The organism is Dyella soli (assembly GCF_054482295.1).
In genome coordinates this window covers 112,224-166,887 of sequence record NZ_JBTFFU010000003.1, presented here as the reverse complement: position 1 = coordinate 166,887, position 54,664 = coordinate 112,224, and the positions used below count along the sequence as shown (strand labels likewise).

Annotated in this window: 55 protein-coding genes (2 of these 55 only partly in view); 26 read left to right on the top strand and 29 right to left on the bottom strand. The window is 67.0% G+C overall.

Annotated elements, in window-relative coordinates; genetic code table 11:
- Together ACXU4B_RS15085 and ACXU4B_RS15080 are read right to left on the bottom strand one after the other, a co-directional pair.
- Positions 1-604 carry the 5' portion of a DUF481 domain-containing protein gene (locus tag ACXU4B_RS15085; RefSeq protein ID WP_131411040.1) on the bottom strand. 224 nt of this gene lie to the left of the window's left edge, so the window shows 604 of its 828 coding nt (coding positions 1-604); its start codon is at positions 602-604; its stop codon lies off the left edge, out of view.
- A gap of 113 nt (positions 605-717) precedes the next feature.
- Positions 718-1,623, bottom strand: a complete 906-nt coding sequence (locus tag ACXU4B_RS15080) for a hypothetical protein (protein ID WP_131411042.1) — start codon at positions 1,621-1,623, stop codon at positions 718-720.
- Between the two features lie 143 nt (positions 1,624-1,766).
- Here ACXU4B_RS15080 and ACXU4B_RS15075 point away from each other — a divergent pair, with 143 nt between their 5' ends.
- Together ACXU4B_RS15075 and ACXU4B_RS15070 are read left to right on the top strand one after the other, a co-directional pair.
- Positions 1,767-2,750, top strand: coding sequence for a helix-turn-helix transcriptional regulator (locus ACXU4B_RS15075; protein ID WP_131411044.1), 984 nt, complete (start codon positions 1,767-1,769; stop codon positions 2,748-2,750).
- A gap of 133 nt (positions 2,751-2,883) precedes the next feature.
- Positions 2,884-3,849: a patatin-like phospholipase family protein gene (locus ACXU4B_RS15070; protein WP_131411046.1), complete on the top strand. Its 966-nt coding sequence runs from the start codon at positions 2,884-2,886 to the stop codon at positions 3,847-3,849.
- On the opposite strand, the gene ACXU4B_RS15065 is transcribed toward ACXU4B_RS15070, so the two are convergent.
- From ACXU4B_RS15065 to ACXU4B_RS15020, 10 genes are all read right to left on the bottom strand, one after another.
- The gene (locus ACXU4B_RS15065; RefSeq protein ID WP_131411048.1) at positions 3,827-4,195 is read right to left on the bottom strand and encodes a DUF488 domain-containing protein; all 369 of its coding nucleotides are present in this window, start codon (positions 4,193-4,195) and stop codon (positions 3,827-3,829) included. The genes ACXU4B_RS15070 and ACXU4B_RS15065 overlap by 23 nt on opposite strands.
- 138 nt (positions 4,196-4,333) lie before the next feature.
- Positions 4,334-5,050, bottom strand: coding sequence for a glycosyltransferase (locus ACXU4B_RS15060; RefSeq protein WP_131411050.1), 717 nt, complete (start codon positions 5,048-5,050; stop codon positions 4,334-4,336).
- A gap of 141 nt (positions 5,051-5,191) precedes the next feature.
- Positions 5,192-6,061, bottom strand: coding sequence for a ParB/RepB/Spo0J family partition protein (locus ACXU4B_RS15055; protein ID WP_131411052.1), 870 nt, complete (start codon positions 6,059-6,061; stop codon positions 5,192-5,194).
- A gap of 2 nt (positions 6,062-6,063) precedes the next feature.
- A complete protein-coding gene (locus ACXU4B_RS15050) occupies positions 6,064-6,936 on the bottom strand; it encodes a ParA family protein (RefSeq protein WP_131411054.1) in 873 nt (290 codons plus the stop codon).
- 40 nt (positions 6,937-6,976) lie between these two features.
- Complete coding sequence (gene rsmG / locus ACXU4B_RS15045; protein ID WP_131411056.1) at positions 6,977-7,612, bottom strand: 16S rRNA (guanine(527)-N(7))-methyltransferase RsmG; 636 nt, start codon at positions 7,610-7,612, stop codon at positions 6,977-6,979.
- 204 nt (positions 7,613-7,816) lie between these two features.
- Positions 7,817-8,275 carry an SPFH domain-containing protein gene (locus tag ACXU4B_RS15040; protein ID WP_131411058.1) on the bottom strand — a complete coding sequence of 153 codons (459 nt, stop codon included), beginning with the start codon at positions 8,273-8,275 and terminating at the stop codon, positions 7,817-7,819.
- 361 nt (positions 8,276-8,636) lie between these two features.
- The gene (locus ACXU4B_RS15035) at positions 8,637-9,470 is read right to left on the bottom strand and encodes a pirin family protein (protein ID WP_131411060.1); all 834 of its coding nucleotides are present in this window, start codon (positions 9,468-9,470) and stop codon (positions 8,637-8,639) included.
- Between the two features lie 118 nt (positions 9,471-9,588).
- Positions 9,589-10,266, bottom strand: coding sequence for a YecA/YgfB family protein (locus ACXU4B_RS15030; protein WP_131411062.1), 678 nt, complete (start codon positions 10,264-10,266; stop codon positions 9,589-9,591).
- A gap of 44 nt (positions 10,267-10,310) precedes the next feature.
- A complete protein-coding gene (gene xth, locus ACXU4B_RS15025; protein WP_131411064.1) occupies positions 10,311-11,090 on the bottom strand; it encodes an exodeoxyribonuclease III in 780 nt (259 codons plus the stop codon).
- 38 nt (positions 11,091-11,128) lie between these two features.
- A complete protein-coding gene (locus ACXU4B_RS15020) occupies positions 11,129-13,171 on the bottom strand; it encodes a M3 family metallopeptidase (RefSeq protein WP_131411066.1) in 2,043 nt (680 codons plus the stop codon).
- Between the two features lie 158 nt (positions 13,172-13,329).
- Here ACXU4B_RS15020 and ACXU4B_RS15015 point away from each other — a divergent pair, with 158 nt between their 5' ends.
- Both ACXU4B_RS15015 and ACXU4B_RS15010 read left to right on the top strand, forming a co-directional pair.
- A complete protein-coding gene (locus ACXU4B_RS15015) occupies positions 13,330-15,045 on the top strand; it encodes a patatin-like phospholipase family protein (RefSeq protein ID WP_240734110.1) in 1,716 nt (571 codons plus the stop codon).
- A gap of 27 nt (positions 15,046-15,072) precedes the next feature.
- Entirely contained in the window at positions 15,073-15,609 is a 537-nt protein-coding gene (locus ACXU4B_RS15010; RefSeq protein WP_131411070.1) for a gamma carbonic anhydrase family protein, read from the top strand.
- A 5-nt stretch (positions 15,610-15,614) separates the two neighbouring features.
- On the opposite strand, the gene ACXU4B_RS15005 is transcribed toward ACXU4B_RS15010, so the two are convergent.
- The 5 genes from ACXU4B_RS15005 to aroE form a co-directional block, all read right to left on the bottom strand.
- Positions 15,615-16,163, bottom strand: a complete 549-nt coding sequence (locus tag ACXU4B_RS15005; RefSeq protein WP_131411071.1) for a hypothetical protein — start codon at positions 16,161-16,163, stop codon at positions 15,615-15,617.
- A gap of 174 nt (positions 16,164-16,337) precedes the next feature.
- Positions 16,338-16,634: a hypothetical protein gene (locus ACXU4B_RS15000; protein ID WP_131411073.1), complete on the bottom strand. Its 297-nt coding sequence runs from the start codon at positions 16,632-16,634 to the stop codon at positions 16,338-16,340.
- 51 nt (positions 16,635-16,685) lie between these two features.
- Positions 16,686-17,723, bottom strand: a complete 1,038-nt coding sequence (locus ACXU4B_RS14995; RefSeq protein WP_131411075.1) for an energy transducer TonB — start codon at positions 17,721-17,723, stop codon at positions 16,686-16,688.
- 173 nt (positions 17,724-17,896) lie between these two features.
- The gene (locus tag ACXU4B_RS14990; protein ID WP_205746584.1) at positions 17,897-18,163 is read right to left on the bottom strand and encodes a YkgJ family cysteine cluster protein; all 267 of its coding nucleotides are present in this window, start codon (positions 18,161-18,163) and stop codon (positions 17,897-17,899) included.
- 37 nt (positions 18,164-18,200) lie between these two features.
- Complete coding sequence (gene aroE, locus ACXU4B_RS14985) at positions 18,201-19,031, bottom strand: shikimate dehydrogenase (protein ID WP_131411079.1); 831 nt, start codon at positions 19,029-19,031, stop codon at positions 18,201-18,203.
- A gap of 178 nt (positions 19,032-19,209) precedes the next feature.
- Here aroE and ACXU4B_RS14980 point away from each other — a divergent pair, with 178 nt between their 5' ends.
- Entirely contained in the window at positions 19,210-19,464 is a 255-nt protein-coding gene (locus tag ACXU4B_RS14980; RefSeq protein ID WP_131411081.1) for a hypothetical protein, read from the top strand.
- A 185-nt stretch (positions 19,465-19,649) separates the two neighbouring features.
- Here ACXU4B_RS14980 and ACXU4B_RS14975 read toward each other — a convergent pair whose 3' ends face one another.
- Positions 19,650-21,134, bottom strand: a complete 1,485-nt coding sequence (locus ACXU4B_RS14975) for a RimK family protein (RefSeq protein WP_131411083.1) — start codon at positions 21,132-21,134, stop codon at positions 19,650-19,652.
- A 210-nt stretch (positions 21,135-21,344) separates the two neighbouring features.
- Here ACXU4B_RS14975 and ACXU4B_RS14970 point away from each other — a divergent pair, with 210 nt between their 5' ends.
- Positions 21,345-21,809, top strand: coding sequence for a GNAT family N-acetyltransferase (locus tag ACXU4B_RS14970; protein ID WP_131411359.1), 465 nt, complete (start codon positions 21,345-21,347; stop codon positions 21,807-21,809).
- Positions 21,810-21,855: 46 nt separating this feature from the next.
- On the opposite strand, the gene ACXU4B_RS14965 is transcribed toward ACXU4B_RS14970, so the two are convergent.
- On the bottom strand, positions 21,856-22,539 hold the full coding sequence (locus tag ACXU4B_RS14965; protein WP_131411085.1) for a hypothetical protein: 684 nt from the start codon (positions 22,537-22,539) through the stop codon (positions 21,856-21,858).
- A 158-nt stretch (positions 22,540-22,697) separates the two neighbouring features.
- Here ACXU4B_RS14965 and lptM point away from each other — a divergent pair, with 158 nt between their 5' ends.
- From lptM to ACXU4B_RS14930, 7 genes are all read left to right on the top strand, one after another.
- Complete coding sequence (lptM, locus tag ACXU4B_RS14960; RefSeq protein WP_240734111.1) at positions 22,698-23,072, top strand: LPS translocon maturation chaperone LptM; 375 nt, start codon at positions 22,698-22,700, stop codon at positions 23,070-23,072.
- Complete coding sequence (gene dapF / locus ACXU4B_RS14955; RefSeq protein ID WP_131411087.1) at positions 23,072-23,920, top strand: diaminopimelate epimerase; 849 nt, start codon at positions 23,072-23,074, stop codon at positions 23,918-23,920. The genes lptM and dapF overlap by 1 nt, the downstream gene beginning before the upstream one ends.
- A gap of 75 nt (positions 23,921-23,995) precedes the next feature.
- Positions 23,996-24,682 (top strand): DUF484 family protein, encoded by a 687-nt coding sequence (locus ACXU4B_RS14950; protein ID WP_131411089.1) that lies wholly within the window; start codon positions 23,996-23,998, stop codon positions 24,680-24,682.
- An 8-nt stretch (positions 24,683-24,690) separates the two neighbouring features.
- On the top strand, positions 24,691-25,578 hold the full coding sequence (gene xerC / locus ACXU4B_RS14945; RefSeq protein ID WP_131411091.1) for a tyrosine recombinase XerC: 888 nt from the start codon (positions 24,691-24,693) through the stop codon (positions 25,576-25,578).
- Between the two features lie 117 nt (positions 25,579-25,695).
- Positions 25,696-26,229 (top strand): ATP-dependent protease subunit HslV, encoded by a 534-nt coding sequence (hslV, locus tag ACXU4B_RS14940; protein ID WP_131411093.1) that lies wholly within the window; start codon positions 25,696-25,698, stop codon positions 26,227-26,229.
- Between the two features lie 129 nt (positions 26,230-26,358).
- Complete coding sequence (gene hslU / locus ACXU4B_RS14935; RefSeq protein ID WP_131411095.1) at positions 26,359-27,696, top strand: ATP-dependent protease ATPase subunit HslU; 1,338 nt, start codon at positions 26,359-26,361, stop codon at positions 27,694-27,696.
- 36 nt (positions 27,697-27,732) lie between these two features.
- Positions 27,733-28,347 (top strand): hypothetical protein, encoded by a 615-nt coding sequence (locus ACXU4B_RS14930; RefSeq protein ID WP_131411097.1) that lies wholly within the window; start codon positions 27,733-27,735, stop codon positions 28,345-28,347.
- A gap of 125 nt (positions 28,348-28,472) precedes the next feature.
- Here ACXU4B_RS14930 and ACXU4B_RS14925 read toward each other — a convergent pair whose 3' ends face one another.
- A complete protein-coding gene (locus tag ACXU4B_RS14925; protein ID WP_165583207.1) occupies positions 28,473-28,613 on the bottom strand; it encodes a hypothetical protein in 141 nt (46 codons plus the stop codon).
- Positions 28,614-28,781: 168 nt separating this feature from the next.
- Here ACXU4B_RS14925 and ACXU4B_RS14920 point away from each other — a divergent pair, with 168 nt between their 5' ends.
- A complete protein-coding gene (locus tag ACXU4B_RS14920) occupies positions 28,782-29,702 on the top strand; it encodes a LysR substrate-binding domain-containing protein (protein ID WP_131411099.1) in 921 nt (306 codons plus the stop codon).
- Here the strand turns inward: ACXU4B_RS14920 and ACXU4B_RS14915 are convergent, their stop codons facing one another.
- Complete coding sequence (locus tag ACXU4B_RS14915) at positions 29,703-31,979, bottom strand: S9 family peptidase (RefSeq protein WP_131411101.1); 2,277 nt, start codon at positions 31,977-31,979, stop codon at positions 29,703-29,705.
- Positions 31,980-32,104: 125 nt separating this feature from the next.
- Positions 32,105-32,803 (bottom strand): glutathione binding-like protein, encoded by a 699-nt coding sequence (locus ACXU4B_RS14910; protein WP_131411103.1) that lies wholly within the window; start codon positions 32,801-32,803, stop codon positions 32,105-32,107.
- A 134-nt stretch (positions 32,804-32,937) separates the two neighbouring features.
- Between ACXU4B_RS14910 and ACXU4B_RS14905 the strand changes: the two genes are divergently transcribed.
- Positions 32,938-33,369 carry a hypothetical protein gene (locus ACXU4B_RS14905; RefSeq protein ID WP_131411105.1) on the top strand — a complete coding sequence of 144 codons (432 nt, stop codon included), beginning with the start codon at positions 32,938-32,940 and terminating at the stop codon, positions 33,367-33,369.
- 131 nt (positions 33,370-33,500) lie between these two features.
- Complete coding sequence (gene rbsK / locus ACXU4B_RS14900; protein ID WP_131411107.1) at positions 33,501-34,391, top strand: ribokinase; 891 nt, start codon at positions 33,501-33,503, stop codon at positions 34,389-34,391.
- 33 nt (positions 34,392-34,424) lie between these two features.
- Here the strand turns inward: rbsK and ACXU4B_RS14895 are convergent, their stop codons facing one another.
- The 5 genes from ACXU4B_RS14895 to rpmH form a co-directional block, all read right to left on the bottom strand.
- On the bottom strand, positions 34,425-36,974 hold the full coding sequence (locus ACXU4B_RS14895; protein WP_131411109.1) for a DNA translocase FtsK: 2,550 nt from the start codon (positions 36,972-36,974) through the stop codon (positions 34,425-34,427).
- A 127-nt stretch (positions 36,975-37,101) separates the two neighbouring features.
- Positions 37,102-38,442 (bottom strand): tRNA uridine-5-carboxymethylaminomethyl(34) synthesis GTPase MnmE, encoded by a 1,341-nt coding sequence (mnmE, locus tag ACXU4B_RS14890; RefSeq protein ID WP_131411111.1) that lies wholly within the window; start codon positions 38,440-38,442, stop codon positions 37,102-37,104.
- A 155-nt stretch (positions 38,443-38,597) separates the two neighbouring features.
- Positions 38,598-40,298, bottom strand: a complete 1,701-nt coding sequence (gene yidC / locus ACXU4B_RS14885) for a membrane protein insertase YidC (RefSeq protein WP_131411113.1) — start codon at positions 40,296-40,298, stop codon at positions 38,598-38,600.
- 61 nt (positions 40,299-40,359) lie between these two features.
- Positions 40,360-40,758 carry a ribonuclease P protein component gene (gene rnpA / locus ACXU4B_RS14880; protein ID WP_131411115.1) on the bottom strand — a complete coding sequence of 133 codons (399 nt, stop codon included), beginning with the start codon at positions 40,756-40,758 and terminating at the stop codon, positions 40,360-40,362.
- 14 nt (positions 40,759-40,772) lie between these two features.
- Positions 40,773-40,910: a 50S ribosomal protein L34 gene (rpmH, locus tag ACXU4B_RS14875; RefSeq protein WP_019464789.1), complete on the bottom strand. Its 138-nt coding sequence runs from the start codon at positions 40,908-40,910 to the stop codon at positions 40,773-40,775.
- A gap of 214 nt (positions 40,911-41,124) precedes the next feature.
- Here rpmH and dnaA point away from each other — a divergent pair, with 214 nt between their 5' ends.
- The 9 genes from dnaA to ACXU4B_RS14830 all read left to right on the top strand — a co-directional run bounded on the left by dnaA (position 41,125) and on the right by ACXU4B_RS14830 (position 51,595).
- Positions 41,125-42,477, top strand: a complete 1,353-nt coding sequence (gene dnaA / locus ACXU4B_RS14870) for a chromosomal replication initiator protein DnaA (protein WP_131411117.1) — start codon at positions 41,125-41,127, stop codon at positions 42,475-42,477.
- Positions 42,478-42,723: 246 nt separating this feature from the next.
- On the top strand, positions 42,724-43,824 hold the full coding sequence (gene dnaN, locus ACXU4B_RS14865; protein WP_131411119.1) for a DNA polymerase III subunit beta: 1,101 nt from the start codon (positions 42,724-42,726) through the stop codon (positions 43,822-43,824).
- Positions 43,825-43,920: 96 nt separating this feature from the next.
- Complete coding sequence (gene recF / locus ACXU4B_RS14860; RefSeq protein WP_131411121.1) at positions 43,921-45,000, top strand: DNA replication/repair protein RecF; 1,080 nt, start codon at positions 43,921-43,923, stop codon at positions 44,998-45,000.
- 76 nt (positions 45,001-45,076) lie between these two features.
- Positions 45,077-47,491, top strand: a complete 2,415-nt coding sequence (gene gyrB / locus ACXU4B_RS14855) for a DNA topoisomerase (ATP-hydrolyzing) subunit B (RefSeq protein WP_131411123.1) — start codon at positions 45,077-45,079, stop codon at positions 47,489-47,491.
- 317 nt (positions 47,492-47,808) lie between these two features.
- On the top strand, positions 47,809-49,098 hold the full coding sequence (locus ACXU4B_RS14850) for a tetratricopeptide repeat protein (RefSeq protein ID WP_240734112.1): 1,290 nt from the start codon (positions 47,809-47,811) through the stop codon (positions 49,096-49,098).
- A 202-nt stretch (positions 49,099-49,300) separates the two neighbouring features.
- Positions 49,301-49,960, top strand: coding sequence for an energy transducer TonB (locus ACXU4B_RS14845; RefSeq protein WP_131411125.1), 660 nt, complete (start codon positions 49,301-49,303; stop codon positions 49,958-49,960).
- Positions 49,961-50,010: 50 nt separating this feature from the next.
- The gene (locus ACXU4B_RS14840; protein ID WP_131411126.1) at positions 50,011-50,757 is read left to right on the top strand and encodes a MotA/TolQ/ExbB proton channel family protein; all 747 of its coding nucleotides are present in this window, start codon (positions 50,011-50,013) and stop codon (positions 50,755-50,757) included.
- Between the two features lie 11 nt (positions 50,758-50,768).
- The gene (locus ACXU4B_RS14835) at positions 50,769-51,182 is read left to right on the top strand and encodes an ExbD/TolR family protein (RefSeq protein ID WP_131411128.1); all 414 of its coding nucleotides are present in this window, start codon (positions 50,769-50,771) and stop codon (positions 51,180-51,182) included.
- A gap of 5 nt (positions 51,183-51,187) precedes the next feature.
- Complete coding sequence (locus ACXU4B_RS14830; protein WP_131411130.1) at positions 51,188-51,595, top strand: ExbD/TolR family protein; 408 nt, start codon at positions 51,188-51,190, stop codon at positions 51,593-51,595.
- A 191-nt stretch (positions 51,596-51,786) separates the two neighbouring features.
- Here ACXU4B_RS14830 and ACXU4B_RS14825 read toward each other — a convergent pair whose 3' ends face one another.
- On the bottom strand, positions 51,787-52,530 hold the full coding sequence (locus tag ACXU4B_RS14825) for a pyridoxine 5'-phosphate synthase (RefSeq protein WP_131411132.1): 744 nt from the start codon (positions 52,528-52,530) through the stop codon (positions 51,787-51,789).
- Between the two features lie 71 nt (positions 52,531-52,601).
- Positions 52,602-53,243, bottom strand: a complete 642-nt coding sequence (locus ACXU4B_RS14820; RefSeq protein WP_458910896.1) for a 4'-phosphopantetheinyl transferase family protein — start codon at positions 53,241-53,243, stop codon at positions 52,602-52,604.
- A 115-nt stretch (positions 53,244-53,358) separates the two neighbouring features.
- Here ACXU4B_RS14820 and ACXU4B_RS14815 point away from each other — a divergent pair, with 115 nt between their 5' ends.
- Positions 53,359-54,664: the start of a PAS domain-containing hybrid sensor histidine kinase/response regulator gene (locus tag ACXU4B_RS14815; protein ID WP_131411136.1), read on the top strand. The gene runs 2,162 nt beyond the window's last position; 1,306 of the gene's 3,468 nt are visible here — the first part of the coding sequence; the start codon lies at positions 53,359-53,361; the stop codon falls past the right edge of the window.

Sequence of the window (54,664 nt, the reverse complement as noted above, 5' to 3'; positions counted from 1 at the left end):
TGACCAGCCCGCGGCCCACCAGTTCGCTCTGGGTGTCCTGCTGCACGTTGACGTTCACGCCATTCACCTGCTCGGCCACATCAGCCGGGCGGTAGCGCTTGTAACCGGGGCCGGCTTCGAACGACAGCTCGGTGCGATCCGTCTTCAGCGCGATATAGCCGTAGCCGACCGAGACGATGCCCTGCCACAGGTTGGCGCCGAAGTCGTCGTGCTCGTAACGCGCCGCCGTCACGATGTAGCTGCGCGGGTCGAGCTTGAAGCCCACCGAGGCGCCGGCGTCGTAGCGGTTGGCGGTCGTGGTGAGGCGGTCAACCTGGTTGCCCTGCTGGTCCACCACTTCGACCTCGCCCTTCGAACGCAGGCCGTTGAGGAAGAAGTTGTTCTTCCACATTTCGTTTTCCTGGCTCAAGCCGAGCTTGGCGTTGATGTTTTCCGAGCGGGAATTGCCATAGGAGGAGGCAAAGCCAAATTCGCCCGAACCGGTCCAGCCGCCGTTGTCGGCCGGATTGGAGGCGGGGGCATTGGCGGCCGGGGCGTCGTCGGCCTGTGCGCCAAAACTTGCCAGCGCTGCGAGCAAGGCGCCCGCCATCAGGGACTTCTTCATGGGATTCGTTCCATTTTTGTTAAAAGAAAGCAGGCCGCCACCTTAGCGGGGCGGATTGAACTGCCTGTGAACAGGGCGGCTTTTTCGGGCCAGGAATGGCGCCAGATGGCCGTTTAGCGGCTGTCGGGGAGTGCCGCCAGGGCACCATGATACAAAGTCAGCTCCAGGCCCATGCCAAGCATGCAGCCCAGGGTGGCCAAAGCGGCCAGCAGCTGCTGGCTGTCGTCAAACCCCGCCAGCAGCAGGCCCAGACAGGGTACGGCATAGGTGAGCGCGGCCGCCACATAACGCCGGGGCTGCAACTCGAGCACGGGGCGGTGGCCGGGCGACAGTGACAGCAAGGCCTGCCAGCGCATGCCGTCGACCAGGCCGCGCAACAGCGCCAGCAGCAACAGCCCGATGATCCACGGCATGGCACCGGCCGCCGGCGCATCGCCGCCTTGCTGCCCCGCCATGCACAACCACAGCCACAAGCCACCCGCATAGGTCGCCGAAACCACCCGGCTGAGCGGCAGCTGCGACGCCAGCCGGCCATCCAGCCCGGGGGCGTGTCGCGACGCTTCGCCATGCGCGGTCATGATGAGGCTGACCAGGCTGCACAGCGCGAGCGTGGCGCCGGCGAGGCGCGTGACCGGGAACGAGTTGTCGCCGCGTGCGAGGCCGGCCACGGCCAGCATCGGCAGGAAGGTGGCCAGCGCGATCAGTGCTTCGCGCGTCGGGCGCGAGCCCTTGCCCGGTTGCCAGCCATGCCAGCTCGGCATCCACGACGAGTGCATCCACGCCGCGACCAGCCCACTTGCCACCAGCACCACGCCAAACGCAAGCGGAACCAGCGCATCACCGCGGCCGGCGGGATAGATACCGATCGCCAGGGCCAGGCCGAGCAGCATCCACAGCCCGCAACCGCTGTAGCCGGCTACCTGCAGCAGCACGCCGCCCAGTCGCGGCAGCAGCACGGGCGAAGGCGAAACATCGTCGTGAATGGCGTCGTGCGGATGATCGTGGCGGCGCTTCTTCATGGTCCAGGTGTCGTTGCTGCGTGAAGATCGAATCAATATGGGGACACGATGGCGTCTTTTCGCCCACTTCCACCGTATGGCGGACTTGCGGCAATCGCCGGTGGTGCGCATGCTACGCAGAGCCTGCCGTCGAAAATCATTTCATGGATCGTTACGAGCGCATTCTGACCCTGCACCGACTGCTCAAGTCGGCGCACTATCCCGTGGCGCTGCCGCGCCTGATGGACGAGCTGGAATGCTCGCGTGCCACGCTGTACCGCGACGTGGCCTTCCTTCGCGATGCGCTCGGCGCGCCGATCGAAAGCGCGGGCGGCGAACACGCCGCGTTCCGCTACGCGGTGGGCGAGGGCGAACGTTTCGAGTTGCCTGGCCTGTGGCTCACCTCGGACGAACTGGCCGCACTGCTGGCCCTCAACGAACTGATCGGCCGCAGCGGTCCGGGCGTGCTCGCCGGTGCACTGGCGCCGTTCAAGGCGCGCATCGAACACCTGCTGTCCGACCAGGGCAGCGGCAAGGCCTTGCCGATCGAGCGCATCCGTGTGATTGCCTGGGGCGAGCGCAAGCTCGACCAGCAGGTGTTCCGCGTCGTCGCCGGCGCCGTGCTTGAGCGCAAGCGCCTGCGCTTCCGCTATCGCGCGCGCACCACCAACGCCGACAGTCATCGCACGGTCTCGCCGCAGCGCCTGACCCATTATCGCGACAACTGGTACCTGGACGTGTGGGACCACGACCGCGAGGCCCTGCGCAGTTTTGCCGTGGACCGCATCGCCGAGCCGCTGGCACTGGATGAATCCGCGCGCGACGTGGAGGAGCAGGATCTCAACGACACGCTCGCTTCCAGCTACGGCATCTTCGCCGGCAAGCCCAAGGCCTGGGCTACACTGCGCTTCTCGCAGCACGCCGCGCGCTGGGTAGCGGACGAGCACTGGCATTCGCAGCAGAAGGGCGAGTGGCTGCCCGACGGGCGCTACGAACTGCAGGTGCCCTACTCCAACTCCAAGGAACTGCTGATGGACGTGCTCAAGTATGGTCCGGATGCGGAAGTGGTCGCGCCGCTGTCGTTGCGCGAGGAGTTGAAGATCCAGCTGCAGCTGGCCCTGGGCGGCTACCAGCAGCAGCCGCGCTGAGCGGTCGTCGTCGCGGCCTGCAGCTGCCTGGCGATCGAAGGCGGCCGCCCGCGCCGCGCAGGCACCAGCGCTTGCCATCGCTGCGCGACGGGGCGAGGCTAGCGTCCCCGACCGTCGCCGAGCCGCGCGTTCCATGAGCCCTACCGAGATCGCCGAGTCCACTGCCATACCTGCGTCTTCCGTTGCCACCCGAAGACCGACCGTGGCATTGGCACTTGGTTCCGGAGGCGCCAAGGGCCTGGCCCATATCGGGGCCATCGAGGAGATCGAAGCGCAGGGCTACGAGATCGTGGCCATCGCCGGCACCTCGATGGGCGCGTTGATCGGCGGCATCTATGCGATGGGCAAGCTGGGCGTCTATCGCGACTGGGTGTCTGCGCTGGACAAGATGGACGTGCTCAAGCTGGTCGACTGGACGCTGTCCGGCGGCGGCCTGATCAAGGGTGAGCGCATCATGGACACGCTGCGCGAGCTGATCGGCGATGCCGTCATCGAGGATCTGCCGCTCACCTTCACCGCCGTGGCCACCGACCTCGATCGCGAGCGCGAAGTCTGGCTGACGCGCGGCTCGCTGTTCGATGCCATTCGGGCCTCCATCGCGATACCGACGCTGTTCCGACCGCACACGCTGCTGGACCGCAGGCTGGTGGATGGCGGCCTGCTCAACCCCGTGCCGGTGACGCCACTGATCCGCGAAAGCGCCGACTACCTGTTCGCCGTGAGCGTGGACGGCCCGGCGAACACCGCCACGCCGGAGGAATTGCCGGCGCCGGTGGAAGCGTCGGAGAGCTATCGCACGCGCATCGCCGACTTCATCGGCAAGCTGATGCCGCAAGGCACGGTCAAACCGCGCGAGCCGGGCATGCTCGAACTGCTCACGCAAGCGATGGACCTCATGCAGGCCAACCTCTCGCGCCTGCGCCTGGCCGCGTACGAGCCGGACCTGCTGATCCGGCTGCCGCGCAACGTGGCCACCGTCTATGAGTTCTACCGGGCCCGCGAACTGATCGAAATGGGTCGCCAGCAGGCGCGCCGCACGCTGGCCAACTGGCAGCCCACGTATCGCACCAACGGCTTCAATGGGGCCCGTGAACCTTGAGCCAGGCGTCGAGGTAGCACTTCAGCGCGACGGCATGGTTGTGTTCTTCATCGCGCGCGCCGTAGAGCAGGGTGATCTGATGGCGTGACGACTGGGTCGCCAGCGGCCGCCAGTATTCGGCGACGGCATCGAGTTCGCTGGCATAGCGATGGCGGAAGCCCTCCCAGCGCGCGGGATCGTGGCCGAACCACTTGCGTAGCGCCGTCGATGGCGCCAGCTCCTTGGTCCACTCATCGAGCGCGGCGTCTTCCTTCTTGAGGCCACGCGGCCACAGCCGGTCGACCAGGACGCGATAGCCGTCGGTCGGCGCCGCCGGCTCATAGACCCGCTTGATGGCAATGCTCATGGCTCGGGCGGCCTCCGAAAAGGCAGGATCATCAGCATACGCCAATGAAAAACACGTCACGAGGCGCGCTGAAGCCTCACCGCGACGCTGTCGTCAGCGCGCGGAAGTTCGCCGGGATGCCCTGCCGCTGAGCGCGGCTCAGATCTCCTCGACCTGCGTGACCTTGCCCCGGCGCATCAGCCACGCCACGCCGCGCAGGTCGGCGAGGCCGACCCACAGGCGATCGAGCATGCCGTACTTCGACGTGCCCGCCGTGCGCGGACGATGGCCGACGGGCACGCTGGTGCTCTGGAAACCCGCGCGCTTCACCAGCGCCGGCAGGTAACGATGCATGTGGTCGAAGTAGGGCAGGCGCAGGAATACGTCGCGGTCGAACAGCTTCAGGCCGCAGCCGGTATCGGGCGTGCTGTCCTTGAGCATGCGCGAGCGCACCGCGTTGGCAACCTTGGAGGAAATGCGCTTGTTGAAGCTGTCACGGCGCGTGGTGCGCCAGCCGGCGAACAGGCGCACGTTCTCGGCGGCGCTTTCGCGCGAGGCGAGCAGCTTGGGAATATCGGCCGGGTCGTTCTGGCCATCGCCGTCCAGCGTGGCGATCCACGGCGAACGCGCGGCACGCACGCCGTTCCACACCGCCGTGCTCTGCCCGCTGCGGGTCAGGTGGCGCACGATGCGCAACTCGGGATAGTTCGGCTTTTCGCCGGCGAGCACGGCCACGCTGTCGTCGCTGGAGTCGTCATCCACGTAGACGATTTCAAACTCGACCTTGCCACGCAGGGCGGCGGCGATCTCGGCCAGCAGCGGCGGAATATTGTCGCGCTCGTTGAATACCGGGACGACGACGGACAGTTGTGGCATGGGGAGGGCCTTCTCTAAACAAGGGACGCGCGGCGCCAGGACGCCATTCTAGTGGCTGGAAAGGGGCGAGGGACGGGTAACAGGGACGAATGCCCCGGTCGCGCGGGCGCGCCCACGCGACCAGTCCTTCGTCCGGGACCCTCAGCGGATCTTGCCGAGGATGCCTTCCAGCTCGTCATTGCTGTGGTAGTGGATCACCAGCTTGCCGCGGCCGCCGCGGCCCTGGGCCAGCTCGACCCGGGTGGCGAAGCGCTCGGCCAGCTGGCGCTCCAGGTCGGCGATGTTGGGGTCGCGCGACGGTGCACTCTTGGCCTTGCCCTTGGGCGCGGTCTGCGCGCGGCGGGCGGCTTCTTCCAGCTCGCGCACGCTCCAGTTCTTGCGCGCCGCTTCCAGCGCGAGGCCCTCGGCCAGGTGCTCGGGCAGGGTCAGCAGGCAACGCGCATGACCCATCTCCAGCTTGCTCTCGTCCAGCAGGCGCTTGATCGACTCCGGCAGCTCGGTCAGGCGCAGCAGGTTGGACACGGCCGCGCGCGAGCGGCCCACCGCGTCGGCGGCCTGCTGGTGCGTAAGGTCGAAATCGTCGATCAGGCGCTTGAGCGCGTCGGCTTCTTCCAGCGGCGTGAGGTCCTGGCGCTGGATGTTCTCGATCAGCGCCATGGCCGGCACGGCCACTTCGGGCACGTCCTTCACCAGCACCGGCAGCTCGCTGAGCTGCGCGCGCTGCGCGGCGCGCCAGCGGCGTTCACCGGCAATCAGCTCGTAGCTGTTCTTGCCGATGGCGCGAACGACGATCGGCTGGATCAGGCCCTGCGCCCGGATCGACGCGGCCAGTTCGTCCAGCGCCTCGTCGTTCCAGTGCCGGCGCGGCTGGTACTTGCCGGGCTGGATCTGCTGGATGGGCAAGGTACGCAGCTCGCCTTCCTGCTCGATCACGGACGGCGAACCGGCGCCGTCACCGCCCAGCAGGGCGTCGAGCCCGCGGCCGAGGCCCCGTTTTTTCGCAGCAGACATGCTTACTCCTGGTGGATGTCGACGATGTCGTCGAGCGTCACGTCGATGTCGTCGTGCAAGGTCACGGCAACGACATCGTCGGCGTGATCGTGCGCGGCGGCGGCCGCGATCTGCCCGCGCTCGCGGCGGATCATTTCGCCGGCAAGGCCAATATAGGCGATGGCACCGCGCGAGCTGCGGTCATAGAGATGGATCGGCTGGCCATGGCTGGGTGCCTCGGCCAGGCGCACGTTGCGCGGAATGATCGAGCGCAGCACCTTGTCACCGAAGTGGTGGGTGAGCTGCGCCGACACTTCGTTGCCGAGGTTGTTGCGCACGTCGTACATGGTGCGCAGCAGGCCTTCGATTTCCAGCGTGGGATTGAGGCGCTGGCGCACGGCCTTCACCGTGTCGAGCAGGCTGGAAAGGCCTTCCAGCGCGAAGTATTCGCACTGCACGGGAATCAGCAGCCCGTGGGCCGCCGTCAGCGCGTTGAGCGTCAGCAGGTGCAGCGACGGCGGGCAGTCGATCAGGATCGTGTCGTAGCGATCGGCGATCTTGGCCAGCTGTTCCTTGAGCCGGCTCTCGCGGGCGATCGCATCCATCAGCTTCAGCTCGGCGGCGGTAAGGTCGCCGTTGCCGGGCAGCAGGTCGTAATGCGCCTCGGTCCGCACGATGGCCTGCTCGATCGGCGCCTCGTCCAGCAGCACCTCGCAACCGTTCGGCTTGGCCACGCGCTTGTCCACGCCGGACGCCATGGTCGCGTTGCCCTGCGGGTCGAAATCGACCAGCAGCACCTTGCGCTTGGCGGCAGCCAGCGCGGCAGCGAGGTTGACGGCGGTCGTGGTCTTGCCGACGCCGCCCTTCTGGTTGGCGACAGCGATGATGCGGGCCATGGTGTCGTCGATACCGTGAGCGAGTGAAAAGGGGGCTAGATTAGCAGCCTGTCCGGCCAAGCACGACGAGATGACGCTCGCCTGCGAGCCCGGGCACGTTCAGCGCACGAATCGAGCGCACCTCGAAACCCGCCGGCACGCCGGGAAGTTCGTCGTCGGGTTGCTTGCCCTTCATGGCCAGCCAGATGCCGTCCTTGGTCAAAAGATGACCACCCCAGTCCAGCATGTCGGCCAGGCTGGCGAAGGCGCGGGCGGTCACGCAGTCGAACTGGCCTTCCACCTCTTCTACGCGGGACTGCTCGGCGCGCACGCCTTCGAGCTTGAGCGAACGGATCGCCTCGCGCAGGAAGCGGACCTTCTTGCCGTTGGAATCCACCAGCAGGATCTGCCGGCCCGGCGCGGCGATGGCCAGCGGAATGCCCGGCAGGCCCGGTCCGGTGCCGAGGTCGGCCAGCGTCTCGCCCTGCACGTGCGGCAGGATCGCCAGCGAATCGAGCAGGTGGCGCGTCACCATCTCGGCCGGATCGCGCACCGCAGTGAGATTGTAAGTGGCGTTCCAGCGCGCCAGCAGCGCCTGGTAATCGAGCAGCCGCTCCACGGCGCCCACCGGCAGCTGCAGGCCGAGCGCGTCGATACCGCGTTCCAGCTGGTTTTGCAGATCGTGGCGGGGGGTCATGGTGGGGATGCCTTGGCGAACGGGGGTCGCAAGTATCCGGGGCCGGCGCCTGCGATGCCAGCCGCGGGCCGGAAGTGCGGAGCGGGGCATCGGAAATCAGCCCACGGCGCCAAAAGAAAACCCGCCGAAGCGGGTTTCAAGGGTCTCCCCTGTGGCGGGCGCTCTGGGGCGACCTCGCCTGGACCTGATCGGCGCCAGTGCCGGTCAGGCGAATTCCAGTTCCACGCGGGTGACCATCATGCCGCGCTCGCGCAGCGCACCGTTCATGCTCTGCTTGAGGCGCGAACCAAGGTCGCGGCGGTCGGCGCTGAACGCGGCCGGCTCCTGCCGCAGCGCGGCCAGGGCGCCGCCACGGATCAGCTGGTCGGCCTGTTCGATCACCGCGTCCGCGCGCTCCGGCTCCAGCACCTGCCAGTACACGGTGCCGCGCACGTCATGCGCGTCGGGCAGCGGTTCCTGGAAACGAAGCACCTGGCCGCTGAGCTTGATGCGGTGTTCGACGTGGTCGATCAGCGGCAGCGCCATGTGCACGCCGGGCTGAAGCAGCCGGTAGGGTTTGCCGCGCCGGTAAAGGCTATGCACCTGGTCGGCCGGCACACGCTTGACCGCCGACGCGAAGGTCGCGATCAAGGCCAGGACAATGAGCGTAATCAGGGCGTTCATGGCAATAGATACAGCTAGTTATGTATGAATACTTCGCAAGGAACTGTAGGTTGATACTACAGCTGGTTGCGTCCCCTTTAATTAATCTTAATTTAACGACGGAATAAGGTCTTCTTACAATCCGACCTTTGGGCTAGATGCTTGATTTTGTGAACCAAGTGGCAGGCATGGAGGGCATGCATCGACCGCGCCAGCCGTGCCGCCAGGCGCGGATTTCCCCTCGCGACACCCTGGTTAACGGCGAGGGCTGGCCTCGCTTGAAGCACGCCGTGACGCACACGCACGCACGCCACCCCGGCTGACGCCGGGATGGCGTGCGTGGATGACGCCTTGACGCCCCCGGGCGGGGGCGGCGAGCTGGCTAGAATTTGCCGGCGCGGAAGTCCGCGATGGCTTCGTGGATCTGCTCGGGCGTGTTCATCACGAACGGCCCATAGCGCGTGACGCTTTCCTTCAACGGCCGGCCAGCGACCAGCAGCACGCGGGCGGCGCTGTCGCGTCCCGCAATGCCCAGGCTGCCCGCGGGAGAAAGCACGGCCAGCTCGCTGCGCGCGAGTACGTCACCGGCGACTTCCGCGTCGGTACCGTCGAACACATAGGCGAAGCCGGCATGGCCCTCCGGCAACGGGATCTCGATGCGGGCACCCGGCTGCACGGCAATGTCCAGGTAGATCGGCTGCGTGACGATCTCCGCCACCGGACCGGTCACGCCGCCAAACTCGCCGGCAATCACCTTGACCTCGACGCCTTGCGACGGGCGCACGAGGGGAATGCGCTCCGGCCCGATGTCCTGGTAGCGCGGCGCAATCATCTTGTCCCTGGCCGGCAGGTTCACCCACAGCTGGAAACCCCACATCAGGCCGTCTTCCTGCTCGGGCATCTCCGAATGCAGGATGCCGCGGCCGGCGGTCATCCACTGCACGCTGCCCGGCACCAGGTCACCGCTGTTGCCGTGGTTGTCGTGATGCTTCATGTGGCCGGCCAGCATGTAGGTCACGGTCTCGAAGCCGCGATGCGGATGCTCGGGGAAACCGGCGATGTAATCGCCCGCCTGGTCGGAACGGAATTCGTCCAGCAGCAGGAACGGGTCGAGCATGTCCAGGCCGGGCTGGCCGATGATGCGCTTGAGCTTGACGCCGGCACCATCGGACGTGTTCACGCCGCGGATGCGACGAAGGATGCTGCGTTGGGTCATGGCTTGCTCCCGTGGGAAGAGTTCAGCGCATGATGATGATGGCGTGGCGGGCGCCGCCCAAGAGGCGACGCCCGAACGCACTGTTTCGCTGGCGCGAAGATCGCCCGCGTGACCGGGTTCAGTGCACCCAGTGGCCGCTGCGGTGGCGCGGCGGCGGCTCGTGCTGCTGCTCATCGTCCGCCGGACGGACGGCCGCTTCCAGCTCGACCTCGGTGGCCGGGTGTTCGTGCCAGTACTGGTTCACCGCGCCGAGCACGGTTGGCACCTGGGCGAGGCATTCGTCGTATTCGTCGTCGCTGAGTTTTTCGAACTCGGCGTCGGCGTTGAGGATGCCCTCGTCCACGGCCAGTGCCATGACCGGACCGAGCAGTTCCATCAGCTGCGGATCGTCGGCCAGGCGTTTTTCCCACAGGCCCGCGCGCAGGTCGATGCCGCGGCTGAAGCCTTCGCACCAGCCAGCGGCCGAGAGTGCCGGGCCCGCTTCGGTATCCACCTCGCCCAGGATCGGCTCATAGGCTTCGACGTCGAGCTCGGCGGTGATGGAGTCGTTGAGCTTGGCCAGCAGCGCGAGCACGCGGTTGCCTTCGGTTTCGTCCGCGAAGGGCTCGTGCAGCACTTCGGGCAGCCATTCCTCGGGCAACACCTGCATCGGACCGACTGCCAGCGCAGAAAGCAGGCCATGCACGCCGTCCAGCAGCAGGTCGCCTTCGCCCACGTGGGCGCGCAGGTATTGGTCCAGTTCGTCGAGCTCTTTGTCGTCCAGCGAGCTGGGCCAGTCGGTCTTCGGTGTATTCATCAGCAACCTGTTTGCAAGCCGGCCGCACCGGGGCGGCCCCAATTCTAGATATCCAGATCCACCGTTACCGGCGTGTGATCGGACGGTCGTTCCCACGTCCGTGGCGTACGGTCGATGCCCGCCGCGGTCGCCGCCGGCTTGAGGGCGTCGCCGATCAGGACCAGGTCGATGCGCAGGCCCATGTTGCGCCGGAACGCTGCCTGACGGTAGTCCCACCAGCTGAAGTGTTCGCCGCCCGGTTCGAACAGGCGGAAGCTGTCGTGCAGGCCGAGTTCGGTGATGCGCCTGAGCGCTTCGCGTTCGGGCGGCGAGCACAGGATGTCGTCGCCCCAGGCCACCGGGTCGTACACGTCACGGTCGTCCGGGGCGATGTTGAAATCGCCCAGCACGACCAGCCGGGGATGGCGCTCGATTTCGCGCGCCAGGAACTCGCGCACCTTCGCCAGCCAGTCGAGCTTGTAGTCGTATTTCTCATCGCCGATGGCCTTGCCGTTGACGACGTAGAGATCGACCACGCGCACGCCACCCACGGTCGCCGCGAGGATGCGCCGCTGCGGGTCGTCCAGGTTCGGGATATCGGTGACGACATCCTCGAAACCGCCTGGAGCATCGGCGCGCGCCAGCAGGGCCACGCCGTTGTAGGTCTTCTGGCCGGAGAACACCGCGCGATAACCCGCCGCGGCCAGTTCGTCGACGGGAAACCTGGCGTCTTCCAGCTTGGTTTCCTGCAGGGCCACCACATCCGGCCTGGCCTCGGCCAGCCACTCGGTGAGGTGCGGCAGGCGCACCTTCAGCGAGTTCACGTTCCACGACGCAATTTTCATGGGCGCATTGTAAGGGATGACATTCGCATCGCCGTCCCTCAGGCCAGGCCATGACTCTTGAGCAACGCCTCCGGTTCCGGTGCGCGGCCACGGAAGGCGATGAAGCTGTCGATGGCCGGGCGGCTGGCGCCGACGGCGAGCACTTCGCGACGGAAACGGTCGCCGGTGGCGCGGTCGATCACGCCATGTTCCTCGAACTCGCCGAAGGCGTCGGCACTGAGCAGCTCGGCCCACAGGTAGCTGTAGTAACCGGCTGCGTAGCCACCCGCGAAGATGTGCGAGAAGGCATGTGGAAAGCGCTGCCAGGCCGGCGGGTGCAGCACGGCCACTTCGTGGCGCACCTGCTCCAGCATTTCCATCGTGCGCGCGCCCCGGCCCGGGTCGTATTCCAGGTGCAGCAGGAAGTCGAACATCGCGAACTCGAGCTGGCGCACCAGGAACAGGCCGGCATGGAAGTAACGCGCGGCGAGCATGCGCTCGAACAGCGCGTCGGGCAGCCGCTCGCCGGTTTCATAGTGGCGCGCGAACAGGTCGAGCGCCTCGCGGTTCCAGCCGAAGTTCTCCATGAACTGGCTCGGCAGTTCCACCGCGTCCCATTCCACGCCGTCGATGCCGCCGATGGATGGCAGCGCGATCTCGGTGAGCAGGTGGTGCAGGCCGTGGCCGAACTCGTGGAACAGGGTCAGCACGTCGTCGTGCGTGAGCAGCGCGGGGCGGCCTTCGGTCGGCGGCGCGAAGTTGCAGGTGAGGAAGGCCACCGGCAGTTGTTCGTTGTCGCCGTCGCGGAAGCGCGCCCGGCACACATCCATCCATGCGCCGCCGCGCTTGCCCGTACGCGCGTACAGGTCGACGTAGGCACCGGCGAAGACCCGGCCGTCGGCGTCGCGCACGTCGTAATAGCGCACGTCCGGATGCCACGTGTCGACGTCTTCGCGCGCGCTCAGTGAAATGCCATACAGCCGGTCGGTCAGCTCGAACAGGCCATCCATCACCGCCGGCAGCGGGAAGTACGGCTTCAACTGTTCCTCGTCGAGCGCGTACTGCTGCTGGCGCAGCTTTTCCGCGGCATAGCCGACATCCCAGGACTCGAGGTTGTCCAGCTTGAGCTCATCGGTGGCGAACTCGCGCAGTTTCTTGAGTTCCTCGCGCGCCACCGGGCGGGCGCGCTGCGCCAGGTCGTGCAGGAACTCCATTACCTGCGAGGGCGAACCGGCCATCTTGGTCGCCAGCGATTCCTCGGCGGCATTGGCGAAGCCGAGCAGCTGCGCCGCCTCGTAGCGTAGCGCCATGATGCGTTCGATGCGCTCGCCGTTGTCGAACTTGCCCGCGTGCGGGCCCTGGTCCGAGGCGCGCGTCTGGTACGCCCAGTACACGCGTTCGCGCAGGCCGCGGTTGTCGGCGTAGGTGAGCACGGCTTGCACGCTGGGCTGCTTGAGCGTCACCAGGTAACCGTCCAGGCCCTGTTCCTTGGCGTACTGGCGCAGCACGGCGCGGCTGGATTCGGGTACGCCGGCCAGATCACGCTCATCGGTGATGTGCTCATGCCAGGCGTCGGTGGCATCGAGCACGGCGTTGGAGAATTCGGTGGAAAGGCGGCTCAGCTCCACGCCGATTTCGCGGAAGCGCGTGCGCGCCGGCTCTTCCAGCGCCACGCCCGACAGGCGGAAGTCGCGCAGGGAGTGCTCCACCAGCGCGCGCTCGGGCAGCGGCAGGGTGTTGAAATCCGCTGCATCCGCCAGCGCCTGCACGGCCTGGTAAAGCTCGCGGTTCTGGCCCAGCTCGATCGCATGGTCGGTGAGCATTTCTTCCGTCGGGCCGTAGACCTTGCGCAGCGCCTCGGTGTCGGCCACCGAATGCAGGTGGCTCACCGGCGACCAGGCCCGGGCGAGGCGCTGCTCCAGGCGTTCCTGCGTGAGCATCACGCTGGCGAAATCGCGCGGCGCGCCGGGCGCGGTGAGCGCGTCGATGCCGCTTCGATAGTCGGCCAGGATGGCGTCGATCGCGGGCGTGACGTGCTCGGGAAGGATCTGCGAAAAGGCCGGCAGTGCGTCGTCGGCCAGCAGCGGATTGTCTTGTGCCATGGAATCTCCTCGGGTCACCCGCCCGGCGGCCAGGGGCCACCGTCGGGTTGCCCGCCAGCGTGGCGACGCACCCTGGCGAAATCAAGCTGCGGCGCGCAGCGGCGACCGTGCGTGGTCACGAATTGTCACATCACGCACCGTACCATCCGGCCATGCCCATGCCCGATTTTTCCGCCCTGCTGCGTCGTTGCGACGTGTTCGGGCATCTGGACGACGACGCGCTTGCCGCGCTGCTCCCCGAACTCCAGTGGTTTTCGCTGCCCGGCGGCCGCACCCTGTTCCACCGGGGTGAACCGGCCGATGCCTTGTATCTGGTGGCCAGCGGCAGCGTGGGTGTATTCGAGGCACCCACGCGCCGGGTGCGCCTGGTGGCGGCCGGCGACAGCCTGGGCGAAATCGGGCTGGTCACCGGCGAGGGCCGCCAGTACACCGCCCGCGCCCTGCGCGACTCGCAGCTGTTGCGGCTGGACCGCACCGCCTTCGAAGCGCTGGTGCGGCGCCATCCGCAGGCCATGCTGGACGTGGCGAAGGTGGCCATGGGCCGGCTGCTCGAACGCATGCGTGGCGAGGCGACGGCCGGGGTGGCGCGCACGTTTGCGCTGTTGCCGGCCAGCCCGGAGGTACCGGCGCGTGCCCTCGCCATGCAGCTGGCGATGGAGCTGGAACGGCTGGGCAGCTGCACAGTGATCGATGCCGCGCTCGGGGAAGGCCGCGGCAGCGACTGGTTTGCTGCCCGCGAGGCGCAGGCCCGCTTCGTGATCTATCTGGATACGGCGGGCGACGGACACTGGCGCGAGCGTTGCCTGCGCCAGGCCGACGTGCTGTTGCTGCCGGCGATGGCTGCGCAACCTGCCCGGGCCTGGCCCGAAGCCTTGCCCATGCACCCGTCGCGCGCAGGCCATCGGCCGCGTCACCTGATCCTGCTGCATGCGGGGCGCCAGCCTGGCCTGGGCGCGGCGCAGCGCTGGCGCGCCGTGTTCAGCGGCGACCTGCAGCACCACCACGTGGGCGGCCAGGCGGACATCGGGCGCCTCGCGCGGCTGATCAGCGGCCACGGACGCGGCCTCGTGCTCGCCGGCGGCGGCACGCGAGGAGTGGCCCACCTGGGCGCGCTGCGAGCGCTGCGCGAAGCGGGCCATGAGTTCGATGCGGTCGGCGGCACCAGCATCGGGGCCATCATCGGCGCCGGCGTGGCGAGCGGATGGGAACTGGACGCGATGGTGGAGACCTTCCGGCGCGGCTTCGTCGAGGGACGCCCGCTGTCGGACTGGACCGTGCCGCTGGTGGCGCTCACGCGCGGCCGGCGCGCGGCGGCGATGCTGCGGCGCGCCTTCGGTGCGCTGGATATCGGCGATCTCTCGCTACCGTTCTTCTGCGTCTCCACCTGCCTCTCGGGCGAGGGCATGGTGGTGCACCGGCACGGCCCGCTGTGGCTGTGGCTGCGCGCGTCCAGCGCCATCCCCGGCGTGCTGCCGCCCGTACTGCACCAGGGCCGCGTCTACGTGGACGGCGCGCTGGTGGACAACCTGCCCACCGACGTGATGGCGGCGGACGGCATCGCGCACATCACCGCGGTCGACATCCGCGCCGACATCTCCCTGCTCACCACGGCGGAGGAGTTCGCGACGCCGCCCTGGTGGCAACTGGTGCTGCAGCGGCAAGGCATCCGGCGCCCCGGGATCGTGTCCACCCTCGTGCGGGCGGCGATGGTCAACAGCGAAGGTCCCGGCGAACACCGCCGCGAGCGCGCCGACCTGCTGCTCACGCCGCCGCTGGAACATATCGGCATGCTGGACTGGAAGGACTGGCAGCACGCGATGGACGCCGGTTACCGCCACACCATCAGCGTGCTGGAGCAGCAGGCGAAACGGTGAGGCAAGGCAGGGAGGTACCATAGGGCGATGGAATCCCTACGCAAATACAAGGGCATCTGGCCCACCCTGCACCAGCGCGTCTACATCGACCAGGCCGCCACCGTCATCGGCGCCGTGGAACTGGGCGACGACGTGTCGATCTGGCCCGGCGCCGTGTTGCGCGGCGACGTGCACTTCATCCGCATCGGGGCGCGCAGCAATGTGCAGGACGGCGCCGTCGTCCACGTCACCCATGATGGTCCGTACACGCCCGGCGGCCAGCCCACCATCGTGGGCGAAGGGGTCACCGTCGGCCACGCCGCGGTGCTGCATGCCTGCACCATCGAGGACTACTGCCTGATCGGCATGCATGCCGTGGTGCTCGACGGCGCGGTGGTGAAGCGCTACGGCTTCGTGGCCGCCGGCAGTGTGATTCCGCCCGGCAAGGTGGTCGGAGAGCGCGAACTGTGGGTAGGCAATCCGGCGAAGTTCGTGCGCCTGCTCAGCGACAAGCAGGTCGAGCAACTGCATTACTCCGCCGACCACTACGTGCGCCTGAAGGACGAGTATCTCGCCCTGGGCTGAAGCGCCTAGAAGTTGCCGCCACCGGCGGCGGACTGCTGCTGCGCCTGGATGATCGCCGCGCGCGCCTCGTCCTGGCGGATCACGATCTGGCGCTGGGCATCGAGCTTGCCGCCCAGCAGCGACAGGATGTAGTTGGTGCTGTCGAACTCGCGCAGCAAGGACAGCTCGCGCTGCGCTTCATCCAGTTCATTGTTGTTGATCGCGCGCTCCACGTCGGCCGATGCCGCCGGAAACGTTTCGTGCAGCTCGTCGATGGCGACCTTGTTGCTGGGGTCGAGCTGCAGCACGCTCATGTAGAACTCGTACGCGTTGCTGCCGGCCGGCGCCACCAGGCGCTTCTCCTGCACGGCGGTCTTGGCCAGGTCAAGCATGATGCTCACCCCGCTGTCGTCCTTGCCACTGGACGTCTGGCCGTCCGTTGCCTGCGCGGTGGAGCCTCCCCCGGTGCCGTGCTGTCGCCACCAGAACGCTCCGCCGCCGAGGGCGACCGCCACGACCAGGAGAGCAACAACGAGCGCGCGATGGCGCGGCGGGAGCGAAACGGAACGGGACATGGCACCAGCTGCATGGGTCGACGCCGCGCGAAGGATGGCCTGCCCCTCAGGTACCCCGGCGGAACTGTCACATTAGCGAGCCCACATGTCAGCGATGTGACTCGGGGTTGCCCCGGCCTTGCGATGATGGACGTCCATTTGGCACTGCATGGCCGCGCAGGCGTGGTCGGAAGCTCAGCTGAAGTGCCCGCCGGTGATGCGGCCGTCGTGGTCGAGCTCCGGGTAGTAGCGGCTGTTGTTGGTGCGGAACTCCAGCGTCGTGATGCTGCCCGGCATCACCAGCAGCACGTCCGGATAGGTGGCGCGGAACTGGTCAGGCGTCGGGTGCGTGGCGATGAAGGCGTCGAACGCCTTCATGTCGGTGACGTAACCATGCACCGGCGCCGGCGTGGACGCGGCGTGCGTCATGTCATGGCAGCCGCCCAGCAGCAAGCTGGCGGCGAGGACGGACAGCGCGAGCGAACGGTGCATGGCATGCCTCCACGAAGTGACCGGCGCCCACTGTGCGCCGGAGCCTGCCGCCTAGAGGTGAAACTCGATGCGCTGGCGCAACTGGGCCGCCACCGGCTTGCCGTCCTGCATGCCCGGGGTGAACTGCCAGTGCGTCACCGCATTGAGGGCGGAGCGGTCGAAGACGTACTTGGGATCGGCGTCGGTGACGCTGGCGCCGCTCACGCTGCCATCGGCCTGCACGGTGAAGGTCACGTCCACCCAACCCTGGCGACGGCTGCGGCGCGCATCGGAAGGGTAGGAAGGATCCACGCGACGCGTCAGCACGGGTGCCGCATTGCCATTGGCATCCACCACCGCCGCGACGGCCGGAGCGTGCGGCCGCATCGACGATTTGGGCGCCGCTTCGACCTTGGTGGATTCCACGTGCAACTGGGCCAGCGCCAGCTCGGCAGCGGTGGGGACTGCCGCCGGCCTGGCGGCGGGCGGGCCTGCGGGCGCGGTGCCGGGCGCCGGCGTCGACGGCGCGACCTGCGGCGCTGCAGCCACGGCCGGACGGATGGCCGCGCCCGGCGGTGGCGGCTGCTCCGGCTTTTTCGCCTGCGCAAGCTGCGGCTGTGGCTGGGCCTGCTGTGCCGCCGCGTCACGCTGCGCCTGCAGCTTGGTCTGCAACAGGGTCAGCGTGTAGTTCTGCGGATCGGCGCGTCGCAACAGGTCGATCTGCCGCTGGGCCTCGCCGGCATCGCCCTGGTCGATGGTCTGTTCGGCCGCGTGGGCGGCGAACGGAAAGATCTCGCGCAGCGCATCCTGCGCCACCCGGTTGCCGGGTTCACGCTTGAGCACGGCCAGGTAGAGCTCGAAGGCGTTGTTGCCGGCTGGCGCGAGCAGGCGCTGTTCGGCCATGGCCTGGCGCGCGTGCTGCAGCAGCTCGTCGGTGCCGGCGCCTGCGCGCACCACCGGCCCGGCGGCCGCGATGACGGTCGGGGACGGATCGTCCGCGGCAGCCCGGGACTTGAGCAACGCAAAGATCACCACGCCGCCGATGGCGACCAGGCCAACAACGATGAGGAGCATGAAGCGGGCAACGCCCTGGATACGACGACGCGACATAGCGGGTGACATGGCAGGCGCAAGTGGGTCGATGGGAACCGGCGCACAGGCGCACCGGCGAGGCGCGCCAGCTTAGTGAGATCGTATTGCGGGCATGTTGCCTGCCGTCACCATCTGTGACGCAGTTCACGCGCGAGCGCCGCCGCTCGCCCGTGGCCGGGTGCCGACCTCGCTCAGGCGGCCCGCGTGGCGTGGTCGAGCGCAGCCAGATAGGCCAGCGCGTGCTCCCGGTCGCTGCCGCACATCGCCGCTTCCGGACGCAGGCTGCCGCACACCGCGGGACGTTCGGGCCGGCCGAAGATGGCGCAACGATGGTCGTCGGTGAGCTGCACGCAGCGCACGCCGGCCGGCTTGCCCAGGGGCATGCCGGGAATCGGCGACGAAATGGACGGCGCGATGCAGCATGCGCCGCAACTCATGCGGCAGGTGGGCGCCGTCATCATGCGCAGCCCGTGCGACGACGATGCGCGATGGCGTTCACCCGTATTGCCGGCGAAGCTCGGCGTACACCGGATCGGTGTCCGGCCGCCTGCCATGCCACAGCTCGAACGCATCGGCGGCGGTCTCGATCAGCATGCCCAGCCCGTCGAGCGCGTAGCGTGCGCCGGCCGTGCGGGCCCAGGCGAGGAAGCCGGTGGCGGCCTTGCCGTAGGACAGGTCGTAGCAGAGCGCGCGATTGCCGGCGATGGCGAACGGCAGCTCCAGCGATTTGCCGAGCACGCCGGCCGAGGTGGCGTTGATGATCAGGTCGAAGGCGCCGAGGTCGGCCAGGTCTTCCCAGTAGCGCGTATGCGCGCGTGCCGGATCGCCGATGGCGTCGGCGAGCGCATCGGCCGCTTCCGGCGTGCGGTTGACGATGGTGAGGGTGTCCACGCCGGCATCGAGCAAGGCCCACGCCACCCCGTGCGCCGCACCGCCGGCGCCAAGCAGCAGGGCGGTGTGGCCACGCAGGTCGACGCTGTGGCGCTCGGTGATGTCGCGCACCATGCCATCGCCATCGGTGTTGTGCGCGGCCAGGCGACCGCCGGCCAGCGCGGTGAGCACATTGGCGCTGCCGGCGCGGCGCGCGGCTTCGCTGGTTTCGTCGGCCAGTGCAAAGGCAGCCGCCTTGTGCGGCAGCGTCACATTGGCGCCGCGGCCGCCGTCGGCAAAGAAGCGGCGCACTGCGTCGGCAAACGCCTCCGGCGTCGCGTCGACGGTGCGGTAGGCCAGCTCCAGCCCGAACTGGCGGGCAAAGGCCTGGTGGATCTGTGGCGACAGCGAATGGCTGATGGGGTGGCCAAACACCGCGAACTGTCCTGCACTCATGCGCGCTCCTGATGGCTTCGAGCCCGGCGGGGGGTCCATACCGCCGGAGGCCTGGCGACCATTTTAGCCGCCGCGGCGCCTCGCCGTATGACGGCGCGGCGCGGTCCGCGCGCGCCATCGCAGGTTTTGAGATCGGGTCGCGGCAGGCTTGGCCAACCTCATCGAACGGATCAGCCCGATGCGCCCCACGTCCCCGACCACCCGTCACGAACGCCTGCTCGGCGCCGCCCTGCTGTGGTTGCTGGCGGGTGCCGCGCTGCTGGTCACCACGCTGGTTCCGGCCCGTACCAAGGGCCTGGGCTGGACGCCCGCGTTCTGGCTGCTCGGCGCGCCGCTGGTGTTGCTGCTGGTGCTGGAACCGGCGCTGCCGCGCCAGCTGCTTGCCGTGCTGCGCCCGCGCCGCCGCACGGCGTCGCCCCTCATCTGGAACTGAGTGGGCCAACGAATTCACTTGGCAGTGGATGCCGCGGCAGGACGCCGTGGCGTGGGGCTCCGTGCGATGGCCTGGGACGGCTGGGCACGCGCCGGAGCGGCGCCAGGGAAGGCGCCGGCGTGACGGTGGTCCACGGATGGGCCACCGGAATCACCCCGCCCGCCGCCGCCCGCGCGAGCGCGCTGTCAGTCGGCGCCGCCCGCGCGCTTGCGTTCCATGCGGCGCAGGAATTCCCGCATCACGCTCAGATAGAGCTCCTCGCCGAGCACGGCGTCTTCCACGCCGGCATCGATCGAGGGGTTGTCGTTCACTTCGATCACCACCGGCTTGTCGCCGACGCGCTTGAGGTCGACGCCGTAGAAGCCATCGCCGATCGCCTGCGTGGCCTTGAGCGCCAGCTTCACCACGTCGGCCGGCGCGTCCTTGACCGGTATCGTCTCGAAGCCGCCCGATTTGGCCGTGCCCTTGGCACCGTGGTTGTAGATCTGCCAGTGGCCGCGCGACATGTAGTATTTGCACGCGTACAGCGCCTGGTGGTTGAACACGCCGATGCGCCAGTCGAACTCGGTATAGACGAATTCCTGCGCCAGCAGCAGGGAGCTGTGCTGGAACAGTTCGGCGGTGGCCTTGCCCAGCGCATCCTCGCTCTCGACCTTGACCACGCCGCGGGAGAACGAGCCGTCGGGAATCTTCAGCACCAGCGGATAACCCAGCCGCGCGGCGACTTCCTTCAGCCCCTTGGTGTCGTCGCGATAGAGGATCTCGGTGCGCGGCACCGCCAGCTTGCGCGACACCATCAGGTCGTTGAGGAAGATCTTGTTGGTGCAGCGCAGGATCGAAGTGGGGTCGTCGATCACCACCATGCCTTCCTTCTCCGCGCGATGCGCGAAGCGGTAGGTGTGGTTGTCGCTGGCGGTGGTCTCGCGGATGAACAGGCCGTCGTACTCGGCCAGGCGCTGGTAGTCGTTCTTGCCGATCGGATCGACTTCGACGCCCAGTTCCTTGCCGGCGGCGATGAAGGACTTGAGCGCCTTCTTGTTCGACGGCGGCATCGCCTCGGACGGATCCACCAGCATCGCGATGTCATAGCGAAACTGCTTGCGCGCCTTGGGCTTGCGCCACAGCTTCTTGGAGAAGTGGTCCAGCTCCTCGGCGAATGCGTCTTCCTGCGCGTCGTCCAGCGTGTGCAGGCCCACCGGCTTGATCGCGCTGATCTGCCATACGCGGTCGCGCTCGAACTCGATGCGCAGCAGCGGGCAGGGGAACATTTCGAACACCTGCCGGGCCAGGTCCTGCAACGCCGGCTGGGCGGTCTGCCCGAAGTAGACCAGCACGCCGAAGTCGGTGGTGTCGCGGCCGCCGGCCGGCAGGAAATGGGTGAGGCGGGTGCTGAGGTCCTCGATGTCCAGGCCGTACAGCGAACGGCGGCGCAGGTCATTGACCGTGCGCACCGATGGCATCACGCGGTGGCCGCGCGCCTCGGCCAGCAGCGACACGTAGTAGCCCGTGCCCAGGTATTTGTAGCTGCGGCAGAGGTTGATGACGTGCGTGCGCTCGTCGTCGGCGCCCACCGGCTCGCGCAGGTAGTCCATCGCGGTGACCACGTCGACGGACGGATAGTAGGAACTCCAGTCGGAGGCCTTCTCGACGACAATGACGAGACGGGTCATGACACCTCGGTCAGGTGGAACGGAGGAGTGTCGTCACGCGGGGAAACGGGGCGGCACGGCACAAGGCGCGCAGTGTGGCACAGGAAACGCCGGTGCACTGAAGCTGGCCTAAATGCACCATAAGTCATCGTTGCGGTGGGGGGACCCGGGGACTAGAGTGCGCCGCTTGGCTTATTGCGCGCCCGACGAGATCCGCCCCTGATGACCCCCATGCCCGCGACCGCCGCCGTGCGCGTGCGCCGTGCCGAACTCTCCGATCTCGATGACCTCGTCGCGCTGGAGGAAACCACCTTTGCCACGGATCGCCTGAGCCGGGCGCAGTATCGCCGCCACCTGGACAGCGAGACTGCCCAGGTGCTGGTCGCCAGCGCCAACCATCGGCGTTTCCTGGGCACGGCGGTGGTGTTCTTCCGCAAGGGCACCCAGGTGGCGCGGCTGTATTCGATTGCCACGCGTGCCGAGGCCCGCGGCAAGGGCGTGGGCTCGGCCCTGCTGGACGCCGCCGAGCATGCTGCCAGGCGCCGCCGCTGCAAGTCCTTGCGACTGGAAGTGCGCACCGACAACGACGACGCCACCCGCCTGTATGAGCGGCTGGGCTACGAACGCATCGGCCATTACGCGCGCTACTACGGCGATGGCGCCGACGCGTGGCGGTATGAGAAGCGGCTGAAGTGACGGTCCGCGCTGCCCCTCGCCAGGGGAGCGCAGGCCGGCGCCGGCACTAGAACGGCTGCGCGATCTTCTGTTCGGTCGCCTCGTCCGGCCGCGCCACCAGCGCCCCTGTGCGCATCAGGCTCACCGTGTAGTGGCCCTGGTCGACCAGCGGCAGGAACACGCCACTGCCGAACAGCACGTCCACCTGCGGCACCCAGCGCGGAAACTGCCGGTGCAGGTCGAGCATGTCGAAGCTGCCGGCCTCGCGGAAGCCGACCACGGTGCGCACGGCGTGGGCTTCGTCGGCCGGGTCGTCATAGCGGCCCGACAGGCGATCGAGCCGGTACAGCGGGGGCATGCCGGCCAGCAGGGCGGGCAGCTTCCACTTCAGCACCACCGCCTCCACTCGCCAGGCGTCGCCGGCCAGCGGCACCTGGCGCGACACGCCGTCGGGCCAGTGCAGGACCAGCGACCAGCGCTGTGGCGAAAGAATGTGCGCGTCGATTTCGATCACCGGTGCTTCGTCGGTCAGCAGGCGATAGCCCCGCAAGGCGAAGCCCGCGCCCGCCAGCACGAGGGTCAGGGCAAAGGCCAGCAGCACCAGCAGCGTCCTGCCCGCCGCGGCCATGCGCTGGCCGCTGTGCAGGCGCTGGCGCAGGACGATCAGCTGCGCCAGGGTGAACATCAGGACGATCGCCGCCAGGATCAGCAGGATCGTCGTCGGGAGGCGCAGCAGCGCGGTCCAGTCCATCTTTCTACTTCTACTTCCGTACCGCGCGTAGCGGCGACGGCCGCATGATAACGGCTGCCCGGCGGGACGCGCTGCGCCGGCGCACACCGGGGACCCGGGTCGCGACGTGTTGGAGGGTTCCCTATACTGCCGGCCGTCCCTGCCGGAAATCCCTCGCCATGCGTCGATCCCTGCTGCTGTTTCCGTTGTGCACCGTTCTTGCCCTGCTGGCCGGCTGCGGCAACAAGGGTCCGCTGTACATGCCCAAGCCGACGCCCGCGCCGACGGCTGCACCGGTGCAGCCCGCCGCGGCGCCGGCCCCGGTGCCCGTCCAGGGCACGCCCGTTCCCGTGCATGGTGCCGTGACCGACATGCAGGCATTCGACGGCTTCATCGCCACGCATCCGACGCCCGCGCAGTTCCGCGCTGCCTATCCGGACGTGCTGCTGGTCTTGCCCGGCAGCATCAGCACGCGCGAGATGCGTACCGACCACAGCCGCTATTTCGCCGAGCTGGACAAGGACGGCCGCATCACCGGCGGCAAGTTCATGTGATGAAGCTGCGCTTTTCCAAGATGCACGGCATCGGCAACGACTTCGTCATGCTCGATTGCCGCCAGCAACCGTTTGCCCTGCGCGAGTCGCAGATCCGCGACATCGCCGATCGCCACGCCGGCGTCGGCTTCGACCAGCTGATCAGCATCGAGCCGCCGCGCGATCCGTCCTGCGCGTTCTATTACGGCATCTGGAATGCCGACGGCACGCCGTCGGGCCAGTGCGGCAACGGCGTGCGCTGCGTGGCGGCATGGCTGCATCGCGCCGGTGCGCTGGCCATCGGCGACACCGTGCGGCTGGAAAGTCCGTCGGGACCGGTGACGGTGCGCCTGCTCGGCCCCGCCGAGGTCACCGTCGACATGGGCGTGCCGGTATTCGAGCCGGCGCGTGTTCCGTTCCTCGCCGAGGCCGAGGCCGCCAGCTACGCGATCGAGGTGGGCGGTGAAACCCTGCAGATCGGCGCGGTATCGATGGGCAACCCCCACGCCGTGGTGGTGGTGCCGGAGCTGGGCGCGCCCAGCCTGTTCCGCCAGGGTCCGCTGCTGACCACCCACGCGCGCTTCCCGGCCGGGGCCAACGCCGGCTTCGTGCAGGTGCTGGGGCGCGACCACCTGCGCCTGCGCGTGCACGAACGCGGCAGCGGCTGGACGCTGGCCTGTGGCACCGGCGCCTGCGCCGCCATGGCCGTGATGCGTCGTCGCGGCGAAGTCGACGACCGCGTGCGGGTGGAACTGCCCGGCGGCGTGCTGGTCATCGACTGGGCGGGCCCGGGCCACACCTTGTGGATGACCGGTCCGGCCGCCTTTGCCTTCGAAGGCGAATGGCTGGGCAAGACAGCGGCACGTTGAAACACGCACCCCGGGCATCGCACACTCCGGTCAGCGACACACCGTTCCCGTCCCCTGGCCCGAGGTAACCCGCGCATGTCCGACACCGCAGCTCTTGCCGAGACCCTAAGCGCCAGCGACGTGGCGGCGTACCTGCGCCGCCATCCGGAATTCCTCAGCGACTATCCCGACCTGGCCGCGCAGCTCACCTTGCCGCGCGACCAGGGCCCGGTGGCCTCGCTCGCGGTCTACCAGCTGCAGAGCCTGCGCGACAAGAACACCGAGCTCGAACGCCAGCTGGCCGGCCTGATGGCCATCGCAGCGGAAAACGAACGCCTGATGCAGCGGGTGCACGACCTCAATGTCGCCGTGCTGCGCGCCACCACGCCCGCCGTGGCCGCCCGCAGCGTGGTGGCACGGCTGGCCGAAGATTTCCAGACCGACCAGGTACGCCTGCTGCTGTTCGGCACCATCGGGCTGCCGCCGGCCGACTGGCTGATCCATGTGCCGGGCGGACGCCATGCGGTGCCGGAGTTCACCGAATTCCTGGCCCACCATGAACCGGTGGCCGGCCGTCTCTCCGCCGAACGCTTGTATCGCCTGTTCGGCGAGCACGCGCCCGAAGTCCGTTCCACCGCCATCATGCCGTTGGGCGACTTCGGCATCCTGGCCATCGGCAGCAGCGACCCGGACCACTTCCAGCCGGGCATGGGCACGCTGTTCCTCAAGATGATCGCGGCCACGGTCACGGCCGCGCTGCGCCGCTCGCACGAAGGCGTCTGACCACGAGCATGTCCGCGCAGGCACAGGTCGACGCATGGCTCACCCGCCTGGCGGGCGAGCGCAAGGCGTCGGCGCACACGGTGGACAGTTATCGCCGCGACCTGGCCAAACTGTTGCGCTGGATGGACGCGCAGGGGATCGGCGGTTTCGAGGCGCTGGAACCCAACCGCATGCGCAGCTTCGTGGCCGCCGAGCATCGCGGCGGCCTCTCGCCCAAGAGCCTGCAACGGCTGCTGTCATCGTGCCGCAGCCTGTTCCGCCAGCTCAGTCGCGAAGGCCTGATGGCGCACGACCCGCTGGCCGGCGTGCGCGGACCGAAGGTGCATCGCAAGCTGCCGCAGGTGCTCGACGTCGACGAGGCCACCACCCTGGTCGAAGCCCAGGGCGAGGGCGCCCTGAACGTGCGCGATCGCGCCATGCTGGAGCTGTTCTATTCCTCCGGGCTGCGCCTTTCCGAACTGACCGGCCTTCACTGGGTGGACCTGGACCTGCAGGCGGGCGAAGTGCGCGTGCTGGGCAAGGGCAGCAAGACGCGCATCGTCCCGGTGGGGCGCCATGCCGTCGCCGCGCTGCGCGCGCTGGGCGAGGCCGAGGGCATGGGCCCCGAAACGCCGGTGTTCCGCGGGCGCGGCGGGGCGCCGATCAACCCGCGCACCGTGCAGCTGCGCCTGCGCACCCTGGCCATGCAGCAGGGCATGGCCAAGCACGTGCATCCGCATCTGCTGCGGCATACCTTCGCCAGCCACATGCTGGAATCCTCCGGCGACCTGCGCGCGGTGCAGGAGCTGCTCGGCCACGCCGACATCGCCACCACGCAGATCTACACCCACCTGGACTTCCAGTACCTGGCCAAGGTGTACGATGCCGCGCACCCGCGCGCCAGGCGCAAGACCTGACGGTTCCTGCCGCCGCATGGCTCCGGGCCGGGTCATGCCCGCGGCCAGCCCCCGGCATATTGAAGGGTCGTCCGCCCGGCCCCACCTCATGCGGATTCACACTCTGCGGAGTTCCCCATGGAATCCTTTCATGCCACCACCATCGTCTCGGTGCGCCGCGACGGCCGCGTCGTGATCGGTGGTGACGGCCAGGTCACCCTCGGCAACACGGTGATGAAGGCCAATGCGCGCAAGATCCGCCGCCTCGGCAAGGGCGACGTGCTGGCCGGCTTTGCCGGCGCCACCGCCGACGCCTTCACCCTGTTCGAGCTGTTCGAACAGAAGCTGGACAAGCACGGCGGCAACCTCACCCGCGCCGCCGTGGAGCTGGCCAAGGAATGGCGTACCGATCGCCGCCTGGGCCGCCTCGAGGCGATGCTGGCGGTGGCCGACAAGGAGGCATCGCTGCTGATCTCGGGCAACGGCGACGTGCTGGAGCCCGAGCACGGCCTGATCGCCATCGGCTCCGGCGGCCCGTACGCGCAGTCCGCCGCGCTGGCGCTGATGGAGAACACCGATCTGGATGCACGCGCCATCGTCGAGCGCGCGCTGAAGATCGCCGGCGACATCTGCATCTATACCAACCACAACACCACCATCGAAGAGCTGTAAGCGCCAGGCGCGACGGCCTTCGTCTCCGTCGTCCCAGCGCAAGCTGGGGTCCAGCGCCTTGAAGGCAGAGGCACTGGGCTCCGGCTTTCGCCGGAACGACGGGCAAAAACCACACTTTCCGGTGACCCCATGTCCGAACTCACTCCCCGCGAAATCGTCAACGAACTCGACCGCTACATCATCGGCCAGCACGACGCCAAGCGCGCCGTGGCGATTGCCCTGCGCAACCGCTGGCGCCGCATGCAGCTGGAGCCGGGCATGCGTGACGAAGTGACGCCCAAGAACATCCTGATGATCGGCCCCACCGGCGTGGGCAAGACCGAGATCGCCCGTCGCCTGGCCTCGCTGGCCAATGCTCCCTTCGTGAAGGTGGAAGCCACCAAGTTCACCGAAGTGGGTTATGTCGGCAAGGACGTGGAATCCATCGTGCGCGACCTCGCCGACGTGGCCTACAAGCTCACCCGCGAGCAGGCGATGAAGCGGGTGCGCACCCAGGCCGAGGACCGCGCCGAGGACCGCATCCTCGATGCGCTGCTGCCGCGACGCCAGCAACCGACCGACTGGAGCCACGACGCCGCGCCCAGCCCCGAGCACAACGAGACGCGGCAGAAGCTGCGCAAGCAGCTGCGCGAGGGCGCGCTGGACGATCGTGAGATCGAACTCGACTTCGCCATGAACATGGGCGTGGAGATCATGTCGCCGCCGGGCATGGAGGAAATGGGCCAGCAGCTGCGCCAGATGTTCCAGAACATGGGCGGCGGCAAGACCCAGCAGCGCAAGCTCGCGATCAAGCTGGCCCGCCCGCTGCTGATCGACGAGGAAGCCGCCAAGCTGCTCAACGACGAGGAAGTGCGCACGCAGGCGATGGAAGCGGCCGAACAGAATGGCATCGTGTTCATCGACGAGATCGACAAGGTGGCGCAGCGCTCCGAGTGGGGCGGCGCCGGCGTCAGCCGCGAGGGCGTGCAACGCGATCTGTTGCCGCTGGTGGAAGGATCCACGGTGTCGACCAAGTACGGCCCGATCAAGACCGACCACATGTTGTTCATCGCTTCGGGTGCGTTCTCGCTGGCCAAGCCCTCGGACCTGATTCCCGAGCTGCAGGGTCGCCTGCCGATCCGCGTGGAACTGTCGGCGCTCTCGGTCGATGACTTCAAGCGCATCCTGCGCGAGCCGAACAACGCCCTGACCAAGCAGTACATCGCGCTGCTGGGCACCGAGGGGGTCGGGGTGGAGTTCACCGAGTCGGGCGTGGACCGCCTGGCCGAGGTGGCCTTCCAGGTCAACGAGCGCACCGAGAACATCGGCGCCCGCCGCCTGCACACGGTGATGGAGCGGCTACTGGAGAAGATCTCCTACGAAGCTGCGGACAAATCCGGCGAAAAGTACCTGATTGACGCCGAATATGTCGATAAAAACCTCGGAAACCTGGTCAAGGACGAGGATTTGAGCCGTTACATCCTGTAAACAAGGGGAAAGTCCCCAGCTGTTAAAATTGTGACCATGGGAAAAGTGATTGAACTGAAAACCACCGGCCAGCGTGCCCAGTTGCGCGAAGCGCAGCAGAAGCATCAGCTGGTCCGTCTGTGGCGCGAAGAACTCGAACACGGCAGCTTCTGCGGCTACGTGGGCGGTGTCGGTCGCGAATTCTTCCTGCTGTGGGTGGTCGGTGACGGCATCACCTACGACGGCATGTATGTGATGCGCCATCGCGACGTTTCCGAACTGGAGGCGCCGGACAAGCACGCGCCTTTCATGGAGAAGGCACTCAGCCTGAAACACCTGATGCCGCGTCCGCCGCGCGGTTTCCCGCTGGACGACATCCGCAGCGTCATCCAGGCCGCCGCCGCGCAGGCGCCGGTCATCGGCGTGCACGTGGACAGCGAGGACGAGTCGGAGGTCTGCTACATCGGCCGCCTGGTCAGCGTCGACGAAGACGGCTTCAACATGCAGGAAATCTCCCCCGACGCCGAATGGCTGCGCGAAGCGTCGTTCTTCTCGTGGGATGAGGTATCCACCGTCAGCATCGAGGACGGCTATGCGCTGTCCCTGCTGGCCGTGGCAGGCACGCCGCCGCCGCTGGAACAGGGCGACTCGGGCATCGGCCACGCCAACTGAGCCTGGTCCCGTCCGCGCCGGCTGGCTCATCGTCATGAGCCACGCCGGGCCGGTTCGTTTGCTTCTGGTCTGACTGCCGCTGGCCGCACTGGCCGGGCGTGCATGCGTGCGCCCGGACGGATCATTCAGCTGATGCGGAAGCGTTCGCCGCATACGCGGCTGTCGATGTAGTGATCGAGGCTGCCCACTTCCCATTCGTCGTGATGGCGAGGGGCCGCCGTATCGATCGTGGTCTGCTTGCGCGCATCGGCGGCCGTGCTGGCCACGGGGGAAGCCGGTGCTTTCCGTGAAGGTTTGATCACGACTGGAAGGCTGAAGAACAACATGGCCACATCTCTCGGTGAACACCCACTGGCTGGGCAAGGACTACACTAGACCGCGCGCGGGCACGCAAAAAGCGACATTTTTGCAGCCCAGTGTTGAGGTGGATTCATATGGGTCGCATGCCACTCACTGCCCTGCAGGGCTTTGTGCTCGCCGCGCGTACCGGCAATCTTTCGCTGGCCGCGCGCCAGCTCAACCTCACCGCCAGCGCGCTCAGCCATCAGATCCGCAACCTCGAGGATCGCCTCGGCCGGCAGGTTTTCGTGCGCGGTCCGCGGGGTGTCGACCTCACGCCTGAAGGCGCGCGCCTGCTCGAATCGGTGGGCCCGCAGTTCGAGGCCATCGATCGCGCGCTACAGCATTTCTGCGTGCCGCAGGCCGACGTGCTGACGATCAGCGTGATGCCATCGGTTGCGTCCAGCTGGCTGGTGCCGCGCCTGCCGCGGTTCGTCGCGCTGCACCCGCAATTGCAGCTCAACCTGCAATCGTGCGTGGCCCTGGTGGATTTCGACCGCGAGGCGGTCGACGCCGCCTTGCGCTTTGGTCCGGGTGGATGGCCGGGCGTGCACGCCGAACACCTGTTCGACGACTGGCTCACGCCGATCGCAAGCCCCGAGCTGATCGCGCGCCTCGGGCGACCAACGCTGGCACGGCTGTCCGAATGGCCGTTGCTGCGCGACCCGGAGAACGTCTGGGCGAAATGGTTCCAGACCTTTGGCGGTTCGCCGCCGGAGCGCTACGTGGCGCATTTCGACGACACCGAAACGCTGCATCACGCCGCGATCGAAGGCCTGGGCATTGCGCTGGGTCGGCTGACGATGGCGCGGCCACTGGTCGAGACGGGCCAGCTGGTGCTGCTGAGCACGCGCCTGTTGCGCGCGGAATTTGCGCATTACCTGGTGTATCCACCGCGCAGCGAGAAGCATCCGGCGCTGCTGAAATTCCGCACCTGGCTGCTCGACGAGGCCCGCCAGTACTCGCTCGCCCAGCAGCAACCCGCACCGCGCGAACGCAGGCGCAGCAGCCTCTGATCACCAGGCGCGGTCGGCGGCGCTGCTGCTCGCAGGCGCGACGGCGGTACGGGGCGAAGGCGCCGCGCCCTTCACTTCGCGCTCGAAGAAATTGTCGATCAGGTGATAGACGTGGCTGCGCTGGCCGGGCAGGTTGAGTCCGTGCTTGGCGCCGGGGTAGGCCATGAACTGGAACTGCGTGCCACGCTTCTGCAATTCGGCCATCAGTTTGGTGGAGTTGGCGAACAGCACGTTGTCGTCGGCCATGCCATGCACCAGGTAGAGCTTTGCCGTCAGGCCATCGAGCCAGGCAAACGGCGCGCTGCGCGTATAGCCGGCATCGTTGTCCTGCGGACGGCCAAGGTAGCGCTCGGTGTAGAACGTGTCATACAGCCGCCAGTCGGTGACCGGCGCCACCGCCACGCCACCGACCAGTTCGTCCGACGCCTTGGCCAGCATCATGGTGGTCATGTAGCCGCCGTAGCTCCAGCCGAACACGCCGATGCGCCGGCCATCCACCCACGGCTGCGACTTCAGCCAGTGGATGCCGGCCACCTGGTCGTCCACTTCGACCGCGCCCAGTTGCTGGTAGATGGGCTCCTCGAATTTGCGCCCGCGCCGCGCCATGCCGCGGTTGTCCAGCGTGAACACGACGAAGCCCTGGTTGGCCATGTACTGGTTGAAGTAGTCGCCCCATGCGTTGGTGACCAGCTGCGCGTGCGGGCCACCGTAGTACATGTCGAACACCGGGTATTTCTTCGAAGGATCGAAACCGGCCGGCTTGTAAAGCCGGTAGTAGAGCAGTTGCCCGTCGGCGGCCTTGATGGTGCCGAACTCCGGCTTCACCAGGCTGGCCCGGAACGGCCAGAACGGATGTTTCTCATCGAGCCGGTTCGGCTCGATCCAGCTCACCAGGCTGCCGTCGGGCTTGTGCACGCTCACCTGCGGCGGCGTGTCGGCGCTGGAAAAGTTGTCCAGGTAGAACGCCGCGTTCGGCGCGAACTCGGCCATGTGCGTGCCGGCACCCTGGCTGATGCGCAAGGGTGCATTGGCGCTGCTGCCATCTAGCCGCAGCGCATAGACCTGGCGCTCGGGCACGGCGTCGCGATTGGAGCTGACATAGACGCTGCCGGCATGCTCGTTGACCGACAGCACCCCGTCGATCTGCCAGTCGCCTTCGCTCACGGCATGCCTGAGCTTGCCGTCGAGGCCATACAGATACAGATGGTGGAAGCCGCTGCGCTCGCTACCCCACAGGAATGACTTGCCGTCCTTCAGGAAGGTCAGGTCGTCGTTGAGGTTGATCCACGTATCGCTGGTTTCGCTGAGCAGGCTGCGCTGCGTGAGTGTCCTGGCATCGACCAGGCGCAGGTCGAGCCGCTGCTGGTTGCGGGGCATGCGCTGGTAGCTGAGGTGCCTGCCGTCCGGCAGCCAGTTCACGCGCGCCAGATAGATGTCGGCATCCTTGCCCAGGTCGACCCAGCGTGGCTGGCCACCGGCAGGCGAGACCAGGCCCAGCTTCACGGCCACGTTGGGCGTGCCCGCAGCGGGGTAACGCTGGTCGATCACTTCGGTGTGGTCGGCATACAACTCGGTGCGCTTGGTCACCGCGACCTTCGCTTCGTCGTAGCGTTCGAAGGCGATGGCCGAATCGTCCGGCGCCCACCAGTAGCCCGCGCTGCGGTCCATTTCTTCCTGCGCGACGAACTCGGCCTCGCCGTTGTGCACGGTGCCGCCGCCATCGCGGGTGAGCTGCTTCGCCTCGCCATTGGCGAGGTCGATCACCCACAGGTTCTGCTCGCGCACGTAGGAGACGTAGCGACCCCGCGGCGAGATTTTCGGATCGAGCACGTGGTCGCCGGTATCGAGCAGGCGCGGCGCGGCATCGGGCGTGGCCAGCGTGATGAGGTACAGCTTGCCGCCGATGGGGAACAGCAACTGTTTGCCGTCGGGCGACCACTGGTAGCTGACGATGCCGTGCAGGCCAGCGGTGCGCTCGCGTTCGCGCCGTGCCTTTTCCGCATCGGACAACTGTTCGCCACTGGGTTCGAGCTTCTTCGAATCCACCAGCAGGCGCGTCTTGTTGTCCTTGAGCTGGTATTCCCACAGGTCCAGCTGGAACTGGTCGTCAGGCCGTGCGCGCAGGAAGGTGACGCGACCGCCGTCCGGCGAGATCTGCAGGCCACGGGGGGCGGCGCCCGCCAGGCTGCCGCCGTCGAAAATGCGTTCGATCGTAAGTTTTTCGGCCATGGTCGGCAGGGCCACCATCGTCAGGGCGGCAAAGAGGAGGGCGCGCATGGGTACTTCCTTGGGCGACGCAACGTACGCAAGAACAAGCGGCGATTAGAACGCGTCACGCCGGCCGATGCCAGCGATTTCCCGTGAAATGCCGCGTATTCAGCCCCGTTCGCCGCTGCCGGCGATCAGCGCCTGGCGCCCTGGCCGAACAGCACCTTGCGCGCCTCCTCATCGGTGGTGAGGTCGAAGCGGCCCTTGATGTGCTCGCCCAATGCATAGGCGCGCTGCGTGGCGGGCCGCGCACCGATGGCGTCGAACCAGGCCCGCAGGTGCGGAAAATCTTCCAGCGCCATGCCCTGGTTTTCATGCGGCACGATCCACGGGTAGGCCGCCATGTCGGCAATGGTGTAGTCCTTGCCGGCGATGAAGGCGCGACCTTGCAGTTGCTTGTCGAGCACACCGTACAGGCGCCGCGTCTCGTTCACGTAACGCTCGATCGCATACGGGATCTTTTCCGGGGCGTAGCGGTTGAAGTGGTGGTTCTGCCCAAGCATCGGGCCAAGACCGCCCACCTGCCAGTACAGCCATTCCAGCACCTTGTAGCGACCACGCGCATCCGCCGGCAGGAAGCGGCCGGTCTTCTCCGCCAGGTACTGCAGGATCGCGCCCGACTCGAACACGCTCACAGGCTCGCCGCCGTCGGCCGGGTCCGTGTCGACGATGGCCGGCATGCGGTTGTTCGGCGAAATGGCGAGGAAGGTGGGCTCGAACTGCTCGCCCCGGCCGATATTCACCGGCTTGATCGTATAGGGCAGGCCGGATTCCTCGAGGAACAGGGTGATCTTGTGGCCGTTGGGCGTGGGCCAGTAGTGCAGCTCGATCATGCGATTTCCCTGGGGCGGATGATCTGTCGATGGTCGGGGCGACGGGCCGGGATTCAAGCATGCGCCACGCGCGGCCGTCGTCAACCGCCGCCGGGTGCCCGCGTTCCCGCTGATAACCCCGAGGAGAGCTGCCCATGAAGCGCCTGTCGTTGTTCGCCGCGTTCGCACTTGCCGCCGCCCTGTCGGGCCATGCGTTCGCCCAGCAGGGCACGCCGGCCCCGGCTGCTGCCGGCAACCAGCACATGCATGCGTTCGATCCGCAACAACAGCTGCAGCGCCTGACCAGGCAGCTGCAACTGACGCCTGATCAGCAGGCGAAGATCGGCCCGCTGCTGCAGCAGCGCGACCAGCAGCTGCAGGCGCTGCGAGGCGACAGCACGCTCAGGCCGGCCGACCGCCGCGCCAGGGCCATGTCGATCATGCAGGACAGCGAAAGCCAGATCGGCGCTCTGCTGACGCAGCCACAGCGCGACAAGTGGAAGGCCATGCGCGAAAAGGCGCTTGAGCGCATGCAGGAGAAGCGGGGGCAGGGCGTGCCGTCTTCGTCTGGCAGCAGCGGCGGTTGATCCACTCCAGCTGACCGCCACGCCATCGTCGCGACGGTGGCGCGGTCGATGCCGCGGGGGCATCGCGTGCTCCCCGCGCATGCCATCCCGTATCCTGCTGCCTCCCCGCCCGGGCAAGTGATGGAGCAGGTATGACTCGCGTCGTCGTGGTTGGCAGCATCAACATGGACCTGGTGACGCTGGCCCGGCGCTTCGCCGGACCGGGTGAGACGATTCTTGGCGAACGCTTCCTCACCGTGCACGGTGGCAAGGGAGCGAACCAGGCGGTGGCAGCCGCACGGCTGGGTGCCGAGGTCGCCCTGGTCGGTGCGGTCGGCGATGATGCCTTCGGCAGCGAGCTGCACGCCGGCCTCGCACGCGAAGGCATCTCGCCGGAGCACGTTGCCCGCATCGCCGACTGCGGCAGCGGCACCGCCTCGATCACCGTGGCCGGAGGCGAGAACCAGATCATCGTGGTGCCTGCCGCCAATGCGCGCGTGACGCCGGCGCAGGTCGAACGCGCGCAGGCCACGCTGGCTCGTGCTGATGCGATCCTCGTGCAGATGGAAATTCCGCTGGATGCGGTCGAGGCCACGTTGCGCCTGGGCCATCGACTGGGCCGGCCGGTGATCCTCAATCCCGCGCCGGCGCAGCCCCTGCCGGTGGAATGGTTGCAGCTGGCGCGCTATCTCACGCCCAACCAGCACGAGCTGGCGATCCTGCTCGGTGCGGATACGCATGCCGACTTCCGTTCACTGATGCTGCGTGCACCCGCGCCCGTGGTGCTCACCCGCGGTGGCGAGGGTGCGTGGTATCGGGACGGCGACGATACCGTGCATCAGCCCGGCTTCAAGGTCGAGGTCGTCGACACGACGGGCGCTGGCGACACCTTCAACGCGGCGCTGGCCGTGTTCCTGCACGAAGGCTTGCCCGACGCGGTGCGCAAGGCATGCGCCGCGGCGGCCTTGTCGGTGACCCGCCTTGGCGCACAGGGCGGCATGCCGACGTGCGCCGAACTGGATCGATGGCTGGCGCAGCACTGAAGCGCGTGCCCATGCGCCAGGCCGCCCGGCGACTCAGTCCACCGGGCCCGGCGCGATCACGTCGCGCTGGCCGTTGATGCCCATCGACGACACCAGGCCGGCGGCCTCCATCGCTTCCACCAGGCGTGCCGCGCGGTTGTAGCCGATGCGAAACTGCCGCTGCACGAAGGAGATCGACGCGCGGCGCGTGCGCAGCACGAAGGCGGCGGCCTCGTCGTAAAGCGGATCTAGTTCCGCGTCGGCACCGTCTTCGCCGAACAGTTCGCCCGAGCCTTCGCCCGGCGGACCGGCGAGGATCTCGTCCTTGTAGTCAGGCTCGCCGTATTGCTTGAGGTGGGACACCACGCGATGCACTTCCTCGTCGGCGACGAACGCGCCATGGATGCGCTGCGGATAGCCGGTGCCCGGCGGCAGGAACAGCATGTCGCCCTGGCCGAGCAGGCTCTCGGCCCCCATCTGGTCGAGGATGGTGCGCGAGTCGATCTTCGACGACACCTGGAACGCCACGCGGGTGGGGATGTTGGCCTTGATCAGGCCAGTGATCACGTCGACCGACGGCCGCTGCGTCGCGAGGATCAGGTGGATGCCCGCCGCGCGTGCCTTCTGCGCCAGGCGTGCGATCAGTTCCTCGATCTTCTTGCCCGCCACCATCATCAGGTCGGCCAGCTCGTCGATCACCACCACGATCATCGGCAAGGTGTCCAACAACTCGGGCACTTCGGGATGGGCGGAGAACGGGTTCATCAATGGCCGGCCTGCCGCACGCGCCTCTCGTACCTTTTGATTGAAGCCGGCGAGATTGCGCACGCGCAGATCGGACATCACGCGATAGCGGTTTTCCATTTCGGCGACGCACCAGGCCAGTGCGTTCGCGGCGAGCTTCATGTCGGTGACGACCGGTGCGAGCAGATGCGGAATGCCCTCGTAGACCGAGAGTTCCAGCATCTTCGGATCGATCATGATCATGCGCACGTCGTCGGGCGTGGCCTTGTACAGCATCGACAGGATCATCGCGTTCACCGCGACGGACTTGCCCGAACCGGTGGTGCCGGCCACCAGCATGTGCGGTGCCTTCGCTAGATCGGCGACGACCGGATCGCCGGTAATGCCCTTGCCCATCGCCAGGGTCAGCAGCGATTCGGAGCCGCGATATTCGGCCGAGTCGAGGATTTCCGACAACGCAATCATCTGGCGCTGCTCGTTGGGCAATTCGAGACCCATGCAGGTCTTGCCCGGGATGGTTTCGACCACGCGGACGGAGGTCCGCCCGAGTCCGCGCGCCAGGTCCTTCATCAGCGCCACGATCTGGTTGCCGCGCACGCCGACGGCCGGCTCCACTTCGAAGCGCGTGATCACCGGGCCGGCCGACGCGCCGACCACGGTGACCGGCACCTTGAACTCGCGCAGGCGCTGTTCGATCAGCTCGCTGGTTTCGGCCAGCTGCGCGTCGTCGACGCCCGCCACTTCCAGTCGCGCAGTGGCCAGCAACGACAGCGGCGGCAACATCGCGCCGCTGCGTTCACGCGGCGCCGCGCGCACGGCGGGTTCCGACGCGCAGACCGGCGCGGCCAGCTGGTCATCGTTGGCGGCAAGACGGCGACCTGGCGCGAGTGCGGCAGGGCGAACGTAGTCCGATAGGGGTGCGGGTTCCGGTTCTGCTTCGCTCCACGCACCTTCGGCCAGCGGTTCGACGGTTTCCGCCGGCAGCGGCGGATCTTCAACCACCGGCGCGACCGTGGGGTGCTGCGCAGGAGCAGCGATCGCGCTGGCAACCACCACGGGCGCGGCCATCGCGGCGGCCTGTCCGGCTGCTTCGGCGACGACGGGCACGGGTGCGCGTGTCACCACCGGCATGGCCGGGGACGGGGCCGGCATCGCGCGCGCCACCGGCGTCGCCGGCAGCGAAGGCGCCGCGCGCGCGCTTTTTGGCAGCAGCCAGGGTTCGCGGATGACGGGTTCGCGAGCCACGGCGCTGCGCGGGCGCGACGCCAAAAGCGAAGGCGCCGCCGGCGTCGGGCGCTCGACTGCCGGTGCGGTCACCGGGGCGGTGGCGGAGGGCGGTTGGCGGACAGCTGCCTGCGCCGTGCGACGGCCCGTCGTTGCCACCGCATCGCGGCGGCGCACGGCCCCACGCGCGCGCGGCGAGCGTGTGGGCATGCCGAAACGCGCCGACACGAAGTCCACGCCACGCTGCAGCAGGACGGCAAGCAGATCCACCAGCCGGGAAACCCGCCGGAACACGACGGCCCAGGGCCATCCCGGATACCAGGGCAAGGCCGCTGCCAGCACGAGCAGCATGGACAGGCCGGTGAGTGGCGCGCCCATCAGGCCGCCGAACGCATGACTCAGGGCGCGACAGAGGCTGCCGCCAGCCTGCGGATCGTCAGTACAGAGATCAACAACCAGGCCTTCCAGCGTTGCACTCGCGAGCAGCACGCTCAGCGCACCCAGGCAGAAGCGGATGGTCCCTTCCCCGCCCGCCGACCGCTTGCGCCGGGCCACCAGGGCCCTGCCGACGCGCCAGAACAGGGGAATAAGCCAGAGGGTGGACAGCCCGAAGCCGCCGAAAAAGAAAGTGAGCATGCCTGGGTTTGTTCAATACGACGCGAGCAAGCTCAGCATGTTAGCGCCATCGCGTCAGCAACGTCAGCCGATGGTTCGGCAACGGGCTGCTAATTCAGGCAAGTACGACAGGCATTTCGGCGGGGCGCTACTTGCCGATGCAGAACGAACTGAAGATGGCACCGAGCAGATCGTCGCTGCTGTAGGTGCCGGTGATTTCGCCGAGCGCGTGCTGGGCCTGGCGCAATTCCTCCGCGGCAAGTTCGCCGGCGCGCGTGCCACGCAGCACGTGGTCGGTGCCGTCGAGGTGCGTGGCCACCTGTTGCAGCGCCACTACGTGGCGACGGCGCGCACTGAAGGCGCCTTCGCCGCTGCCGGCACCCGCCAGCTGCTTGAGGTGTTCGCGCAAGGCGCCGAGGCCGGCACCGGTTTTGGCCGAGGCCCACACCCAGATCGAGTCGTCGCGCGTCTCGTAACGGGCGCCGGCGTGTTCGAGGTCGATCTTGTTGACCAGCACCAGCCGTTCGACGCTGGCGGGGAGGTCCGCGAGCAGGGCGAGGTCATGCTCGGCATGCGGCGTATCGGTGACCAGCAGGGCCACGTCCGCGCGGGCCAGTTCGCCGTGCGCGCGGCGCACGCCTTCGCGTTCCACCGGATCGTCGGTTTCGCGCAGGCCGGCGGTATCGGCCAGTTCCAGTGCGATGCCATCGAGGCTGAGCTGCTCGCGCAACACGTCGCGCGTGGTGCCCGCGATCTCGGTGACGATGGCGCGGTCGCTGCCGGCCAGCGCATTGAGCAGGCTCGACTTGCCTGCGTTTGGACGTCCAATGATGGCCACGCGCAGGCCGTCATTGAGGCGCACGCCCCGCTCGGCCTCGCGCAGCAGCACCGCAAGTTGCGCGCGCAGCTCGTCGAGCTGTCCCTGGATCGCCGGATCGGCGAGGAAATCGATTTCCTCCTCGGGAAAGTCGATGGCCGCTTCGATGTGAACGCGCAAGGCTATCAAGGCCTGCAGCAACGCGTGCACCCGGCGCGAGAATGCGCCTTCCATCGAGCGCAGTGCAGCGCGCGCGCCAGCCTGCGAGCGCGCCGCTATCAGGTCGGCGACCGCCTCGGCCTGGGCGAGGTCGAGCTTGCCGTTGAGGAAGGCGCGTTCGGTGAATTCGCCCGGGCGCGCGAGGCGCGCACCCAGGGCGCACACGCGGCGCAGCAGTGCATCGAGCAGTACGGGGCTGCCATGGCCTTGCAGTTCCAGCACGTGCTCGCCGGTGTAGGAGGCCGGTGCCGGAAAGTACAGCAGCAGGCCGCGATCGATCAGCTGGCCGTCGCGCTCGCGAAACGCCGTGAAGTGGGCGTGGCGCGGCGCGGGGTCGCGTCCCAGCAACTCGCAGGCAATGCCCGGGACGGCCGGACCCGAGACGCGCAGCACGCCGACGCCGGCGGCCCCGGGGGCGCTGGCGATGGCGGCGATGGTGTCGGTGTGGGTCATGGCATCGATTATGGCGGTTGCGAGGCTGGCCAAGGAAAGCGCCAGGCCGGTACGCCGTCGTTCCCGTAAAAGCGCGGACGACGAAGGTCGTGGCGTGGGGCCCGGACAAGAAAAAGGCCGCGTCAGCGGCCTTTTTCCCCGGATGCCCGTGCCCGTCAGGCGGTCTTGGCTTTCTCTTCCGCGCGTTCGACGCTGCGCGTGATCAGCCACTGCTGGGCCAGGCTGGTGGCGCCGTTGACGGCCCAGTACAGCACCAGGCCGGCCGGGAAGAACAGGAACATGAAGCCGAACACCACCGGCATCACCTTCATCATCTTCTGCTGCGCCGGATCCATGCCCGCCGCCGACGGCGACAACCACTGCGTGGCCAGCATCACCAGGATGTAGATCACCGGCAGCACGAACAGCGGGTCGGGCGCCGACAAGTCATGGATCCAGCCGAAGAACGGCGAGTGGCGCAGCTCCACGCTTTCCATCAGCACGCGGTACAGGCCGAAGAACACCGGCATGGTCACCAGCACCGGCAGGCAGCCCGACATCGGGTTGACCTTCTCCTTCTTGTACAGCTCCATCATGGCCTGCTGCATCTTCACCTTGTCGTCGCCATAGCGCTCCTTGAGCGCGGTGACGCGAGGCTGCAGCTTGCGCATCTTGGCGCCCGAGCGGAACTGCGCGGCGGTGAGCTTCCACAGCGCGGCCTTCAGGCCCAGCACCAGCAGGATGATCGCCACGCCCCAGTTGCCGCTGATCGCATGCAGCTGCGACAGCAGCCAGTGCAAGGGCTGCGCGACCACGGTGAGCCAGCCGTAATTGGTGGTCAGGTCCAGGCCCGGCGCCACCTGTTCCAGCGTGCCCAGCAGCTTCGGACCGACGTACATGCGCGAACCGGTGGTCACTGCCTGGCCCGGGGCCACGCTGAGCGACGGACCCACGGCGCGGATCAGGTAGATCGGCTGTGCCGTGTCCGGATTGATCACGCTGGTGGTGTAGGTGTTCGGGTCCTGTGCGCCCGGAATCCACGCCACGAAGAAGTAATGCTGGAGCATCGAGGCCCAGCCGCCGGTGATCGCGTGGTTCAGCGGCTTCTTCTGGAAGTCGGCGAACGGCAACGTGGTGAGCTTGTCGTCCGGGCTGTACCACGCGGCGCCGTAAAAGCTGTGCGAGGACGGATCGCTGAAGTTCTGCCACCAGGTCTTCTGCTGCGCCGGCGCGACGCGCTGCAGCTGCTCGTAGGCGTTGCCCTGCCAGGCCGTGCTGCCGCCGTTCTCGATCTTCTGCTCCATGCCAACGACGTAGCTGCCACGCTTGAGCGCGAACGTCTTGGTGACCTTCAGGCCCGCGGCATCGGCCCAACTGAGGTCGACCTTCAGTTCGTCCTGGCCCTGGGCGAGGGCGTAGCTGGTCTGCGCGACCTGGAACACGGCGCGGTGATCGGGCGCTGCGCCCTGGTTGCTCACCAGGCCGCTCTGCGCCACGAAGTACTGCGCGCGCTCGTCATCGAGCAGGCGTACCGGCGCCGGGTCGGGATCCTTCTTGGTGCGCGGCACGGAGGGGTAGCCGAGCAGCTCCGAGCGCACGATGGTGCCGCCGCGTGTATCGATGGTGAGGCGGAGCAGGTCGGTGGTCACGGTGACCAGCTGCGCCGAAGCCTCCTGGGCGGAGCCCGGCACGGCAGCCGGCGCGCTCGATCCGGTAGCACCAGGCACGCTGCCGTCGGCACTGGCCGGCGCGGCAACGGTGGACGCGGCGGCGACGGCGGCGGACGGCGGCGGGGCGTAGTCCTTCTCCCAGGCCATGAACAACAGGTAGGCCACGGCCAACAGGGCGAAGATGAGGAACGTGCGCGTTTGATTCATCGCGGAGCAGATCCGGTGGATGCCGCGACGCCGGGTCGCGGAGGACGAAGGGGATTAAAGGTCAACGCGCGATTGTGCCGGCCGTGTCGCCCGGCTTCAATGCGGCGTCTACTTTGACGGTGCGCAGTTTCTTCCACAGCAGCTGGAGTTCGTCGAGCAGCTCGGGGCCCGGCAGGCCGGAGGCCTGCTCGCGCGCCATCACCATGAGGTCGATGGGCGGAAGCTCAAGGCGGGCTCGCCGGAAGGATTCGCGCACCAGGCGCTTGATGCGGTTGCGTTCCACCGCGCGCTTGGACACGCGCTTGGAAATGGCCAGGCCCAGGCGCGGGTGGCCCAGGCCATTGGCCTGATAACGCACAGAAAAACAGCGGCCGCCGAAGCGGCCGCTGGCATGACGCAGAGCGGCGAAATCACCGGCGCGGCGGAGCCGCGCCTCGCGCGGCAGGCCGGCGGCACGCATGACAGGCGTGCCGTTTACGGGATCAGGCGCTTGCGACCCTTGGCGCGACGCGCGTTCAGGATCTTGCGGCCGTCGGCCGTCGCCATGCGGGCGCGGAAGCCGTGGGTACGGGCGCGCTTGAGCTTGCTGGGTTGGAAGGTTCGCTTCGACATGGCTTCGTCCGAAGTTAAAGTGATAAAAAGGTTGGAAATTATGCGGAGTATTGGTAGCCGCTGTCAAATCGGGTCGATTTGGGCTTGACAACAGGGCTGTTGGTTTCCTGTGGATATCCGTGTGGATATCCATGCCATGCAGGGGGTTTCGTGCTGCTAGACTTCCCGGTCCACCCCGCGCGAAAGCGCTCCTTCCAGTGGTTGAAGAGTATCCATGAGTGACCTGTGGCGGCGCTGTCTCGAGCGTCTCGAGGGCGAATTGAACGCCGAAGACCTGCACACCTGGCTGATGCCACTGCAGGCGCGTGACGACACCCATGGCCTGCAGTTGTTCGCACCCAACCCATACACCCTCGATACGGTGCGCGAGCGTTACCTAGCACGCATCGAGACGGTGATCAGCCAGCTTACCGGCCATGAACTGACCGTCCGCCTGGAGGTGGGTTCGAACTCGCCCCGCGCCAATGCCAGCGGCAAGGTTGCCCCGCCGCCTGCCGCACCGGCGAAGGCCGCCGCCCCCGTGGTCGAAGTGGCGGCGCCCAGCTTCAACCACAACCTGGACCCGCACTACACCTTCGAAACCTTCGTCGAAGGCAAGTCGAACCAGCTGGGCAAGGCCGCTGCCATGCAGGTGGCGATGAACCCTGGCCGCGCCTATAACCCGCTGCTGCTGTACGGCGGCACCGGTCTGGGCAAGACGCATCTGATGCATGCCACCGGCAACCTGATGCGCGAGCGCAATCCGGACTTCAAGGTGCTGTACCTGCGCTCGGAACAGTTCGTCGGCTCGATGATCGAGGCGCTGCGCACCAAGAGCATGGACGAGTTCAAGCGCCGCTTCCGCTCGGTGGATGCGCTGCTCATCGACGACATCCAGTTCTTCGCCGGCAAGGACACCACGCAGGAAGAGTTTTTCCACACCTTCAACGCGCTGTTCGAGTCCAAGCAGCAAATCATCCTCACCTGCGACCGTTATCCCAAGGAAGTGGACAAGCTCGAGCCACGCCTGAAGTCGCGCCTCGGCTGGGGCCTGTCGGTGGCGATCGAGCCACCGGATTTCGAGACGCGCGCGGCGATCCTGCTGTCCAAGGCCCACGACAAGGGCGTGGCGGTGAGCGAGAACGTGGCGATGCTGCTGGCCAAGCGCATCCGCTCCAACGTGCGCGACCTCGAGGGTGCGCTCAACACGCTGGCGGCGCGTGCCAACTTCTATGGCAAGCCCATCACCATCGATTTCGCCGAGGAAACCCTGCGCGACCTGCTGGCCACGCACGCCCAGGCGGTGACCGTGCCGAACATCCAGAAGATCGTGGCCGACTACTACCAGGTGCGTCTGCAGGATCTGCTGTCCAAGCGCCGCGTGCGTTCGTTGGCGCGCCCGCGCCAGATCGCCATGTCGCTGTCCAAGGAACTCACCGAGCACAGCCTGCCGGAAATCGGCGATGCATTCGGCGGTCGTGACCACACCACCGTGCTGCACGCCTGCCGCACGATCAAGAAGCTGTGCGAAACCGACACCCGCATGCGGCAGGACTGGGAACAGTTGATCCGCATCCTCACCGGCTAAACAGCGCCTGTGCACTAAGCGCTTGAAAAGTAGTGTGGCAAGCTGTGGATAATAGGTGGACGATTCGGGTGGCGAAGTTATCCACAATTGCCCCACAGTCATCCGGCCCTTTCGGACACAACGTGAAAATCACCTAACACGATGATTTTCATGGGTTTTTGCAATTTAAAAAGTTATCCACGCCACCTACCACCACTACAGAACTTCTTTTAAAAACAGAAAAGCAGGTTTAGGGGAAGCGAAATCATGCAATTCAGCATCCAACGAGAAGCGCTGCTCAAACCGTTGCAGCAGGTCGTGGGCGTCGTCGAACGCCGCCAGACCCTGCCGGTACTCGCCAACCTGCTGGTCAAGGTCGCCGACGGAAAAGTGTCGATGACCGGAACCGACCTGGAAGTGGAAATGGTGGCCACGACCGAAGCTGAGAAGCTGGTCGACGGTGAAATAACCATTCCCGCCCGCAAGCTGTTCGACATCGTGCGTGCACTGCCGGACGGCGCCCGCATCGAGTTGAAGCTCAACGGCGACCGCGTCGCGCTCAACGCCGGGCGCAGCCGGTTCACGCTGGCCACCTTGCCAGCCACCGAGTTCCCGACCATCGACGAAATCGAACTGGTCGAACGGGTGTCGTTGCCGGAAGAAGTCCTGCGCGACCTGATGGAGCGCACGGCGTTCGCCATGGCCAACCAGGACGTGCGCTACTACCTCAACGGCATGTTGCTCGACCTGCAGGAACACACGCTGCGTTGCGTAGCCACCGACGGTCACCGTCTGGCGCTCAAGGAAACCAAGCTTGAAAGCAAGGTATCCGCGCGTCGCCAGATCATCATTCCGCGCAAGGGCGTGAACGAGCTGGTCGGATTGTTCGAAACCGGCGAAGGGCAGGTCGAGCTGGAATTCGGCCGCAATCACCTGCGCGTGCGTCGCGGCGACGTCGTGTTTACCTCGAAGCTGATCGACGGTCGCTTCCCGGATTACGAGGCCGTGATTCCGCTCGGCGCCGACAAGCATGCGACGCTGGATCGCGAAGTTCTGCGCGGTGCCCTCCAGCGTGCCGCCATCCTGTCCAACGAGAAGTACCGCGGCGTGAAGCTGGAGCTGTCCCCGGGCAAGCTGCGCATCGTCGCGCACAACCCCGAGCAGGAAGAGGCCGTGGAAGAGGTCGAGGCCGAGACGGTGGTGTCCGACCTGGCGGTGGGCTTCAACGTGGGTTACCTGCTGGACGCCCTGGCGGCATTGCGCGGTGAGCGCGCCCGCCTGAACCTGCGCGATGCCCAGTCCAGCTGCCTGGTGCAGGAAGACGACAACGATCAGGCCCGCCACGTGATCATGCCGCTGCGGCTCTGATGTCGGGCAGTCGTTTGCGCAGGCAGGGCAAGACCCTTTGCAACGCCGGAGCCGTCGACAGACGCTCCGGCGTTCTTGCATGGGGAGTCCGCTGAGATGTGGCTGGAAAGCCTGCGTATCCGGGGCTTGCGCTGCCTTGACGATGTGACTGTCCCGCTGGAACCCGGGATGACCGTTTTTGCCGGCCCGAACGGGGCCGGCAAGACCAGTCTGCTCGAGGCCGCATTTTTGCTGTCGCATGCGAGGTCGTTTCGCAGCGGGGCCAAGGACGCCCTGCTGAAGCGCGGCGAGAGTGCCTTGTCCGTGTTTGCGGAGTTGCGCCACGCCGACGGGCGAGGGCGCCGCGTTGGCCTGGGACGCCAGGGTAGCCGCTGGGAAGCCAGGATCGATGGCCAGGCCGCCACCCTGAGCGAATTGGTGGGCGAGTGTGCCGTGGTGTGCTTCGAGCCGGGATCGCACGCGCTGATCGCGGGCAGTGCCGAGGAGCGCCGCCGCTATCTGGATTGGGGCGTGTTCCACGTGGAACATGACTTCATGCCGGCCTGGCGCCGGTACCAGCGGGCGTTGAAGCAGCGAAATTCCCTGCTGCGCCAGCCGGTGCCGGTCGCCGAGGCCCTGTTCCTGCCCTGGGAGGCTGAATTGGCCAGCTCGGCGGCGCTCATCGACCAGCAGCGCGAGCTTTATCTCGCAGCCCTGCGCCCCCATCTTGAGGAAAGCATCCGGGCCTTGCTTCCCGAACTGGGCGCCGTGGAATTGCGCTACCGCCGTGGTTGGTCGGAAGACGTCGGCCTGGTCGACCTGCTGGCTAGCCAACGGGGCAGGGATCTGGCGCGCGGACATACCACGCTGGGTGCCCATCGGGCGGACTGGGCCATCGTGTTCGAGCACGCCCCTTTGCGCGAACATCTCTCACGTGGCCAGGAAAAGCTCACGGCCCTGGCCTGCGTGCTCGCCCAGGCCTCGCTTTACGCCGAACGGCGCGGCGAGTGGCCCGTGGTGTGCCTGGACGATATGGCTTCTGAACTGGACAGGGCGCATCAGGCGGCCCTGGTAGGCCAGCTGCGGGCCGTGGGCGCCCAGGTACTGGTGACCGGCACGGAGGTCCCAGAGGCGCTCCAGGGCGGTCCAGCACGAGTGTTCCACGTGGAACAGGGAATTCTCGGCCCCCTGCTATAATCGGTCGATTGTGTCCCCAGTCCGGCCTCTATGGCGCCGTCCGGGCGGGAAAAGGCGCCCAGGAAACGGTCGACGAATGAACGCATCCTACGATTCGAGCAACATCAAGGTTCTGAAAGGTCTGGAAGCGGTGCGCAAGCGCCCTGGCATGTACATCGGTGATACCGATGACGGCACCGGCCTGCATCACATGGTGTTCGAAGTCGTCGACAACTCCATTGACGAGGCCCTGGCCGGCTACTGCGACCATGTCACGGTCACCATCCTCGAGGATGGTTCGGTCAGCGTCACCGACAATGGCCGCGGCATCCCGGTGGACATCCACCCGGAAGAAGGGCGCTCCACCGCCGAAGTGGTGATGACCGTGCTGCACGCCGGCGGCAAGTTCGACGCCAACTCCTACAAGGTTTCCGGTGGCCTGCACGGCGTGGGCGTGTCCGTGGTCAATGCGCTCAGCTCGCACCTGTGGCTGACCATCTACCGCGAAGGCAAGGAATACCAGCAGGAATACGCCCACGGCGAGCCGCTGTACCCGATCAAGCCGGTCGCCGACTCCGGCAAGCGCGGCACCACCGTGCGCTTCCTGCCCAGCACCGGCACGTTTACCAACGTCGAGTTCCACTACGACATCCTGGCCAAGCGCCTGCGCGAGCTGGCGTTCCTCAACTCGGGCGTCACCATCGACCTGAAGGATGAGCGCGGGGAAGGGCGCAGCGACCGCTTTGCCTACGAGGGCGGCATCCGCTCGTTCGTGCAGCACCTGGCCCAGCTCAAGACTGCCCTGCATCCCAACGTGATCAGCCTGAGCGCCAACCAGGACGGTATTTCGGTGGAACTGGCGATGCAGTGGACCGACTCCTACCAGGAGACGATGTTCTGCTTCACCAACAACATCCCGCAGCGTGACGGCGGAACCCATCTCACCGGCTTCCGTGCGGCGCTGACGCGTTCGCTGCAGGGCTATATCGAGAAGGAAGGCCTGGCCAAGAACGCCAAGGTCGCGCTGTCCGGCGACGACATGCGCGAAGGCCTGATCGCCGTGCTATCGGTCAAGGTGCCCGATCCGAAGTTCTCCTCGCAGACCAAGGACAAGCTGGTCTCCTCCGAGGTGAAGACGGCGGTGGAGCAAGCGGTCAACGAGAAACTCGGCGAGTTCCTGCTGGAGCATCCGAACGAGGCCAAGGCGATCGCCTCCAAGGTGGTCGACGCGGCGCGTGCCCGCGAGGCCGCCCGCAAGGCGCGCGAGATGACCCGCCGCAAGGGCGCGCTGGACATCGCCGGCCTGCCGGGCAAGCTGGCGGACTGCCAGGAGAAGGATCCGGCGCTGTGCGAACTGTTCCTGGTCGAGGGTGACTCCGCAGGTGGCTCGGCCAAGCAGGGCCGCAACCGCAAGACCCAGGCCGTGCTGCCGTTGAAGGGCAAGATTCTCAACGTCGAGAAGGCGCGCTTCGACAAGATGCTCGCCTCCGCCGAAGTCGGCACGCTGATCACCGCGCTCGGCACCGGCATCGGCAAGGAGGAGTACAACCCCGACAAGCTGCGCTACCACCGCATCGTCATCATGACCGACGCGGACGTGGACGGCTCGCACATCCGCACCCTGCTGCTGACCTTCTTCTACCGCCAGATGCCCGAGCTGATCGAGCGCGGCCACGTCTATATCGGCCTGCCGCCGCTGTACAAGATCAAGCAGGGCAAGCAGGAGCTGTACCTGAAGGACGACGCGGCGCTCAACAGCTACCTCGTTTCCAGTGCGGTCGACGGCGCCGAGCTGACCTACAGCCCGGACGCGCCGGCCATTACCGGCGAGGCGCTGGAAAAGCTGTTGCGCGAGTACCAGGCGGCACTCGACCAGATCGAGCGCCTGGGACATCGCTTCGACGCTACCGTGCTCACGGCCCTGCTGGAGCACGCACCGATCGAGCCCGCGCTGTGGGCGGATGCAACCGCCATGCAGGGCTGGCTGGCCGCGGTGGAACTGCGCCTGGCCGCCAGTGGCCTGGGCAAGCCGCGTTACCGCCTGGCCCTGCGCCCGGCCGTCGAGGACCATCCGGCCGCGGTGGAAGTGGTGCGCGAACAGCACGGCCTCAGCCACACCTGGCTGCTCCCGCAGCCGTTCTTCGGCAGCGCCGAGTTCCGTTCCATCCTGCACGCCAGCCAGCAGCTTGCCGGCCTGGTGCAGAAGGACGCGGTGGTCCGCCGCGGCAACGGTTCGCGTGGCGTGCAGAGCTTCGCCGAGGCGCGCAACTGGCTGCTGGAAGAGGGCAAGAAGGGTCGCACCATCCAGCGCTTCAAGGGCCTGGGTGAAATGAACCCCGAGCAGCTGTGGGAAACCACCGTCAACCCGGAAACCCGCCGCATGCTGCAGGTGGGCATCGAGGACGCTTTCGCGGCCGACCAGATGTTCTCCATGCTGATGGGCGAGGCGGTGGAGCCGCGTCGCGACTTCATCGAGGCGAACGCGCTGAAGGTCGCCAACCTCGACATCTGACCGGCGCACCCGCGAGGGCAGCAGGCGACACGCCTGCCGCCCTCCTGACGCCCGTGGCGGCAGCGGTCGCGCGCTAATGCGTTAATGCATGGGCTCAAGCCCGGGCTGATCCTGCCGACACCTTTCCAGGCCGAAAAGTCATGCAGCAAGCGGCTGTTACGGCCAAAAACGGCAACCAGTCATCGCCGTATGGTTCAACTTATTGATTTTTAACAATCTTTGTTGTGGCGCTGCAACTTGTTATCTGCCTCCGAGTCAGGTTACGCTCAGCGATCCCCCCGCGCTCACAGCGCGAGATCCACCAACTGAGGACTGCCATGAAGCGTGTTCCCCTGATCAAGATGCTCGCCGGCACGGCGCTTGCGCTCGCTGTGGTGAGCAGCCCGGTCATCGCGCGTGACAGCACTTCCAAGGACAAGAAGGAAGTGCTCTACCCCAACGCGACTCGTACCGAGCCGAAGCTGGACCTGACCAGCGAGAAGGATCAGAAGGCCATCAACGAAGGCCTGGACGCGGTCAACGAGCAGGACAAGGCCAAGGCCGAGAAGCTGCTGCAGCCGGTCGTCGACGGCAGCAAGAGCAAGTACGCCCAGGCGCTCGCGCTGCAGGGCCTGGCCAACCTGCATTACCAGGACGGCGACATCAAGGGCGCCATCGGCCTGCTGAAGCGTTCGCTCGACAACGGCGTCATGCCGAACGACACCTACTTCCAGCTCGAGTACATGCTGGCCCAGTTCTACATGGCCGACGAGCAGTACCAGCCGGCGCTGGACACCATCACGAAGTGGCGCGCCGAAGGCCACAAGGAAACCGCCGAGTCGTATGCGCTCGAGGGCAATGCGAACTACCGTCTCGAGAAGTACCCGGCGGCCATCGCCGCCATCAAGAAGGCGCAGTCCCTGACGGACAAGCCGAATGACAGCTGGAACCAGATCCTGATGGCCAGCTATTCGGAGTCGGGCCAGAGCGACCAGGCTGGCCAGCTGGCGCAGCAGCAGCTCGCCGCCAATCCGAACGACACGACCGCCCTGAACAATGCCGTCGCCGTGCTGATGCAGTCGCAAAAGTACCCCGAAGCCATCGCGCTGATGGAAAAGGCCAAGGCCGCCGGTTCGTTCAAGGACGAGAAGAACTACATCAACCTGGCCAAGCTGTATCTGGTCACGGGCCAGGAAAGCGGTGACCCGAAGGCTCCGGCCACCAAGGCCATGGCGACCCTCGACGAGGGTTTCAGCAAGGGCGTGCTCAAGCCCTCGGCCGACAACTACATGCTGCTCGGTACCGCCGCCTTCATGGCGGAAGACAACGGCAAGGCGCTTGCCGCCTACCAGAAGGCCATCCCGCTGTCCAAGGACGGCGAGCCGCACATCCGCGCCGGCCAGCTGCTGATCGCCCAGAACAAGTACACCGAGGCCAAGGGCCTCATCCAGCAGGGCATCGACAAGGGCGTGCAGCACAAGGGCACGGCCTATATGTTGCTGGCCGAAGCGTGTCGTGGCTTGAAGGACAAGCCGGGCGCGATCGCAGCCATGGAGAAAGCGGCACAGGACCCCGAAACCTCAGCAAAAGCGAAGGCTTGGCTGAAGTCGCCGACAGTGAGCCAGTAAGGCAGCTTGCATGGCAACCGCGGGGTGGATGGACGTCCATTCAGAAGCCTCGCGGGACCTATACAAATGCCGTGTGCTGTTGTACCGTTGAAATCTTTCCGTGCTCTCGTCCAGTGGCAAATGTCATCCCTCCTTGGATCGATATTGCCACTAGGAACCGTGACCACGTCTCTTCGATTGATTAGCTCCAGATTAGTGACAGATGGCCTCAAGTAACGAAGCAACCGGCCAAGGGCCGTTCAATTGGAGGCGTACCTGGGCGCTGGCTGTTGCCATCGCGCTGCATGCGTTCGCGTTCCTGCTCCTGGTGGCGCCCATGGCCCCGCCGAAGCAGGCGCAGAAGGAAAAAGAACGCACGGTCCAGGTGAACTTTATCGAGCCGCCGCCGCCGCCGCCGCCACCGCCGCCGCCGCCGCCGGAGCCGCCGAAGCAGCCGCCGCCGAAGATCATTCAGCAGCTGCGGCCGCCGCCGACCCCGCCGCCGCCGACTCCGCCGCCGGCTGTCGAAGAGGCGTCGACCAACGCACGGCCTGCGCTGCCTCCGGCACCGCCGGCACCGCCGGCAGCGCCGTCGGACATCACGGCCAGCCAGGATCTGAGCTACAACAGTCAGATCAAGCCCAAGTTCCCGCCGCAGGCATTGCGCCAGCGACATGAGGGCACGGTGACGCTGTTGGTCCTGGTTGCGGTGGATGGCACGGTTAAGGACATCAAGGTCGAGTCGTCGAGTGGTTATCGCGAACTTGACCAGGCCGCTCAGGAAGCCGTACGTAAGTGGCGTTTCAATCCGACCATTAAAAACGGACAAAAGGTTGAAGGGTACGCTCGCGTACCGGTCAGCTTCAGTCTCAGTCAGCTGTAACTTACAGTTACGGTTAATCAGTTCACGCTTGACTTTCCAAGGGTAGCGTTATGTTCCAACAAACTCCTCCGGCCCCCACGGGCGGTACCACCAACGCCGAAGCCATGAAGTCGATGGGCTTCGACCATCTCATCCACAACTTCGATTTCCTTGGCTGGATCGTGTTCGTGGTGCTGACGGTGATGTCGTTTGCCTCCTGGTACTTCATCGTCGCCAACGCCATCCGCAACTCGATGGTTCGCGGTCGCGCCGACAAGGTCATCAATGGTTTCTGGTCGAATGGCTCGACCCAGGACGCCATCCGTGAGCTGGAAGCCCAGCCCAAGGGCGAACCGTTCTCGAAGATCGCCCTGGACGCCGCTTCGGCCGTGGCCCATCACCAGCAGGCTTCGGCCGGCGGTGGTCGCCTCGCCGAGTCGCTCAGCCGCTCCGAGTTCATCGACCGCGCCCTGCGCCAGGCCGTTGCTCGCGAGAGCCTGCGCCTGGAAGGCGGCCTGACCCTGCTCGCCACGGTTGGTTCGTCGGCGCCGTTCATCGGTCTGCTCGGTACCGTGTGGGGCATCTACCACGCGCTGATCCGCATCTCCGCGACGGGCAACGCCTCGATGGACGCGGTGGCCGGTCCGGTGGGTGAAGCTCTGATCATGACCGCCTTCGGTCTGTTCACCGCCATCCCGGCCGTGCTTGCCTACAACTTCTTCAACCGTTCGAATCGCCTGACCTACGCTCAGTTCGACGAGTTCGCGCACGACCTGCACGACTTCTTCGCCACCGGCGCCCGCGTCGAAGGCAAGTGAGGATCTGACCCATGGCAATGACCACTGGAGGCAATGCCGGCGGTCCGATGTCGGAAATCAACGTCACGCCGCTCGTCGACGTGATGCTGGTACTGCTGATCATCTTCATGATCACGGCACCGCTGATGTCCCATCGAATCACCGTGGAACTGCCGACTGCCAATCCGAAAGTTGCGGATACGGAGCCGGTGGAGCCGATGGACCTGGCCGTGAAGGCGGATGGCTCGATGTACCTTGATGACGCCGAAGTCACCGAGGCCGAACTCAAGTCCCGGTTTGCGGTTGCGGCGGCGAAAGTCCCGCAGCCGGAACTGCAGATCCGCGCGGACAAGACCACGGAATACAAGCTCGTGAAGAAGGTCCTGAGCAACGCCAAGGATCAGGGCATGGTCCATGTCGGTTTCATGACGACCGGCAAGGAGTAAGGGTCATGGCATTCAGTTCTGGAAGTGGCAAGGGGCCGATGGCTGACATCAACGTCACGCCGCTGGTCGACGTGATGCTGGTGCTGCTGATCATCTTCATGATCACCGCGCCGATGCTTACGCACAAAGTGAAGATCGATCTTCCGCAGCCGAACCCGAACGTGGTTCAGCCGGAGAATCCGCCGGATCCGATCCGTCTCAAGATCGACCAGTCGGGTGCGTTGTACTGGAACGATACGCCGGTCGACGAGCTGGGCCTGAAGGCTCAGATCGCGGTGATCGCTTCGCAGAGTAACCAGCCCGAACTGCAGATCAACGCAGACGACGGTGTGGCTTACGAGCATGTGGCCCGCGTGTTGGCCGATGCCAAGAGCTACGGTCTGACCAAGATCGGCTTCACCGAAGGTCAGTGATCCCGCAAGGGGTCACCGTAACACTACCCTTAGAACCCCCGCCTCGTGCGGGGGTTCTTTTTTTTGGGATCCGGTGATTGGCCGGATGGACGTCTGGACGTCCATCGTGAAACCCCCGTTGCGCAGCGCCATCGACGAGCCGAAGGCGCCGGTCGCGGTCGAGCCGCACCGGCAAGGCCAATGGCCTGCTTTCAGCGCAGGATCTGCAGGTAGTTGCGCACGGTCGTGGCGAGCCCTTCGTACAGCGCCTCGCCGATCAGGGCGTGCCCGATCGACACTTCGGCCAGTCCCGGGATGGCGGCCTTGAACGTGCCAAGGTTCGCTTGGCTCAGATCGTGGCCTGCGTTCACCGCGAGCCCGGCATGCTGGGCGCGACGCGCGGTCTCGGCGCAACGGTCAAGCTCCGCCTGCACGCGACCTTCGGCAAACGCGTGCGCATAAGGCCCCGTGTAGATCTCGACGCGCTCCACGCCGATGGCAACGGCCGCGTCGAATTCCAGCGTACCGGCATCGACGAACAGGCTCACGCGGCAGCCGATGTCGCGCAATTCGGCCACGATGGGGCGCAGCGCCTCGATGTCGCGCTGCAGGTCGAAGCCGTGGTCGGAGGTGATCTGTCCGTCGCCGTCGGGCACCAGGGTGACCTGGGTCGGCCTCACTTCGCGCGCCAGTCCGATCAGGCCCGGGTAACCGTCGCGCGCAGCTGCAAAGGGATTTCCCTCGATGTTGTATTCAACGCGCCCGCGCAGCAGTGCGGCGAGGGTGCGCACGTCATCGGGACGCACGTGGCGCTGGTCCGGGCGTGGATGCACGGTGATGCCGCCGCAGCCGGCGTCGATGCAGGTGTGCGCGGCGCGCGCGATGTCGGGTTCGGTGCCGCCGCGCGAATTGCGCAGCACGGCGATCTTGTTGAGGTTGACGCTTAGCAGGGTCATGGAGGATGCGAGTCTCGCGGAAGGTCCGGCATCCACGTCGCGACGCCAGTGGGCTGCAAACAGTGCGCCGATCAACGCGCGTCGGCAAGTGTCCAGAGCCGCAGGCGCCGCGGTTCGCCATGCCACGCGACCGACCCGACATGGTTGTTGTCCAGCAGCAGCCGGTGCAGCTGCCACTGGCTCGCCTCGTGGCCTTCCAGGCGCCCCAGCACCGGTGTATCGGAGGACCCGCCGATGCTCAGCCGGTGCAGGCCAAAGGCGATGCCGCGACCGAGCGCCTTCAGCACCGCCTCCTTCGCGGTCCACAGTTCGAGGAAGGCGCGATCGCGCTGTTCTTCTGGCAGTCGCTCCAGCGCGGCCGTCTCGTCGGGACTGAAATAGCGTCGTGCGATATGAACCGCGCGCGGGTGCGGGCGCAATCGTTCCAGATCGATGCCCGGCGTGACGCCCCTGGCGATGGCGATCAGGGCCTGGTCGCTGCTGTGGGACCAGTTGAAGGCGAACGCATCCGCATGCACCGGAGCCAGCACCGGGCGCCCGTAGGCGGTCTCGTGCAATTGAACGGCGTCCGCAGGCAGGCCGAGATAGGCCGCCAGCACGGACAGCAGGGGCGCCCGCCCCTCATGGTGGTCGTAAGCGAACCGCCACACATGTATCTCGTCATCGCCCAGCTGCTCTGCTACTTTGGCTGGCGTCTGGCCGTCCGTCGTCATCATCCGCGCATGGTGCCGGGTGTGTGCCGATCTTTACAAGCAGCGCGACGGCGCGCGGCATGCACCGCCAAGCCATGAGCCTTCGCAGGGACGCACTCACCAGGGAGAGCCCCGCTTGATCGCCGGCTGGCTATTGCTGCTCGTGTCGCTGCTGTACGTAGGCCTCCTCTTCGTGGTCGCCTACGCCGGCGACCGTCGGCCGCTGTATCCCCGCCAGCCGCGCCTGCGGCCGATGGTGTACAGCCTCGCGCTCGCGGTGTACTGCTCATCATGGACGTTCTACGGCGCCGTGGGCACGGCGGCGCGAGAGGGGCTCGGCTACCTGCCGATCTATCTGGGGCCGATCCTGCTGTTCGTATTCGGCTTTGGCCTGCTGCGCAGGCTCGTGCTGGTGGCGCGCCACCGCAACATCACCTCGATTGCCGACTTCATCGGCGCGCGCTTTGGCAAGTCGCACGGACTGGCGGCACTGGTGGCGATCATCGCCGTGATTGCGGTGGTGCCCTACCTCGCGCTGCAGTTCAAGGCCGTGTCCATGTCCTATGCAGTGCTCGGTGGCACGGATGCGCCCGGCGTGAACCAGCTCGGCGACAGTGCGCTGTGGTGCGCGATCCTGCTGGCGACATTCGCCATCCTGTTCGGCACGCGCACCATCGATGCCACCGAACATCACCACGGCATGATGCTGGCCATCGCGGTCGAGTCACTGATCAAGCTGGCCGTGTTCATCGTGCTCGCCTGCTACGCCCTGTGGCGCGGACCGGGGCTGGCGGTGACCGCGCAATTGCCGATGCAGCAACTGTCCGAAGGCGTCTCGCCCGGATTCCTCGCCCAGACACTACTCGCGTTCTGCGCGATGTTCTGCCTGCCGCGCCAGTTCCAGATCGGCGTGGTCGAGTGCGAGGATCCGCACGACCTGAGCCGCGCACGCTGGCTGTTTCCGATCTACATGGTGATCGTCAGCCTCGCCGTGCTGCCCATCGTCGCGGCGGGCCTGCACCTGCCGCAGGTGCAGATCGGCAACAAGGACGCCTGGGTGCTCACCCTGCCCATGGCGCACGGCGACCGCGGCATGGCGCTGCTGGCCTTCATCGGTGGCTTCTCGGCGGCGACGGGCATGGTGATCGTGTCGTCGGTGGCGCTCTCCACCATGATCAGCAATGACCTGGTCATGCCGATGTTGTTGCGCATCCACCGCCTGAAGCTCGAGCAGCGTGCGGACCTGTCGCAGCTGGTGCTGCTGGTACGGCGCATCGCCATCATTGCGCTCGCTGCCATGGCCTATGTGTATTACCGGGTCGTGGCCGACACCGCCAACCTCGCCGCCACCGGCCTGCTCGCGTTTGCGGCCGTGGCGCAGTTCGCGCCGGCGATCGTGGCGGCGCTGTACTGGCGCAGTGCCAGCCGCAAGGGCGTGGCGA

Excerpts from the sequence above, each read along its gene's own strand:
- ACXU4B_RS14980 (WP_131411081.1), top strand. The coding sequence starts at position 19,210 with ATGCGCCCCACGTCCCCGACCACCCGTCACGAACGCCTGCTCGGCGCC.
- ACXU4B_RS15040 (WP_131411058.1), bottom strand. The coding sequence starts at position 8,275 with ATGAACGCCCTGATTACGCTCATTGTCCTGGCCTTGATCGCGACCTTC.
- ACXU4B_RS15015 (WP_240734110.1), top strand. The coding sequence starts at position 13,330 with ATGCCCGATTTTTCCGCCCTGCTGCGTCGTTGCGACGTGTTCGGGCAT.
- ACXU4B_RS14840 (WP_131411126.1), top strand. The coding sequence starts at position 50,011 with ATGTTCCAACAAACTCCTCCGGCCCCCACGGGCGGTACCACCAACGCC.
- ACXU4B_RS15050 (WP_131411054.1), bottom strand. The coding sequence starts at position 6,936 with ATGGCCCGCATCATCGCTGTCGCCAACCAGAAGGGCGGCGTCGGCAAG.
- xth (WP_131411064.1), bottom strand. The coding sequence starts at position 11,090 with ATGAAAATTGCGTCGTGGAACGTGAACTCGCTGAAGGTGCGCCTGCCG.
- mnmE (WP_131411111.1), bottom strand. The coding sequence starts at position 38,442 with ATGACCCACACCGACACCATCGCCGCCATCGCCAGCGCCCCCGGGGCC.
- dnaA (WP_131411117.1), top strand. The coding sequence starts at position 41,125 with ATGAGTGACCTGTGGCGGCGCTGTCTCGAGCGTCTCGAGGGCGAATTG.
- ACXU4B_RS14830 (WP_131411130.1), top strand. The coding sequence starts at position 51,188 with ATGGCATTCAGTTCTGGAAGTGGCAAGGGGCCGATGGCTGACATCAAC.
- ACXU4B_RS15020 (WP_131411066.1), bottom strand. The coding sequence starts at position 13,171 with ATGGCACAAGACAATCCGCTGCTGGCCGACGACGCACTGCCGGCCTTT.
- ACXU4B_RS14905 (WP_131411105.1), top strand. The coding sequence starts at position 32,938 with ATGAAGCGCCTGTCGTTGTTCGCCGCGTTCGCACTTGCCGCCGCCCTG.
- ACXU4B_RS15075 (WP_131411044.1), top strand. The coding sequence starts at position 1,767 with ATGGATCGTTACGAGCGCATTCTGACCCTGCACCGACTGCTCAAGTCG.
- ACXU4B_RS14990 (WP_205746584.1), bottom strand. The coding sequence starts at position 18,163 with ATGACGGCGCCCACCTGCCGCATGAGTTGCGGCGCATGCTGCATCGCG.
- ACXU4B_RS14950 (WP_131411089.1), top strand. The coding sequence starts at position 23,996 with ATGTCCGACACCGCAGCTCTTGCCGAGACCCTAAGCGCCAGCGACGTG.
- rsmG (WP_131411056.1), bottom strand. The coding sequence starts at position 7,612 with ATGACCCCCCGCCACGATCTGCAAAACCAGCTGGAACGCGGTATCGAC.
- ACXU4B_RS14895 (WP_131411109.1), bottom strand. The coding sequence starts at position 36,974 with ATGCTCACTTTCTTTTTCGGCGGCTTCGGGCTGTCCACCCTCTGGCTT.
- ACXU4B_RS14995 (WP_131411075.1), bottom strand. The coding sequence starts at position 17,723 with ATGTCGCGTCGTCGTATCCAGGGCGTTGCCCGCTTCATGCTCCTCATC.
- rnpA (WP_131411115.1), bottom strand. The coding sequence starts at position 40,758 with ATGCGTGCCGCCGGCCTGCCGCGCGAGGCGCGGCTCCGCCGCGCCGGT.
- aroE (WP_131411079.1), bottom strand. The coding sequence starts at position 19,031 with ATGAGTGCAGGACAGTTCGCGGTGTTTGGCCACCCCATCAGCCATTCG.
- ACXU4B_RS14910 (WP_131411103.1), bottom strand. The coding sequence starts at position 32,803 with ATGATCGAGCTGCACTACTGGCCCACGCCCAACGGCCACAAGATCACC.
- ACXU4B_RS14970 (WP_131411359.1), top strand. The coding sequence starts at position 21,345 with ATGCCCGCGACCGCCGCCGTGCGCGTGCGCCGTGCCGAACTCTCCGAT.
- lptM (WP_240734111.1), top strand. The coding sequence starts at position 22,698 with ATGCGTCGATCCCTGCTGCTGTTTCCGTTGTGCACCGTTCTTGCCCTG.
- dapF (WP_131411087.1), top strand. The coding sequence starts at position 23,072 with ATGAAGCTGCGCTTTTCCAAGATGCACGGCATCGGCAACGACTTCGTC.
- hslU (WP_131411095.1), top strand. The coding sequence starts at position 26,359 with ATGTCCGAACTCACTCCCCGCGAAATCGTCAACGAACTCGACCGCTAC.
- ACXU4B_RS15060 (WP_131411050.1), bottom strand. The coding sequence starts at position 5,050 with ATGCCACAACTGTCCGTCGTCGTCCCGGTATTCAACGAGCGCGACAAT.
- ACXU4B_RS14965 (WP_131411085.1), bottom strand. The coding sequence starts at position 22,539 with ATGGACTGGACCGCGCTGCTGCGCCTCCCGACGACGATCCTGCTGATC.
- ACXU4B_RS14850 (WP_240734112.1), top strand. The coding sequence starts at position 47,809 with ATGAAGCGTGTTCCCCTGATCAAGATGCTCGCCGGCACGGCGCTTGCG.
- ACXU4B_RS15005 (WP_131411071.1), bottom strand. The coding sequence starts at position 16,163 with ATGTCCCGTTCCGTTTCGCTCCCGCCGCGCCATCGCGCGCTCGTTGTT.
- ACXU4B_RS14975 (WP_131411083.1), bottom strand. The coding sequence starts at position 21,134 with ATGACCCGTCTCGTCATTGTCGTCGAGAAGGCCTCCGACTGGAGTTCC.
- ACXU4B_RS15030 (WP_131411062.1), bottom strand. The coding sequence starts at position 10,266 with ATGAATACACCGAAGACCGACTGGCCCAGCTCGCTGGACGACAAAGAG.
- ACXU4B_RS15080 (WP_131411042.1), bottom strand. The coding sequence starts at position 1,623 with ATGAAGAAGCGCCGCCACGATCATCCGCACGACGCCATTCACGACGAT.
- hslV (WP_131411093.1), top strand. The coding sequence starts at position 25,696 with ATGGAATCCTTTCATGCCACCACCATCGTCTCGGTGCGCCGCGACGGC.
- ACXU4B_RS14930 (WP_131411097.1), top strand. The coding sequence starts at position 27,733 with ATGGGAAAAGTGATTGAACTGAAAACCACCGGCCAGCGTGCCCAGTTG.
- gyrB (WP_131411123.1), top strand. The coding sequence starts at position 45,077 with ATGAACGCATCCTACGATTCGAGCAACATCAAGGTTCTGAAAGGTCTG.
- ACXU4B_RS14920 (WP_131411099.1), top strand. The coding sequence starts at position 28,782 with ATGGGTCGCATGCCACTCACTGCCCTGCAGGGCTTTGTGCTCGCCGCG.
- ACXU4B_RS15055 (WP_131411052.1), bottom strand. The coding sequence starts at position 6,061 with ATGTCTGCTGCGAAAAAACGGGGCCTCGGCCGCGGGCTCGACGCCCTG.
- rpmH (WP_019464789.1), bottom strand. The coding sequence starts at position 40,910 with ATGTCGAAGCGAACCTTCCAACCCAGCAAGCTCAAGCGCGCCCGTACC.
- ACXU4B_RS15010 (WP_131411070.1), top strand. The coding sequence starts at position 15,073 with ATGGAATCCCTACGCAAATACAAGGGCATCTGGCCCACCCTGCACCAG.
- xerC (WP_131411091.1), top strand. The coding sequence starts at position 24,691 with ATGTCCGCGCAGGCACAGGTCGACGCATGGCTCACCCGCCTGGCGGGC.
- ACXU4B_RS14835 (WP_131411128.1), top strand. The coding sequence starts at position 50,769 with ATGGCAATGACCACTGGAGGCAATGCCGGCGGTCCGATGTCGGAAATC.
- dnaN (WP_131411119.1), top strand. The coding sequence starts at position 42,724 with ATGCAATTCAGCATCCAACGAGAAGCGCTGCTCAAACCGTTGCAGCAG.
- rbsK (WP_131411107.1), top strand. The coding sequence starts at position 33,501 with ATGACTCGCGTCGTCGTGGTTGGCAGCATCAACATGGACCTGGTGACG.
- recF (WP_131411121.1), top strand. The coding sequence starts at position 43,921 with ATGTGGCTGGAAAGCCTGCGTATCCGGGGCTTGCGCTGCCTTGACGAT.
- yidC (WP_131411113.1), bottom strand. The coding sequence starts at position 40,298 with ATGAATCAAACGCGCACGTTCCTCATCTTCGCCCTGTTGGCCGTGGCC.
- ACXU4B_RS15070 (WP_131411046.1), top strand. The coding sequence starts at position 2,884 with ATGAGCCCTACCGAGATCGCCGAGTCCACTGCCATACCTGCGTCTTCC.
- ACXU4B_RS14915 (WP_131411101.1), bottom strand. The coding sequence starts at position 31,979 with ATGCGCGCCCTCCTCTTTGCCGCCCTGACGATGGTGGCCCTGCCGACC.
- ACXU4B_RS14820 (WP_458910896.1), bottom strand. The coding sequence starts at position 53,243 with ATGACGACGGACGGCCAGACGCCAGCCAAAGTAGCAGAGCAGCTGGGC.
- ACXU4B_RS15035 (WP_131411060.1), bottom strand. The coding sequence starts at position 9,470 with ATGACCCAACGCAGCATCCTTCGTCGCATCCGCGGCGTGAACACGTCC.
- ACXU4B_RS14845 (WP_131411125.1), top strand. The coding sequence starts at position 49,301 with ATGGCCTCAAGTAACGAAGCAACCGGCCAAGGGCCGTTCAATTGGAGG.
- ACXU4B_RS15000 (WP_131411073.1), bottom strand. The coding sequence starts at position 16,634 with ATGCACCGTTCGCTCGCGCTGTCCGTCCTCGCCGCCAGCTTGCTGCTG.
- ACXU4B_RS14825 (WP_131411132.1), bottom strand. The coding sequence starts at position 52,530 with ATGACCCTGCTAAGCGTCAACCTCAACAAGATCGCCGTGCTGCGCAAT.
- ACXU4B_RS15065 (WP_131411048.1), bottom strand. The coding sequence starts at position 4,195 with ATGAGCATTGCCATCAAGCGGGTCTATGAGCCGGCGGCGCCGACCGAC.